The sequence below is a fragment of the Bacillus sp. B28 genome, assembly GCF_029536185.1.
Classification (GTDB): Bacteria; Bacillota; Bacilli; order Bacillales; family Bacillaceae; genus Bacillus; species Bacillus halotolerans.
In genome coordinates this window covers 1,431,775-1,487,793 of sequence record NZ_CP120511.1, presented here as the reverse complement: position 1 = coordinate 1,487,793, position 56,019 = coordinate 1,431,775, and the positions used below count along the sequence as shown (strand labels likewise).

Genomic DNA, 56,019 nt, shown 5'->3' with positions numbered 1-56,019 from the left:
TTCGGACATTTGATGATTTTTTTATTTAAAACAGATAAAAAAGGACGATGTCGAGAACAAAGTCCTTTTTTATCTCTGCCTGTTACGGCAATATCGTTAATTCCTTCGGATATTGAGTAAGCGCAACCGCCCCGTCTTTTGTTACGTGAACGTCATCTTCAATGCGTACGCCGCCAACATCCGGCACATAAATGCCCGGTTCGATTGTATAAACCATTCCTTCCTGCAGCAGCGTGTCATTGGCTTTGCTCATCGACGGGTACTCATGCACTGAAATGCCGAGACCATGGCCCAGCCGGTGAGGGAAATATTCTCCGTATCCGGCTTTTTCAATGATTCCGCGGGCAGTTAAGTCCAGATCTCCGATTCTCACGCCTGGTTTGCTTGCTTCTATCGCGGCTTTTTCCGCTTGGAGCACCGTCTCGTAAATTTCTTCCTGCTTCGGATTGATTGTTTTGTAAGCAAAGGTTCGCGTGATATCAGAGCAATAGCCGTCCATAATAACACCCAGGTCAAACAAGACAAAATCGCCTTTCTTTAATGTGGCTGTTCCTGGATTTCCGTGAGGCTGACCTGATTTTTTCCCGAATAGCACCATTGTCGAGAAAGACATGCCCTGAATTCCTTTTTTCTTCAACTCATACTCAATCTGAGCGAGAACTTCCACCTCACTGATGCCTTCACGCAAAGCAGCTGTCCCGACTTCAACACCAAAATCGGCAAGCTTCGCCGCCTCTTTCAGCAATTTAATTTCATGCTCCTCTTTAATCAGACGAAACTGGTTAAGTGTTTCTTCTGCTGATACAAATTGAGCCCCTCCAGCTGAATGCTTCAGTTGTTCGGCACGCGAAAGCGAGATTGAATCCTTTTCTACGGCAAGCGTATGTATGCTGATATTTCGTTTTTTGAGTGCTTTTTCAATGAGCTCCCATGGATTTTCGTGATCGGCATAGCCAATAATTTCGTAATTCCATCCGGCATTTCGGGCCTGATCTGCCTCCATTCCCGGACAAACGAAAAATGGCTCCTCCTCTTGAAAGATAAACAAACCCATTACACGTTCATGCGGCTCTGTATAAAAACCGGTTAAGTAAAATACATTTTCTTTCGTATGAATAAATGCGGCAGTATGCCCCGCTTCCTTCAGCCATGAAGAGACGCGTTGTATTCTATTCATTTCTTGTTCCTCCCTGCCTTTTGCCATGCATTGTTCTTTATATATTGTAACAGGTTTTACGGGTGTTTGCCTTTCACGGCGACTTTCCGTTTTCCATCATTTTATTTCCTGCAGGTCATCTTGTATACTGAGAGGAGAGTTAAATCGCAGGGAGTTGTTCCGTTTGCTGATGAATTTTTTCAGACGTAAGGCCGTTGTTCTATTAACAGTTGCGGGAATTTCCGCTCCTTTTGTCGGTATGAAGCTGGTGGATTTTTATTATTACAGCTCTATCATAGGCTGTGCAGCCGGCTTCCTTTGCTGCATCCTGGCTCTCATCATTGTGATGAAAAGGCCGGATCAAGAGAAAAAGCAAAGGAAGGTAAAACTTGATCCATAAAAAAACAGCAGCCCATTTGGACCGCTGTTTTTTATTTTAAAAGCCTTAAACCGTTTAGAATCACCAAGATCGTACTTCCTTCATGGCCTATAACGCCAAACGGCAATTCCATCACCTGTAAAAAATTTGCGCAAATTAGCAGGCAAATGACCGCGAGAGAAAATACGATATTCTGCTTTACAATCCTGTTCATTTTCCGTGATAAACGGCACATTTTTACGAGTTTTTTCAAATCGTTTTGCATGAGCACCATATCAGCAGTTTCAAGGGCCACGTCTGTTCCGCCGCCCATTGCAATGCCGACATCCGCCGCTTTTAGTGCCGGCGCATCGTTGATTCCGTCTCCGACCATTGCAATCGTCCCGAATTCTTCTTTTAATCGTTTCACTTCATTTACTTTTTGGTCAGGCAGACATTCTGCTGCAACTGTTGTCATTCCCGCTTCCTTCGCTATCGCTTGAGCCGTGTCCTCGTGATCTCCCGTCAGCATGGCCGTTTTAATCCCCAGACGGCTCAGTTCATCCATGACTTCTTTTGCTTCAGGTCTGATTTGATCTTTCAAAGCGATACAGCCGGCAATTTGATCGTCCTTTTTCACAAACACTATGGTTTGGCCGTTTTGAATGATATCTGATGCAGATTGTTTCAAAAATTGTGCTGACAATTCTTCCCCAATAAATCCTGCCTTTCCGACTTTCCATTTGGCACCCGCCACTTCAGCCATTACACCAAAGCCTGACGTTTCTTCGATTGATATGTAGCCGGACTGGTTGATGCCGCGGCTTTCAGCATAGCCGGCAATGGCTTGCGCGAGCGGATGGCTGGACTGCTTCTCAATCGCATAGACAGCTTCAAGCACTTCCGTTTCTTCGTACCCTTCCGCCAGTCTGACCGTCTCAACCGCGGGCTGGCCTTTTGTTACAGTCCCCGTTTTGTCAAAAGCAATCATTTGCACAGATCCCAGCTGTTCAAGAAACACACTTCCTTTCACTAGCATGCCGTTGCGGGCGCCATTTGAAATCAAGGACAGCGCTGCCGGCATGATGGACGCGACAAGTGCGCAAGGTGACGCCACCACCATAAATACCATCGCGCGATAAAAGGTTTCACTCCAGCTCCAGCCAAGTGCAAAGTGCGGAACAAACAACAGCAGCCCCACCACGATCAGAACGCCTTTTACATATGCATTTTCAAATCGTTCGATAAAAGCTTGCGCAGGTGACACACTGTTTTGCGCAGATTCCACCAATTTGATAATCTTTCGGAACAAAGAATCTTCACTTGCTTTTGTAACACGGACGGTCAAGGAGCCGTTTCGATTAACAGTTCCCGTATACACAGCGTCGCCGGCGTTTTTTTCTACGGGCATCGATTCGCCCGTTAACGCTGACTCGTCAAGGCTTGTAGAACCAGATTCAATGATTCCGTCAGCTGCCACCCGTTCTCCAGGTTTGATAACAATCGTATCCCCAGCCTTAATATCTGCAACCGATACTCTTTTGGTTTGGCCGTTTACAATCAGCGTTGCTTCTTCAGGCTCAAGCTTCATTAAAGAAGTTAAATCTCTGCTGCTTTTATTCATCGTGTATGTTTCTAAAGCTCCGCTTAAGGAAAAAATAAAGATTAAAACGGCACCCTCTGCCCAGTACCCAATCAATGCGGAACCTACGGCAGCGAAAATCATTAAAAGCTCAACATTCAGTGTTTTGGATTCGAGCGTTTCTTCGATTCCTTCTTTCGCTTTAGCAAATCCGCCGATGACAAAGGCCAGCAAATATAGCGTTACCGATAACAACTGATGTGAGGAAAGGAGCCAGCCTGCTAAAATAAGAGCACCTGACACAAGGGCTGCGATAAGTTCCGCATGCTGGGTCCAGCTTTTTTCTAGCTGTTCTGTCTTTAATGGCTGATGCTGGTCTTGTTGAAGCATCACTTGTTCATTCATATCGAATTCTCCTCCCTAATTGAGAACGCAAATCATCTTCATTTCTCTTATAAAAAACAAAATCGCCGCCCAGAAGGCAGCTTCATCGTTGATTATTCCATGATGTCTTTCTTAATTATAGCATGCAGAAAAAGAATTTCAATTATAATTATTTTAATTTCTTTTTGATAATAATTATCATTAACATCTATTCACCTTTCATTATATGACAAAAAAGCTGAAAGGCTACGCTCTCAGCTTATTCTTTCGTCCATTCTTTCAATTGTTCAGCCGTCATCGGCCCCACTTTTGTTTCTTCAATTTCACCCTTTTCATTCAGCAAAAACGAGGTGGGAATCGTTATAATATGATATTCCTTCATTAAATCCCCTTTTGTGTCGAGAACAATCGGAAAGGTCAGATGGTTTGCTTTGATAAAGTCTTCAACGACTTGCTGATTTTGTTCTGAATTCACTAAATTGACCGTTACCAGCTTCACACTGTCAGATCGATGAGCCTCGTAAAATGATTGGAACTGAGGAAGTTCCTTTTTGCAGGGCGGACACCATGAAGTCCAAAAATGCAGGATCGTTTTCTGTCCTTTATTTGGGATGGAGATATCCTCCCCCTCTATCGTTTTCATGAGAAAAACCGCAGGAACAGCAGGCTGTTTAGTGGCAGCCTGTGCCGATAGAGGCAGCCATGAAATTATAGCAAATAAGATCAGGCAAATAGTGAGGGGCAAGCGTTTTGTCAACATGGAATCTTCCTTTCATGCTTTTCAAATAGCTTGCCCCGCTAGAGATTTATCATCCTTCAATCCGCGGCGTTCGGTTTCCTCCCGTCAGAAAAACAGATACACGCAGCGCTTTGCAAATCGTTGTATAGTGTAGGCTCGTCAGCAAAATCATACCTGTATTCATCCCAAGGATAATCCCGAGCATTTGCAGATTTTCCATTGAACCCAGCACATACATCATACTCAGCGCAACGAGATGGCTCCACACGTTGTGATAAAAAGCTTCTTTGACAAAGCCCATCCCGATTAAACATGCCTGAAGGGGCATCACAAATAAATGAAAGAGAAAGTACGGCCACAAAAGCTGCAAATAATATTGTGCTTCAGGAGAGTGAAAAAACAGATGGGTCAGGGGCTCCGCAAACTGGAACATGATCCAGACAGCCGGTATACCATATCCCAACGTAATAAAGATCGACTGCTTCAGCCTTTTTAATACGATGTCATATTGTGAGAGAGAATAAGCTTCAGAAATACTGGGAATCATGACGACCATTAACGAATGGGCGATAAAAGCAGGAAACGACCCTATCGTCACAGCCACTCCGGCAAGCATGCCGTATTGATCGATGGCAGTTGTCCCGGCAACGCCCGCTGCCAAAAGCGCTCCTTTTACTAAAAAGGGTTCAATGGCGTTGACTACGGCGTGGAAAATGCGCAGTCCGGTTGTCGGAATCGATACGGCAAGCAGTCTTTTTCTAACATCTTTTCCGCGCAAATGGATATGCTGCTGAACCGATACCGCACGTCTTGCCAGGATAAACTGTGAATACAAGTAAACAAGCACGATCACATCACTCACGACAAGGACAAACAGCGAAATCAGCACAGCCATGTCAAGCTCAAACGAGTACCATTGAAAGAAGATGAACAAGCACAACAGCTGAATGATTTTTTTCAGTACATTAGCGATTGCGATCTTCCCCATTTTTTGCACACCCATAAAGTAGCCTCGGGCAATTGACGTAAAGGCGACAATAGGAATCAAGCCGATGACAATTCCTTTGATAAACGGGTGATATGTATCAAACACCGGAATAAAAGGAAGCGCAATACTGGCGGCGGCGGTGGAAAAGGCTGTGAAAACAGCTGTCATTCGAAAGGCGTGCCTCAGCATGCTTTCATGGAGCTTTGGATTTGATTCAGCGATAAATTTAGAAATTGATATTGGCAGCTCCAAGCTTGCGATGACAATAATTAAAAAGATGGTAGGCAAAATACTCATGTAAAGCCCCATCCCGTGCTCGCCAAGCTCGCGCGCCAAAATCATATTCACGACAAATTCAAGGCATTCGGCGAAAAAGGCGGCAATGGATAAAAGAATAATCCCTTTTACAAATCGATTCATGATGTCTCTCCTTGTCTCTTGTACTACCAACATCATATGAGACAAGTTCAAAAATTATTTTATTTTTACTCTTTCTATAAAAAAAAGCACAGCTGAGACGAATGGTCTCTTCTATGCTTATATGGCAAAGACATGCCTGCCGATTTTTTCAATGATTTTCCTTGAGCGAATCCAGTCATCTGACGCCGTTTTCGGGTTATAAAAGAAAAGGGCTTCTGTTTCTCTGTCCTTAGATGACATCGCTTCTTCAACAGCCTCAATTGATTCTTTGTCAGGCTCTTGATTAATGCTTCCGTTTGCGACAGGTTCAAAGGCATTTTTCTGATAAATAACTCCTCTGATTGTATCGGGAAAGCCGTTCTTATCCGTCCTGTTCAGCACAACGCTTGCAACAGCGACCTTGCCTTCATATGATTCGCCCTTCGCCTCTGCGTGAACGAGTCGGGAAAGCAATTCTTTTTCAGACTCAGAATAAGTTTCTTTCTTCTCATTCGTTTTCTCTGATTGTTCGTTTTCTTTTTTTTCAGTGTTCGCTGATAGCCTGATCGGCTTTATTTTTTTCTTGTCCTCATCAGCAGACAGTGAAGAGAAAGATGTGTCTGTGTCATGATTTATATGGGTAAGCAGCTTAGCTTCTTCATGTTTTGTCTTCTTTGTGTTCAGTAGTGAAGCTTGTGTATGTTCAATTTTCGAAGCAGGCATGAAACAAAGAAGAAAAACAGCTAGCGCAGTAAATTTTGTCGTCATACAGTTTCCTCCTTAAAGTGCTCAAAAAACACTTCATAACCTTAACAAGAGATCAAATCAATTTCACGGAAAAAGATTTTCCAACTCTCCCAAACAGGTATCAGGATGGAATATACCGGGTGACGCACTGATTAATGGCAAAAAAACAGCCTGATTTTCTATAAATCTTGTCATTTCAAAGCATATTTATCCATTTTTGTAATTTTACATTTTGTTTACGTCTGTTACATCATTTGTAATAAAAGTCCGGCGTTCTGTCATATATGATAAAAAGGCTTCTCACTTATGAGAAACCTTTTAGCTTCTTGGCTGTTCTAAATATTGAAACACCACATCTCCGCCTTGCTGGGCAATGCCTCGGAAATGCTTAAAATCGTCCTGTTTCGATAAAACGGCCCTGAAATCAAGAAAGTGTTCTTTTTGGACTCTCAATTCTTTTATTTCACCAGTACGAAGCTGTTCAATCTGTTCTGTTATGTCTTCGGGACGCAATCAAAACTCCCCCTTTTCAATCTTTGAACGAAAATCAATATATCATTTTTCCTGGGCCAGGACAATTCCTTAGGACGATAAAACTCCTTATCGCTTTACTTCTCAATAAAAATACTGTTTAATACTTTCAAAAGGAATTATTATGTTTAAAGGAGAGGAAGCTTGTGAAAATCGCTAAGGTCGGAAACGTCATTGAATTTAAAAACGGATTAACCGGTGTTGTTGAAAAAGTTAATGAGAATTCTGTTATCGTAGATGTTACCATTATGGATAACTATCGGGATCTTGAGCTAGATTCACTGACTGTTGTTAATCATAAAAATTACAAGATCATCAGAGACTCCTATTAAATCCTCCTTCATCCACACGCATTCGCAAAAACTGCAAGACGAACAATTAAACACCTTACATATCAAATTAGCTTTCTCAAAAGCTGCCGGCCGGCAGCTTTTATACATAAAAAAACACCGATTATGAATCGGCGTTCGTGTCCGTTTCCGTTATTTCGATATAAAATTCACTCACGGCTCCCGCTTCGTACAGGTTGGTCAATGACGTTGAATAATTTGTGATTTCACCGCGAAAGGCAAGATTCCGTTCCGGAACTTCGACGTTAAATGTCTTTTCATATAACAGCACAGCGATATCATGATAAGTCTCACTGGTAACGTGTAAGGTAAAGGCAATTTTCCGCTTCGGCTCGCTCTCTTCTTGATATGTTGACATTTCTAACGTGACATCGTTTAAACGCAATGTTTTCACTTTGTATCACTCCTTATCAGTTCATGCATCTTAACATAATCCCGTTAAGGTTTACAATGAATCTGTTTTGAGCATTATTTTAACCATTTCTTTAAAAAAGACGCCTTTACAAACATACGTTCGATATTTTATAATAAAACAGACGAGCTGCCATCCAGCATCCCGTCTTTTCATTAGAAGGTGACGAGTGGCATTCCCCCCGGATTCACTCGTCTTTTTTATGTATAAAATCCCCTGCATTCCGCAGGAGAAACTATATTAACGATTATTAACCGCCTCCGCTTATATATTTTTAAACACTCTATTCCAGACTGACGAATCTTCTTGTCCAAGACTCCAGCTGCCAAGACCTTTTAGGTTATATTTTTGAACGAGTTTTATTTTTGCTCTGAGTGACTGTTCATTTTCGAACCATAATGTATATGTTCCTGAAGGTAATAGATCCTTCTTATCGTGTTTGATCGTAAAAACAGCTTTTGGAGATTGACTCTTTATGTCAAAAATAATTGTACCGTTATGCCTTTTTACTAATGAGTTAACAAGGTAAAGTGAAATGGCTTGTGAGTTAGATTGGTCTTGCATCCAGCAACGGCCATAGAAAGGCAATCCTAAAACCAGTTTTTTGGGAGAGATTTTTTGGGCTAGAGCATATTGAATGGACTTTTCCACCCATCCTACACTTGCAGTAGGCCCAGCAAGGCGGCTTTCATCATAGGCCATAACCATTAGATAGTCCGCATGTTTAGCTAAATTCTCATAATCATATAATCCGTGCCAGCCCTTCGTCCAGCCAAAAGGATTTGCTGCCACTGCAACTGATACCTCTTTGTGCCTAGGAATACCTTTTCTTACTAATCTAACGAAATCCGTAAATGCCTGCCGATCTTTCTCTGTAAGGTTTTCTATATCGATATTGACGCCGTCTAGATTCAGCTCTTCTATTGCATTAGAAATTTGTTTAGCCAAAACCACTCGTTTCTTTAACGCAACTCGACCCAAATCCTGATTCCAATGATTGCTTAAAAAAGGAACTACTTTTAATTTTCTTCTATGAAGAGCTTTAATCACATCAGGATTAGCTGAACGGAGAAGTAGTGATCCATTTTTTCTGATATAGAAAAAGTCAGGAGACACGACTTTTAATACTCCGTTCGTTTGATCAACGTGCTGAATAATATCATAACCTAATCCAGAGTAGAAATAGCTCATTTGAAACATCTCATAACCCCTTCATTCTCAAAGATATCAAGTTTTACCAAATAATTGACCATTCCAATTTGTTTCGTTTCCGAAACCTCATAAATTACCTTTCTCTTATCTTTATCATTTGTCCGGGATAAATTCTATCTGAAGAAAGCTTATTAAGATTCATAAGTTGTACCGGAATATTAAAGGATTTTGAAATCGTCCATAATGTATCGCCGGATTCCACACAATATACTTCATATGTCACGGGAATTTCCATATAACGAGGCGTTCTTTTCACTTCTGTTTTGGTTTTTTTCCCTTCATTTATATTACTCTCCTTTAGAAAAATTTATTTTTAACATCTATAGACCGTTTCTTTCTAATCTTAATGATTTGTCCCGCATATATCTGATCTGATTTGAAATGATTTAGCTCCATGATTTGTTTAAGGGTAATATTATAATTTATGGCGATTTTCGTTAATGTTTCACCGGGAGCAACATGATGGATCACGTAATTTTCTTTGAGAACATCAACATAATGAATGGTTTCCTCTAGGTTTCTTAAGATTCCTCTGCTTTTTAGCACCTCAAGCATTCTCTCTGCTCTATGCCGATAGGAATCATTCTTTACAGCCTTTTTACCGTTTATCCGAATCTTCTTTCTCTCGCTATCATGATTCAAATAGTATTTAACCTTTTCAAATGTTTCTTTTGGGGAAGATGAAACGATGAGATCGCGGCCAGGTTTGAATTTACCTCGAACTGCTGGTGTATCCGATGTCAATAAAACCCCTCCGGAACCAAGAATCTCATAGGTGCGCTGCGTAAGCTGGCTTTCACAGTTTTGCAAACCAAGAATAATTTTTGCTGAACTGTAAACTTTATATGCTTCAGTATAATCAAGGTATCCATGAATCCAATTTCGGGGAATTTCTCTTCCTATATGTTTGCTCATTTTCTCCCAATTTTTCCCCCAAAAATCAATGCGAATACCATTTCGTATGAGAGGACGAATAAGCGTTTTTAAAGAGGACGAGCGGAACACTTCCGGATGTTCCTCAAGAAAATTAGGGTAAGCATTAGCCACCACCGCTATATCACAGCTATATTTGTCCAATGGTTTAATCTGATGATGTATACTTTCGTGATATGCAAAGTCTAAATGAGCCGCTTTTACCCCCATTCTTTCATAAGTTTTACACAGAGAAGGTGTAACGGTGAAAACAAAATCCGGTTTCATCTTTTTAATTAACGGGATAGTAAAGTTTTGAGTGTGCAACGGGTCTTCAGTTGCCCAATAAACGAGGGGGATCTTCACCTTTTTAGTAGCATTGCGGATCCAGGCTTGCTTTTCCCTAGAATGCTCTGGTGTCCAACCCATAGATACGATTAGATCTGGTTTGAATTCTTCTATCATTTCAGTAACATTTTCCCGACTTACAGGGCCCGAAATCATTACGGTATGGCCTGCTTCACTAAACCCATTCGGTAAACCATAGAGCCACATAGGATGACTCTCTAGAAAAAGAATTTTCACACATGTTCGTCCTCTCTTTCACTTTTTAATGTCTACTTATTGGTATGTATTTGTAATATAACTTGTGACGGTACTAGTCTATACAAAACGTTCAGATATGAGATGACGTAATAGCTTCCTGAAAAATTACATTCTAAGAACGAAAAATAATCGTTTCTCTCGCCGACACGAAAAAATATAACAGAAGCTGAAAAATACTTTCGGTATTACCGGATACGCCATCCATATATAATGAGAAATAAAAATTGTAATCATCATTTAATAGCTTGTGCGGATGCCCCACAGAAAAGAAAGCGATCTACAAAATACTTTCCTTTGATTTCGCTAGACTTTCTGCCAAAAAACTTACGTTAATATATTGATTTTTGCATAAAAGAAAAAGACGTACACATTTGTACGTCTTAAATTACCTCTCCAATATCAACTTTTCACTGCATAAAAGTCACACTAGGTCACACTTTTATTGGACTTAGTGCGGGTTCTCATTAACGATTATCAATCGTCTCCGGATACAAGTCATGATTCATCATGCGGTACTCGGCCATTTTCTCATATTTCGTGCCAGGTTTTCCGTAGTTTGTGTACGGATCAATGGAAATTCCGCCTCTTGGCGTGAATTTGCCCCATACTTCAATGTAGCGCGGGTCCATTAATTCAATCAAATCATTCATGATGATGTTCATGCAGTCTTCGTGGAAGTCTCCATGATTTCTGAAGCTGAACAAGTACAGTTTGAGTGATTTGCTCTCCACCATTTTTTCATCAGGAATATAGCTGATGTAAATTGTTGCAAAGTCAGGCTGTCCTGTTTTCGGACATAAAGATGTAAATTCAGGGCAGTTGAATTTTACAAAGTAATCACGGTTTACATGTTTATTCGGGAAGGATTCGAGCACGTCCGGTGCATATTCGAATAAATAGTTTGTTCCTTGGTTGCCAAGCAGTGTTACACCTTCTAATTCTGATTCTTTTCTTGTCGTCATGTTTATCTTCCTTTCTATTAAACTCCTCGTTTGTTGCCCCATAACAGGGTATGCAGCTGCGGAAGCACTCTGACGAGATTCAGGTCCGCATCGGCAGCTACCTGATCAACTAGCGCTTCATATTTTCCAAGCAAATGTGCAATGAGTGATTTGTCGTCTGCCGTATGCACATCATCATTACCGACTTGCAGATAAAACGGTATCCCCGGGTAGCGTTTGTGTACAGTTTTGGCAAACTCGAGATCTTCATCATTAAAAATGACAACCTTCAAGCTGACAGCATGCTGTCTGTTATTCTCTTTCAGTGATGTCAAAATGTGATCCAGCTTATTAAAGTTCGTCACCATTTTCGAGCTTGGCGGTTTTGGTGAAATCGTCAGATCATCGATCAGTGTAAACCAATCCTGATAGACTGTCCCCTGTGTCTCGAGAGCTGCACGGATATTGTTTTCCTTCAGCAGTTCTATCAAATCATCCAGCTGTTTTAACAGCGCCGGGTTTCCGCCGGAGATTGTAACGTGGGAAAACGCGTCTCCCCCAATCTCCTTAAGCTCTGAAAAAATCTCATCGGCTGTCATCCAGCGAATATCTTTTTTAGCAGATCCGTCCCAAGTGAAGGCGGAGTCACACCAGCTGCAGGAGTAATCACAGCCGGCCGTGCGGACAAACATTGTCTTCTGTCCGATCACCATGCCTTCTCCTTGAATCGTCGGGCCGAAAATTTCTAATACAGGAATTCCTTTAGCCATTCAAACCACCCTTTTTCGGACGGTATACACAATAACTGGTCGGTGTTTCACGGACAAACACCTGCACACAGCTTGGTTTATTCTCCAGTTTGTTTAAATAAGCCTGCACTTTGTCATAGATCGTTTTCGCCACGACTTCAGTTGTCGGCAGCGAATACGGGTCATCCTTAGAAAATTCTTCATGATCATTTAAAAGCGTATGGTCATAGGAGCCGTGAACCAGCTTTTTGAGCACACTGAAATTCACGAGAAAGCCGGAATTGTCAAGCTCATCACCGGCAACGGTAATATTTACGGTATACGTATGCCCGTGAACCCTGCTGCACGCTCCCGCACTTTCACGCGGAATAAAATGAGCAGCAGAAATTTGCATGTCCTTATTCAATTCAAATGAATAAGGATGCTGGACCTGTGGATATATTTGAGATAACAATTTATGCCCGCTCTCCTTTCATCGCCATATATTCTTCATAGCCTCTGGAGCGAAGATGACATGCCGGACATTCGCCGCAGCCGTCTGCGATGATGCCGTTATAGCATGTAAGCGTATGGTTTTTCACAAAATCAAGCGCGCCAAGCTCATCTGCAAGCTTCCACGTTTCCGCCTTATTCAGCCACATGAGCGGAGTATGAATCACAAATGGCTTCTCCATGGCCAGGTTAACCGTCACATTGCAAGATTTAACGAATTCATCACGGCAGTCAGGATAGCCGCTGAAATCCGTTTCGCAAACGCCCGTGATAATATGGCGGGCGCCAATTTGGTACGCCAGGATAGACGCAAAAGATAAGAACACTAAGTTACGGCCTGGAACAAATGTTGATGGCAGCTCGCCGTCTTTTGCTTCAATTTCTATATCATTTCTCGTCAGGGCATTAGGCGCAAGCTGGTTCAAAAGTGACATATCAAGCAAATGATTTTTCACGCCAAGCTTATCCGCAATCCCCTTCGCCACTTCAACTTCCTGCGAATGACGCTGATTATAATGAAATGTTACTGTTTCCACCTCTTCAAATTCCTTTAACGCCCACAGTAAACATGTGGTACTGTCTTGACCGCCGCTGAATACGACAATTGCTTTTTCCTTTTTCATGATTCCTCTCCTTCTCCGCTATAAAAATCTCGGCGAGAGACATCGCTACAACTGTTAAATATAAAAAAACACCTTTTCGGAAAGGTGCTCTAGAAAAACATAAAAAAGGCCGTATCCAAGGATACAGCACGTCCTTAGTTTTTTATAGAGGGTGTAGCTAGAACCTCTCCCGCATATCGAACGGATTTTCTTCAATTTTTCACTTCTGCTATCTTACCATAATGTTGTTTTTCTTGACAATAAAAAAGATAGCCGAAAAGCCTGTCTCATTTTTTCCGCCTTAATCCTTTTACACAGCGAAAATACCTAATTAAGATCCGTTTCGGGCCGGCGCAGGGTTTAACATAAACGTTTGCTTCATTATTATATATGTATCAATATTGTGATTACAAACTGCGCCGAGGGAGCTTTTTACAGACCAAAGCGCCTATGAAAGCCAAGCTCACATAGCCAAACAGTGGGTAAATGGTTGAAATGAGCTTGCCGTAGCCGATTTGACTCGTGATATAAGCCGTAATCATGATTGCCGCAAAAATATATTTGCTTTTTATAGGAAGAAAGCTCTTCACTTGTTTTTCCAGCCCATAAAGGTTTCCGATCACCGATGTGAACACTTCGCCGAATATAATCAACAAATAAATCAAATGTACAGATCGCGCGAAGAGGTAAACCACTTGAGCCATCGGAATATCGTACAAAAATACATCCGGGAGCATCGACAAAGACAAAAAACTTGCAGAAAGCACAATTGTCAGCATTGTACCGCCGATGAAAGCGCCTTTTTTTATCACCTGTTCTGAAGACATTTCATTCGCCAGCGGCACCAAAACAGCCTGGGCAAGCGATAAATTCAAGGCTCCGTACGACACTGCTGATAATAGCCAGTCCCATCGATGCGGCCACACCCACTGAGCTGTATTCCGCGTCTCACTGAAAATAAATGAATCGGCCACCACAATCATAGAAAAGATAATCAAAAGCGGTACAACAAACACATTTACACCAAAAATGCCTTTTACTCCTCTTGTCATGACAATCAAACTTAATCCAATTGTGATCAGCATTCCAACCTGAGCGGACATCCCAAGCTGTTCCTCAAAAAGCGCCCCTGCCCCCGACAGCATGACAGATGTGACACCGAGGAGAACGAACAGCATAAAGACATTGATAATCCGTCCGGCAGCCGCCCCGAACAAGTATATATTCATTTCTTGATAGGACTTGGCATTGATTCGCTTTGAAATGATCATCAGCTTTGCGCCTAAAAACGTGAACATCCCGCCGCTTATAATAATACCAAGCAATCCGAACCAGCCGAACTTCAGAAAAAACTCAACAATTTCCCTGCCAGTTGCAAATCCCGCTCCGACGACTGTGCCTATATACACAAAAGCGAGCTGATGTGCAGACCCTTTTGATTGTTCCATTTCTCCCCTCCGAACCAACCGCAGTATTGTCCTTTTAGCCTTTTTATAGCCTATGAGACAAGTTCCTTGAAAAGACGAACAAAACATGTTTTACTGTGTTAACAATTCAAAAATATTTTTGAGCAAAAGCCTTGAAAGTCAAAAAAGGTCAGAGTATACTATTAATCAAAGAAGGTCAAACCAGCCGTCTTTTTATATTATTTCATTGGTCAAAGTTGGTCAAAAACAAGACCGCTTTGAGCAAATGGTTTTGAAAGCCAGTGAATCTGGCGTATACTAATAGTCAAAGAAGGTCAAATAAATCGGCCTTTTTTTCTGAACCGATTGGTCAAAGATGATCAAATTTTATAAGGAGGTTTTGGCAAATGCGTTGTCAACACTGTCATCAAAACGAGGCGACGATTCGCCTTAACATGCAAATAAATTCCGTTCATAAACAAATGGTTTTATGTGAAACTTGCTATCACGAACTGACCCGTAAACCTTCAATGAGCATGGGTCCTCAATCTTTCGGTTTTCCGTTTGAACAAGCATTCCAGCCGAAAGAACAAAGCGCAGCTAAGCAAAGCGAGAAAAAAGGATTGCTTGATGAACTGGCGCAAAATATTACAAACGGCGCAAAAGCCGGTCTGATTGATCCCGTCATCGGCCGTGATGAAGAAGTTGCGCGTGTGATCGAGATTCTTAACCGCCGCAACAAAAACAATCCGGTTCTGATTGGAGAGCCTGGTGTAGGGAAAACAGCCATTGCAGAAGGGCTCGCTTTAAAAATCGCTGAAGGCGATGTTCCAAATAAATTGAAAAACAAAGAGCTTTACTTGCTTGATGTCGCATCCCTTGTTGCAAACACTGGCATCAGAGGTCAATTTGAAGAAAGAATGAAACAGCTGATCACTGAGCTGAAAGAGCGCAAAAATGTCATTCTTTTCATTGATGAAATTCACCTTCTCGTTGGCGCAGGCTCTGCAGAAGGCTCAATGGATGCAGGTAACATTCTCAAACCCGCTCTTGCCAGAGGCGAGCTGCAGGTTATCGGAGCGACAACACTGAAAGAATACCGCCAAATTGAAAAAGATGCTGCGCTGGAAAGACGTTTTCAGCCTGTCATGGTGCAGGAGCCTACAATTGATCAAGCGATCAGCATTCTGCAAGGAATTAAAGACAAATACGAAGCATACCATGGCGTGACATTCAGCGATGAAGCCCTGAAAGCCTGTGTCACTTTATCATCACGCTACATTCAGGACAGACATCTGCCGGACAAAGCGATTGATTTATTAGACGAAGCTGGATCTAAAGCCAACCTGTTAATTGATGATTTGAATGATGAAGATGCAGCTGAACGGCTGACTGCAATTGAAGCAGAAAAAACAAAAGCGCTGGAAGAAGAGAATTACGAATTGGCAGCAAAACTCCGTGATGAAGAAATCGCACTGGAGAAAAAACTGAACAGCTCTTCTTCACATTCCGCCGTCACAGTGGAAGCTGAGCACATTCAGGATATCGTCGAACAAAAAACAGGCATTCCTGTGGGAAAACTGCAGGCAGATGAGCAAACAAAAATGAAAGAGCTTGAAGTAAAGCTTCACGAACGCGTCATCGGACAAGAAGCGGCTGTTCAAAAAGTGGCAAAAGCGGTCAGACGCAGCCGCGCCGGCTTAAAATCAAAAAACAGACCAGTCGGCTCCTTCCTCTTTGTCGGACCAACCGGCGTAGGGAAAACAGAGCTTTCTAAAACACTGGCGGATGAATTATTCGGCACGAAAGATGCCATTATCCGCCTCGATATGAGTGAATACATGGAGAAACATGCCGTATCTAAAATCATTGGTTCACCGCCTGGATACGTCGGCCATGAGGAAGCTGGACAATTAACGGAAAAAGTGCGCCGCAATCCATACAGCATCGTGCTGCTTGATGAGATTGAAAAAGCACACCCAGATGTCCAGCATATGTTCCTGCAAATTATGGAGGACGGCCGCTTAACGGACAGCCAAGGCAGAACCGTAAGCTTTAAAGACACCGTCATCATAATGACAAGCAATGCAGGCACTGGTGAAAAACAAACGAAAGTCGGTTTCCAATCAGAAGACAGTGTGATTGAAGAACAAACATTAATTGATTCACTCAGCATGTTCTTTAAACCTGAGTTTCTCAACCGATTTGACAGCATCATCGAATTCCGTTCCCTTAAAAAAGAGCATCTGGTCAAAATCGTCAGCCTTCTTCTTGGAGAATTGGAAGAAACATTGGCAGAACGCGGCATCAGCTTGAGTGTTTCAGATGAAGCGAAAGAAAAAATCGCTGAGCTGGGTTACCATCCTTCATTCGGTGCGCGCCCGCTCAGAAGAACAATCCAGGAATGGGTTGAGGACGAAATGACTGATCTGCTGCTTGACAGTAACGAGATTGCAAGTTTTCACGTCACAGTAGAAAATGATAACATCAAAGTTCAGGCAAAATAAAAATCAGCGGCTTCCTTTTCAGGGAAGCCGCTTTTTATGTGAAATCCTTCTCTCGTCCGAGAACATGTCATTCCATCCCCTGAAGCGCTCATCTCCTTCTTTCTTTACACTTTTCTTAAAGAAGGATGGAGCATGATGAATATTTATTTCTAGTGTTATACGAAAGCACTTTAGAGAATCAGATACGCACGTCAAAACCCGCGGCCTTTCCCCTGCTGAAAAGCCTGCGTTTGTTTATTTCTCCCTTCTATGTATCTTCCTTGAATATTTCATGAACAATTTCACAATGTCCCTAAAGTTCCAGACACTGATACCGATATTAACCATAGACAAGCTAGTAAAAAAGGATTTGGTGAAAATTATGGATAAAACTTCGATTATCGGTATTATTCTTGCTTTTGTTGCATTGAGTGTGGGAATGGTTCTGAAAGGCGTCAGTTTCGCCGCTCTTGCAAATCCCGCTGCCATTTTAATTATCATCGCCGGAACGATATCAGCGGTAGTCATTGCGTTCCCAACGAAAGAAATCAAAAAAGTGCCTGTGCTGTTCCGTGTGCTATTTAAAGAAAACAAACAGCTGACAATAGAAGAACTCATTCCTATGTTCTCTGAATGGGCTCAGCTTGCACGCCGTGAAGGTCTTCTGGCTTTGGAAGCAAGCATTGAAAATGTAGATGACGCGTTTCTGAAAAACGGTCTCAGCATGGCTGTTGACGGGCAAAGCGCAGAATTTATCAGAGATATCATGACTGAAGAAGTTGAAGCGATGGAGGAAAGACACCAGGCCGGAGCCGCTATTTTTACACAGGCGGGAACTTACGCGCCGACACTTGGGGTGCTCGGTGCTGTTATCGGACTGATCGCCGCACTTTCTCATATGGACAATACAGATGAGCTTGGTCACGCCATCAGTGCAGCCTTTGTAGCCACCCTTCTCGGTATCTTTACGGGATATGTATTATGGCATCCTTTTGCAAACAAATTAAAACGCAAGTCAAAACAGGAAGTCAAGCTCCGTGAAATTATGATTGAAGGCGTCCTGTCCGTTTTAGAAGGACAGGCACCGAAAGTGATCGAGCAGAAACTTTTAATGTACCTTCCTGCGAAGGACCGTTTGAAATTTGCAGAACGAGAAGGAGAGGCGCAAAATGGCGAGAAAAAAGAAGAAGAAGCATGAGGACGAGCACGTTGATGAATCATGGCTGGTTCCTTACGCCGATATCCTTACCCTTCTCCTAGCATTGTTTATTGTGCTGTACGCGAGCAGCTCAATTGACGCAGCTAAATTTCAAATGCTTTCAAAATCATTTAATGAAGTCTTTACAGGCGGGACCGGCGTATTGGATTATTCCAGCGTCACCCCTCCTAAAGATGAGTCAGACGGAATCGACGAAGTGGAAAAGGAAAAAGAAAAGAAAAAGGAAAACAAGAAAGAAAAGGAAAAAGCAGCTGATCAAGAAGAACTTAAAAACGTGCAGAGCCAGGTTGAAAAGTTCATTAAAAATAAAAAGCTGGAGCATCAGCTGGAAACAAAGATGACTAAGGAAGGCCTGCTGATCACGATTAAAGACAGCATCTTCTTTGATTCAGGAAAAGCGACCATCCGCCAGGAAGACATTCCCCTTGCAAAAGAGATTTCAAACCTTCTCGTGATTAATCCGCCGAGAAACATCATTATCAGCGGACATACAGACAATATGCCGATTAGAAATTCAGAATTTCAGTCAAACTGGCATTTAAGTGTGATGAGAGCCGTAAACTTCATGGGGCTTCTGATTGAGAACCCTAAGCTTGATGCCAAAGTGTTCAGTGCCAAAGGCTATGGTGAGTATAAACCGGTGGCCTCCAACAAAACTGCGGAAGGCCGAAGCAAAAACAGGCGGGTTGAAGTTCTCATCTTGCCAAGAGGCGCAGCGGAAACAAATGAAAAATAGTAAAAAAGGAAGCCTGATCTATCACAAGGCTTCCTTTTTTTACTTATTATGAAACTGTTTTGCGTTTAATCCTACTCTTTTTAACATTTCAGTGCACATTTCAACTTCTTCTTCGCTTAATACGCTGATCATTTCATCAATTTCAGCTGCATGATCAGGGAAAATATCATCCAAAAGACTGATGCCTTTTTCGGTAATTTGTGCAAATGTTACTCGTCTGTCTGTAGGCGACGCTTTCCGAATAAGGAGCTCTTTTTGCTCAAGCTTATCTACGACGTAGGTGATGCTCCCGCTGGCCAAGAGTATTTTATCCCCTATCTGCTGCAGCGGCTGATCACCTTTATGATATAACAGCTCCAGCACAGCAAATTCAGTAGGATTCAGTCCATGCTTATGAATATGCTTATTCATATGGTCATTAATAGACCGATACGCGCGTGACAGCACGATAAATAACTTCAGTGATTTTTCTGTCATGTCTCAATCATCCTTTTAGAAACCGTTACAGAGAAACATTAATAAACAAATACCGAAATGTCAATAAAAATCTTTCCAATATTTCTCTTCTTTTTTATTATTCATGTGAACAACATATTTTTCTTAATTATTTTGGTTATTTTTTCTTATTAAACAAGAAGAAACAATGATATAATACCTCTAATCAGGTGTATGTTGGAGCGATGCAAATTGAAAATACTAAAAGGCGCCTGCGGGAGAATTAAGCTTTATATTGCACTAGTAGTGATTCCGGCACTCGTCATAAGCTTTTTCGTCTATGAAAAGGAAAAAGAAACAATAGCTGCAGAACATAAGCAAGAAGCCAGTGTTATGCTGAACCTTCACCGCAACAAAATAAATTATTTAATCGGAGAAACAAAAGCGAGAATGACGTCCTTGTCTATCGCTATCGACAGACCGATAGATATGAATAAAATGAAAACTGTTTTGGAAAAAACATTTGATTCCGAACCAAGGTTTTCCGGGCTTTATTTTCTCAATGCCAAAGGAGATGTCACTGCCAGCGCAACAGAATTAAAAACTAAAGTCAATCTGGCCGACAGATCCTTTTTTACAAAAGCGAAAAAAACAAAAAAGACTGTCATTACAGACAGCTATTCAAGCAGGATCACAGGCCAGCCGATTTTTACAATTTGTGTTCCCGTGCTGGATGAAAAGAAAAATGTCACAGATTATCTTGTGGCAGCTATACAAATTGACTATCTGCAAAACCTGATTAACTTGCTGAGCCCTGATGTCTATATTGAGGTTGTGAACGAAAATAACAAAATGATTTTCTCAAGCGGACAGGCTTCTCACGCAAGAGATCAAAAACCTGTCAGCGGTTATCTTGATGATATCAGCTGGAATATGAAAGTATATCCGAATCCTGTCACAGTAGAGGAGCTGAGTAAAAGCCTTGTGCTTCCTCTTTCCTGTATTATAGTCTTGCTGAATATTCTTTTTATTCTTGTACTTTATTATTTGCTGAAGCGGCGGACCCAGCTGGAGCGCACGGAAAATGAGCAGCAAAAATTAGAGCTGATCGGAACGCTTGCTGCCAGCACGGCTCACGAAATCCGCAATCCGCTTACCGGCATCAGCGGTTTTATTCAGCTGCTGCAAAAGAAATATAAAGGTGAAGAAGACCAGCTGTATTTTTCAATTATCGAACAGGAGATTAAACGTATCAACCAAATTGTGAGTGAGTTTTTAGTTCTCGGAAAACCGACAGCTGAGAAATGGGAGCTTAACTCGCTTCAGGATATTATCGGAGAAATTATGCCGATCATCTATTCTGAAGGAAATTTATATAATGTGGAGGTAGAGTTAAAATTTTTAACTGATAAACCTCTAAAAGTAAAATGTACAAAAGATCATATTAAACAAGTCATTTTGAATGTTGCGAAAAATGGCCTTGAGTCTATGCCGGAAGGCGGCAAACTCACAATTTCCTTAGGAGCAGTTGATAAAAAGGCCATTATAAAAGTGATGGATAACGGTGAAGGGATATCACAGGAAATGCTGGATCATATCTTTCTTCCATTTGTCACTTCTAAAGAAAAAGGAACCGGCCTCGGGCTTGTCGTATGTAAACGGATCGTGCTGATGTACGGAGGTTCCATTCATATAGAAAGTGAAGTACGAAGAGGAACCGAGGTTACCATTACCCTCCCCGTCTCCTCTTCCTAGCCCCCTGACAGTCTCAGGAGGGCTTATTTATTTACGTGAACGGGTATTTTCATTCTCCTTGCTTACTGCTCCTCCTGAAAAGAAGAATCGGATCAAACGCAAAAGCATTTTCAAAAGCAAAAAGATGAAAAAGAACACCAAAAAGCCTTTTAACCCTTCCGTTGCATCTAAAAATTCCATATTTCCCCGTCCGGTCACTTTTTGCTGAATCTCAATTGCAAATACGATAACAATGATGATCGTTACGGTATAGATAAAGGACAAAGCCGTCAAGCTCCATTTAGAAAGCCATGTAAATACAGCGTGAGTGACAGCGAAAAAGAAGATGCCAAATATTCCAATTACCCAAAAATGCATTTCTTTGTCGGTTAATTGAATGCCAAGCATCCCGCATATCGAAATAAAAGCATCATGAAATTGGTTTATCATTTCAGTAATGACTACCGCCAGTTCTTTCATCAGTTCCCTCTTTCGTATGAAATTTTCCCAGAAAAAAAGAGCGCTTCTGAAAAGCTCTCTCTTTATATATGCATCAGATAGCGCCGCTATTTATGTGCATCATATGCAGGCATGACGTCTCTTCGGGGCCACAAGCCTAATTTCTTCACAAGGCCTTGAATTCCTTTGGAATGTTCGTTTTCTTGCATGAGCTGGTGGTATTCGTTCATTAAAGAATCCAGCTCCTGACTGTGCCTGATTGTGTCATGCCCTGTAAATCCCTGCTTACTAGCGGCGTCTATCATTAACTTTCTTTTTTCATCAATAGACACCAGCAATCTTTCTTGTTCAGAAGAACAGCCCATTCAATTCACCCCTCGCCGCTAAGAAATAGGAAACAAGTTTGATTGGGTTATTGTGCATTATTACAGATTATACTTTATTTGTAAACATATTTTTATTAAATAACTTAATTTTTCATTTATAATAGATATATTGATAGGATTAGAAGAACAATACCCAGACGAAGACCATCTTAAACACACCGGCAGGCAGGAGGAATGCTAAATGAAGAAAAAAAAAGCGATAATGCTCGGTGCGGCAGGCGGAAAAGCTATTCTGAAAAGGAAAACCCGCAAAAAATTAATCAATCATATCACGATCTTTTGTCACATGCTTCGCGATTGGCGAAATGGTGACTATCCCCGTTCACAGATTAAAACACTGTTGCTTCTGACAGCTGCTGTCTTTTATATCATCATGCCGATTGATATGATTCCGGACTTCGTGCTCGGTTTAGGAATTCTTGACGATGCTGCCGTTCTCGGTTTGATTTGGACGCTGGTCAAAAAAGAAATGTCCCAATACGAAGAATGGCGTTTACGATAGGCAAAAAAAGCCCCGCCTTTATGGACGGGGCTTTTTCTTCTTATTGGTTCACGCTGTCTTTTTCATAAATCGGAACCCAGCCCTCAGATGTAACAAAGATCCGCACCGCCACAACTTTTCGATCCTCTTGAAGTGTGAAATAATGGCGGATATTTTCAGGTACCGAGATTAAATCTCCAGGGTTTAAACGGACATCAAAAAATGTGCCGTCCTTGCCTTGAATGACGAAAATTCCGTGTCCGCTTACAATAAAACGGACTTCATCGTCTGTATGGTGATGTTCTCTTTTAAAGTTTTCTAGCAGTTCATCCAGTTTCGGATTAGCGTCAGACAGAGAAATAACATCTTGGGCTTTGTAGCCGCGGCGGGCTGAGATATCTTTAATTTCAGCGTCGAAGGTGTCAAGAATTTGCTGTTTTTCTTCTTCAGACAGGTCATATTTGTCTGAAAGCTGTTCAGGGAGCTTGGCGATATCCCATTGCTCATAGATCACCTCTTGGCTGTCCAGAAAGCTTGCCACTTCCTCTTGATTATCAATCGTTGTATTTGCCTCATCATGAATTCGAATTGTTGCCATTTGCGTTTCCCCCTTTTATTTAACCAGCTGATGCCGGAGTGTTTTCAGCTTCAAATGATAGCTGAATAAAAATTCATATGCTTCAAGCACTCTTTTCGCTTCAAGTGCTGTTCTTCCCCAAGCAGTAATGCCATGGTTCCTGATCAGGACAGCTCCTGAATCTCCAGTAACTTGATCCGCGAAAAGCGTTGCGAGAGTCGGAATATGAGCCGGATTTTCTATAATTGGAATGGACACTTCTGCATTCTCTTCCCACAGGCCGAGCGCTTTTATAATTTCTTGGCCTTTAAAAGTAATTTGGTTTTGATCGCCATACAGCTCTGAGATGACGTTATTGTTGACCGTATGAACATGAAGACAGCATCCGGCATTTGTTTTATTGTACAGATGCGTATGCAAAAGCGTTTCCGCTGACGGTTTCAGATGATGCCCCTTTTCGGCAGGCTCTCCGTTCTGATCCACCAACAGGAAGTCTTCATCCGTTTCTTTTCGTTTATCTTTTCCGCTCGCCGTTACGAGAAATTGCAATGGCTCATCAGAAACCTTGATGGACAGGTTGCCGCTGGTCGCCGGAAACCAATCTCTTTCTGCCAATTCCCGTTTTACTTCGGCAAGCTCGAGACAGCGCTCTTGTTTTGCAGCCATTTCTTTACCTCCGTTACATCTTCAATCGCTTTCTTTATTTCGTGAAAATCATGGTATGGGATATGATTCAGATGATGCTCCTTGCATTCATTTAATAAATAATCCCTTGCAAAGCAAAGATCAGACAGCTTTGCCGCCTCTACATCGGTAACGGAGTCACCGATCATGATGATATATTGATCAGGCTCAGAAAGCTCGTTCATAACAGTCGGCTTGCAGCACCCGCATTGATTTGTGCATGTGCCTTTGCAAGAATGAGGCCAATCAATATGAATGAATTCGTTCTCAAATGACGCACGGTTGCAATAAATATGATCTTTCTCAACAATTCCTTCAAGCAGCGGATAGACAAAAAAGTCCATCCCCCCGCTTACGACATAAAACGGGAGTTCATGCTTGTTAACAAATGCGACAAATTCCCGAAAGCCGTCCCGGATTTTTGCGTCTTCTAATACGAATCTCGTAATCTCCTCTTTTAAGCAGCTCGGCAGAAGGCCGAACATTCGTCCGACGCCTTCTTGGATTGACATCGTTTTGGAGAGCACGCCGTCTTTTAACGCCGTCCACTCCGGCGGAGCGAATGTTTTCATAATGTTTATAATGTTGTCGTTCATCGTGATGGTTCCATCAAAATCACATATAATTAACGGTTTTTGAGTCGTCATACGGCTTCAGCCTTTCCCCATTTATCAAGCGCAAGCTTCAAATCTTCGCATTGACCGGCTTTTTCTTCAATCGGCTGCGCCTCCAAAACCGCATCAATAATAGCTCTGAACGCTTTGCCCCCGCCTTGGGCGCCGTTTGGATGTCCGTGTATGCCTCCTCCGGCGTTAATAATATGATCAATGCCAAAATCACGCATGAGAAGCGGAACCATACCAGGGTGAATACCGGCAGACGGAACGGCAAATGTCTGGTTAAAGGCATCTTCTCTCACGCATTCTTCATGAATCGCCAGCGCGTCTTCTTTCGGAAGCGCAACTGAGCCATATGGAGAAGGAAACAGACTGAAGTCAGCGCCGCAATATCGGTTTAATTTTCCGAGCAAAAGGGCATGGGAAAACCCGTACAACGGTGAGGATGTAAATGCCCCGCTGACTGCCGGATGCGCCATAATGGGGATTGATACGTCCGGATCTTCCGCAAGGCTTTGCATGACGTCCAAACCGTAAGCGAAGACATTCAATAAAAGCGCATCCGCTCCCAATTCAGCGGCGCGTCTTGCTTTATCTATAAGCTCAGCTGTTCTTCCAGTCAAATTCACTGCATACAGCGTTTTATGGCCGGTCTGCTCGTATGTTTCTTTCAAAATTTGTTTTCCCTCTGTAATTCTTGTTTCAAAAGGTGCTAAACCCGTCTCAAAGAAAATTTCATCGTCTTTGATTACGTCAACCCCGCCGAGCGCCTGCTGCCTGAGCTGTTCTTTAATATCACTCAGGTCCCTTCCGATGACCCCTTTAAAAATGCTCATTAACAGCGGTCTTTCAAACTCTCCAAGCATCTTCCGGATGCCGTATACGCCAAAATTCGGACCCGGAAGTGTTCGCTTAAACGCTTCAGAAAATTCGAGATCTATTAACTTGATTTTTCCGTCCAGCGACAGCTTGCCAAACACAGTTGTCAGCAATGCCGGAATATCCTGTGAGAAATTTACCTCGGGATAGGCAATTGTGATAACCGCTTGTTTCCCTGATACAAGATGTCCCTCTCTCTCCTCGACCTTTACAACCCGTCCCTTATGCTTTTGCATCTGCTCCTGCTTCACCAGAGGCAGATCAGTCCAAGAGCCCACCGTCAATCCTGTTGCGATTTGTTCTGCTTTTTTCTCCGTGTCGGCTCCCGGCTCGGTCAGGAGATATGTTGCTAATAATTCACTCATGCCAGAGCTCCTTTCATTTTTTAACCATATAAAAAACCTCTTCAAACAGCTATGCGTCTAAAGAGGTTTCGTTTCTCGTCCGAATCTTATCTCTCAGCCGCCAGCTGCAAGAATTAGCACCGTGCTTTACAAGTCGGTTGCCGGGCTTCATCGGGCTCGTCCCTCTGCCTGCTCTTGATAAGAAAATATAGATTTGATAAATTATTTTGAATTATCCCACCGTTAAAGAATCTTGTCAATGCTTTTTTGGGTAAACAGGTTTAGTTTGCCAATTCGATGAGCTGCTTCTTTAAGCCTGGCTTCACTCGTTAAGAGCCCCACTCTGACATACCCCTCGCCATATTCACCAAAGCCGTTTCCTGCTGCAACCGCCACATTCGCTTTTTCAAGCAAGAGATCTGAGAATTGCTCAGAGCTATAGCCTTCAGGCACCGGCAGCCACGCAAAAAATGAACCCGCAGGCGCTGTTACATCCCAGCCGATTTCCCGGCATGCCGCTATCCAAGCGTTGCGCCTGCTTTCATATCGGGCATTTTGCTCCGCTACGCATGTCTGCTCAGATAAAAGTGCCGCCTCGGCAGCCTGCTGGGTTGCTTTGAAAAGACTGACAAACATATGGTCTTGATAAAGATTGATCGCTTCTATGACCGAGGCGTTACCAACTGCAAAACCGACCCGCCAGCCCGCCATATTATATGTTTTGGACAGCGTGTAAATTTCTATTCCGATATCCTTAGCGCCTTCAGTCTGCAAAAAGCTTAAAGGCTTGTGTCCGTCAAAGCCGACTGCACCGTAAGCAAAATCATGGACCACACAGATTTCGTTTTCTTTCGCAAAACTCACCGTTTCTCCAAAAAATTCTGCGGTAGAGACGGCTCCAGTCGGATTATTCGGATAATTCAAGTACATCAATTTCGCTTGTTCTCTTACGTCAGGCGAAATGCTTGCGTATTCAGGAAGAAACGCATTTTCCTTAGTGAGCGGCATCATTTCCATTTTCGCTTTCGCAAGCGTGACACCGGACCAATAATCTGGATAGCCGGGGTCAGGAACCAAAATCGTATCCCCCGGATTTAGCAGGCATTGCGGAAGTTCGACAAGACCGGCTTTCCCGCCGAATAATACGGCTACTTCAGTTTCCGGATCAAGCTGAACGCCGTATTCTCTGTTATAAAATGCCGCCGCTGCTGATTTCAGACTGTGCGAACCTCGAAATGAGGAGTATTTATGATTTTCAGGCTGAGCAACGGCTCGCTTCATTTCCTTCACAATATGCTCGGGCGTCGGCTGATCCGGATTTCCCTGCCCCAAATTGATGACATCATGTCCTTCCTTCAGCTTTCGGTTCACTTTCTGCACAAGAGAAGCAAAGAATTGTTTAGGCAGTTCCTGCAGCACTTGAGAATGTTCAAATTTCATCTGTTTTCACCTTCTAAAAAAATCTTGAAATGATAGTCCAGTATCATATATGGTTAAATGAAAAAAGTAAAGAAAAATATGGGGTGTTAAAAAATGAAATGGACCATATCTTGTCTTCAATTTGATATTTCATACGGAAAACCTTCTGAAAATATAAAAAAGGCTGAATCTTTAATCGAAAAAGAGAGTAAAAATGCTGACGTTCTTGTTCTCCCTGAATTATGGACGACTGGTTACGACCTTGCCAATCTTGATCAGCTTGCTGATGAAGACGGGCTCACTGCTCAAAGCTGGCTGCAAAAAACCGCGAAAAAACACGGGGTTCATATTGTCGCAGGATCTGTTGCTGTCAGAAAGGGTTCTGATGTTTATAATACAATGTTCATCGCAGATAAGGAAGGACGAATCATTAAAGAGTACAGCAAAGCCCATCTTTTTCAGCTGATGGATGAGCATGTGTATTTATCAGCCGGTTCCGAGGACGGATACTTCGAGCTTGAAGGCGTCAAAAGCTCAGGACTGATCTGTTATGATATCCGTTTTCCGGAATGGATCAGAAAACATACGACACAAGGCGCTAACGTGCTGTTCATTTCTGCGGAATGGCCTCTGCCCCGTCTTGATCATTGGAAAAGCCTGCTTATTGCGAGGGCCATTGAGAACCAATGCTTTGTCGCCGCCTGCAATTGCACAGGATCTAATCCCGATAATGAATTCGCCGGACACAGCATGATTATTGACCCTTGGGGACGCATATTGGCCGAGGGCGGCCGTGAAGAAGGCAGTGTCAGAGCGGAAATTGACCTTCAAGAAAGCGTTGAGGTGCGGGGAAAAATTCCTGTTTTCGATGATATCAGAAAAGATTTATATTAAAAAATATATTGACAATTCAATCACACACCTGTTACTATGTTCATCAACTGATAAATTAGAATTGTTTAACAAGTGAATATATTCTCTTATCGAGAGTTGGGCGAGGGATTGGCCTTTTGACCCCAACAGCAACCGACCGTAATTCCATTGTGAAATGGGGCGCATCTTCTTGGCGCCGAGACTGAAGTCTCGTAAGGCACGGTGCTAATTCCATCAGATTTGATCTGAGAGATAAGAGAGGCGGGACATGATTGTTAAGCCTCCTTCTCTCTGAGAAGGAGGCTTTTTTACGGCCATTCGCGGCACACATAACAAGATAGTACATAACTGGAGGTAATGACGATGGCAGTCACAAAAACACCTTTATATGAAACGTTAAATGAAAGCTCCGCTGTCGCACTGGCGGTGAAACTCGGCTTATTTCAAAGCAAAAGCACACTGACATGCCAGGAGATCGGCGACGGAAATTTAAACTACGTCTTTCATATTTATGACCAAGAAAACGACAGGGCTTTGATCATTAAACAGGCGGTTCCTTATGCAAAAGTTGTCGGGGAAAGCTGGCCGCTGACAATCGATCGGGCAAGAATCGAAAGCAGCGCACTGATCCGCCAGGGTGAACACGTCCCTCACCTCGTACCGAGAGTTTACTATTCAGATACTGAATTGGCGGTTACGGTCATGGAGGATCTTTCACATCTGAAGATCGCTAGAAAAGGACTTCTTGAAGGTGAAAATTATCCAAATCTGTCACGAGACATTGGCGAATTTTTAGGAAAAACGCTTTTTTACTCTTCTGATTACGCACTTGAACCTAAGGTGAAAAAACAGCTTGTTAAACAATTTACAAATCCTGAGCTCTGCGATATTACCGAAAGACTCGTATTTACAGATCCTTTCTTTGATCATGATACAAATGAATTTGAGGAAGAGCTTCGTCCATATGTTGAAAAGCTTTGGAAAAATGACAAGATCAAAGTTGAAGCGGCTAAGCTCAAAAAGTCATTTTTAACATCTGCCGAAACGCTGATTCATGGCGATCTGCATACAGGAAGCATTTTTGCCAGCGAGCTTGAGACAAAGGTGATCGATCCTGAATTCGCTTTTTACGGGCCAATCGGTTTTGATGTTGGCCAATTTATCGCCAACTTATTGTTAAATGCACTCAGCCGTGACGGTGCTGATCGAGAGCCATTATATGAACATGTAAAACAAGTTTGGGGCACGTTTCAAACAACATTCAGTGAAGCCTGGGAGAAAAACAGTCTCGATGTGTATGCCAAAATCGACGGTTATCTCGCTGATACGCTCAGCCATATTTTTGAGGAGACAATTGGGTTTGCCGGCTGCGAACTGATACGCCGCACCATCGGCCTTGCCCATGTGGCAGATCTGGATACAATTTTACCGTTTGATAAACGAATCGAAAGAAAACGGCTGGCGCTGGAAACCGGTGCTGCCTTCATCGAAAAACGTTCACAATTAAAAACCATAACGGATGTTATTGAATGTTTTAAGTTACTTGTAAAGGAATGATTCACCCATGACCAATTCATTTGCTGTTCCGCGTTCTGTTGAATGGAAAGAAACAGCCATTAAGATTTTAAATCAGCAAAAGCTTCCTGATGTTACGGAATATTTGGAGCTGACAACGAAAGAAGAAGTATTTGACGCGATTGTCTCACTTAAAGTTAGAGGAGCCCCGGCGATCGGGATTTCGGCAGCATTTGGGCTCGCGCTGGCGGCAAAAAACATCGAAACTGGTGATGTGGCGGAATTCCGCTGCGAATTGGAGAACATCAAAAATTATTTGAACAGTTCAAGGCCGACAGCAATCAATTTATCATGGGCGCTCGAAAGACTGAGCCATTCAATTCAAAACGCCATTTCTGTAAATGAAGCAAAAACCAATCTTGTCCATGAAGCGATTCAGATTCAAGTGGAGGATGAAGAAACGTGCCGTATGATCGGCCAAAACGCGCTTCAGCTTTTCAAAAAAGGCGACAAGATTATGACAATCTGCAATGCCGGTTCTATCGCGACAAGCCGCTATGGAACCGCGCTTGCCCCGTTTTATTTGGCGAAACAAAAGGATTTGGGGCTTCATATTTATGCTTGTGAAACCAGACCGGTTCTTCAAGGTTCACGGCTTACGGCTTGGGAACTGATGCAGGGCGGTATTGACGTCACTCTGATTACGGACAGCATGGCAGCCCATACAATGAAAGAAAAACAAATTTCTGCCGTCATCGTCGGCGCGGACCGAATTGCAAAGAACGGAGATACCGCGAATAAAATTGGCACTTACGGACTTGCTATTTTAGCAAACGCCTTCGATATTCCGTTTTTTGTAGCAGCACCTTTATCTACTTTTGACACAAAAGTAAAAAGCGGGGCTGATATCCCAATAGAGGAACGGGACCCCGAAGAAGTCAGGAACATTTCCGGCGTCCGAACCGCTCCGGCTGAAGTGCCTGTCTTTAATCCTGCTTTTGATATTACACCACACCATCTGATTTCTGGGATCATCACTGAAAAAGGGATTATGACCGGTTCCTATGAAGAAGAAATTGAACAGCTGTTTACAGGCGAAAAGGTTCATTAAAAAACCGCTGAAGACTTTGCTCATATTGGGCCGAGTCAGCGGTTTTTTTGTTTGCTCATATTCATATCGATTATTTCATCTTTTTGAGCGCTGGATAAGATATGCAGTTTTACAAGCAGCTCGGCAAAAACGGCAATTTTCTCAGAGCGGCTCGGCTTCAATTGCTTTGTCCTCCTCTTTCATCAGACCAACTTTTTTAACTTAGTAAAATCATATGTCGGCGGCGAAAAAAGGGAACGTGCCATATGTTTTATTTTTCTTTATAGGAGATTTGCTCGATGCTAAGCAAATAAGCTTTGATGTCAGTTTTGCTTCCGGCATACCCTGTTAACGTGCTGTTTTTGCCGATCACTCTGTGGCACGGGACAAATATCGGCAGGTCATTTCGTTTATTTGCCTGTCCGACAGCGCGCACCGCTTTCGGACTTCCGACCGCTACGGCAATGTCAGCATAGCTTCGTGATTCGCCATACGGAATCATGGCAAGCGCCTCCCATACTTTTTGCTGAAAAGGCGTGCCCTTTTGGCTCAATGGCAGTGAGAATATCTTTCTTTCTCCCGCAAAATATTCGTGAAGCTGCTTTTTCGCTTCTGCCAAAAAAGCCGTCTCCAACTGCTCCGTATTCCCAACGGATTCTTTCCACTGCATCAAATCTTCCTTACTGAGGAAGAGACGGGTGATGCTGCCTTCTTCCTCGGCAATCGCGAACTCCCCGAGCGGCGTTTCCGCTGTCGTATAGTAATTCATTCCTCTAACCTTCTTTCTTCAAAATTCTGCCTGACGGGAAGTGTAAGATGAAAAACAGTCCCCTTTCCTTCTTCACTTTCCACCATTATTTTGCCTTGATGTTCTTCAATAATTTTATAGCTTACCATAAGCCCGAGTCCAGTTCCCCGTTCCTTTGTTGTATAAAACGGTTCTCCGAGACGCTTTAATTTGTCCTCTGTGATTCCGACTCCTTCGTCTTTCAAAGATATAAGAATATGATCTTGATCAGCTTTTTTGATCGTCACATAAATATTGCCGCCATCAGGCATGACTTCGATGGCGTTCTTTAATATATTGATAAAAACCTGTTTCAGCTGATTCGGTTCACAATATATCGGCGGAATGTCGCCGACTAAATCCAGATGCATTTGTACGTTGCTGAGATTGGCTTGCGCGTTAAGAAGGTCTAATGTGTCTTTCATAATTTGTGTCACATGTTTTTCCTCATACATGATAGCCTGGGGCTTGGCTAAAATTAAAAACTCTGTGATGATGGATTCGATGCGCTTTAATTCTGAGGTGATGACGTTGAAGTAAAGAGAATAGTCTCCCTCCACACTCCCTTTCAGGAGCTGAATGAAGCCTTTAAGAGCTGTCATTGGATTTCTGATTTCGTGAGCGATGCCGGCAGCGAGTTCTCCAACGACATGGAGAGTATCAGATTTGCGAAGACGCTCTTCCAGCTCTTTTCGCTCTGTGACATCTTTAAAGATAGCCAGGTTCATATTTTGAATAATATTTCGTTTAAATGAAAATTCTAGTTTTCGATTATCATTGCTGCTCAGCAAAAATGGAATCTCATTGTCCATTTCATCGAAATTAATCTGCCTTGCCGGCGATGCCAGATTTTCTATTTCATAGGAAGAAATAATATCAAGCAGGCTGTGTTTTTTCAGTTCTTCATGCGGCAGGCCCAAAATATTGCTCGCTAACGGGTTGGCGTCGATGATTCGGTACTGATTGTCGAATAATACGTTGCCGTCCATTGAGCCGTTGAACACTTTTCTGAATTTGAGCTCGCTTTCCCGAAGCTCCTTTTCCATCCGCTTTCGGTCACTGACATTTCTTAAAATTGTTAAGTGCTGGTTTTCAAGTATAGTCCGCTTTGAAGTAAATTCAAGCTCTTTGAACTGCCCGTTACCCATTTTAAACAGCATCTCTTCTCTAATCTCACCGTATTTTGCATATTTTCTCTTCGTCAAGCTGTATTTCTGCTGAGAGTCTACGAGAAAATCACACAGCTTTCTTTTTAACAGCAAATTCATCGGCAGCTCAAAAATTTTACAGGCTGACTGATTGGCCTTAACGATTCTTCCGTCATTCGACCAGATGATAATGGCGTCCATGGCGTTTTCAAAAATTTCTCTGAAGCGCTCCTCACTTTTAAATAGCTGGAGCTCCATGGACCTCTTCTCTGTGATATCCCGCATAATCGACATATAAAAACCGCTGATGATGTTAGACGTAATCGTAAATTCAAACAGCTTCTGATCTCCTGAACGAAGCCTGACAGGCAGCTCGCCTTTTGCTTTTCCCTTTCGATAGAGCGTGTGCCAAATGTTATCGAAATCTTTTCGCGATCCGCTGTCTATGAATTGATACAGCGACAAATGTGACAGCTCATTCTGGTCGATTTCAAAGCTTTTGCAAAAGGACAGATTGGCATCAATAAAGCCGCCGTCTTTATCAAATAAAACGATTCCGTCTACAGCTCTGTCAAACAAGTCCTTAAAAAGCTGTTCATTCATGGAAAATTCACGTTCCAAAATTTTCTTTGAAGAAATGTCTCTCATAACGACAAAAAAGAAATCCTCGCCAATCCCTCTTTTGGCAAGAAACTCAATATATTTTGTCGCTCCGCTGTCCAGCCTGATCGGAACCTCCTTCCACAGAAAACCTTTCTTAAAAAACTTCTTTACGGAAAGGTCCAGCTCATCCTTTGGAATAGAAAACAAAAAATCAAAAACGGAACGCTTTTTCAAACCTTCCGCATCTACTTGAAGCATCCTCGCTGTTGCTTCATTTGCCTGCACGATTTTCATTTCATTATCGCATATAAAAATAGCATCGAGCGTATTGTTCACAATCACTTGATGCTGATGTAATTCCTTTTTCAGCCGATCATTTTCTTGTTTGAGGCGCTTCAGTTCCTCTTTCAGATCTGAATTTGTCTCGACATTGAGAGTTTCCATGCGTAAACACTCCTTCTTCAAAACCTATCCCTCAATATTTCTACATATTGCATGAACTTCCTTCATTCGCCCTATACATTTCAGAAAATTTCATCGTGATTACATAAAGAAGACATTTTCAACGATCCTTACCGTCACTTTACATCGCCCTAACAATCAGACGTTTTTTCAAATCCTTTTTGATCTTTTATTTTAAAATAAATACCAACAGGGAATAATCTTTTAGTGACTGATTTAAAGAGAAGGTGATGCTATGAGTAAATCGCGAGACAGTTATTTTGACAATGCAAAATTCTTATTGATATTCCTTGTTGTTTTCGGTCATATTCTTCGATCTTTTATTCATGATAACAATTTTATGCTCTACCTCTACAAGTTCATTTACACGTTCCACATGCCTGCCTTTATTCTTGTATCCGGTTATTTCGCCAAAGGTTTTAAACGCGCCGGATATGTGAAAAAGCTGGCGGTTAAGCTGATTATTCCATATTTGATTTTCCAAAGCATCTATTCCGTCTTTTATTACATTATTCAAGACGAAAGCATGACAAATGTGAATCCGATTGATCCGCAATGGTCGTTATGGTTTCTGGTAAGCTTATTTTTCTGGAATATCCTGCTCTATCCTTTTTCAAAGCTTTCTAAGCATTGGGCGCTGTTTGTCAGCTGCGGCATCGCCGTGCTGATCGGCTATCTCGACTTTGTCAGCAGCACACTGAGCCTGTCCCGGACATTTGTATTCTTACCGATGTTCCTGGTCGGATTTTACTCGAATAAACATCACTTTGATTTACTGAGATCAAAACGAGGCAAACAGATTGCGCTCGGTGTGCTCGCCGCCGTATTTGTCATCTGCTGGGGCATCGATTTTGACTATTCATGGCTGTTCGGCTCTAAGCCGTACTCATCATTTGGCGATGTCACCTTGGCAAGCGGCCTCTCCCGAATCGGCTGGTATGTACTTTCCTTTGCGGCAACCTTTAGCTTTTTAGCGCTTGTTCCGCAAAAACGCTATTTCTTTACGAAGTGGGGAACAAGGACATTTTACGTATACCTGCTTCACGGATTTATCATTAAAACACTCAGGCAGGTCGGGCTTGAGGATGGACTCACTGACTATCAAAACTTAGTCATCCTGCTGCTCTTGACTGCAGCCCTTACCTCCATTCTCTCAAGCAATTTCGTCAAAACGGTTGCTCAGCCGTTCATTGAACTGAGAATGACAGGCTTGCTGCAGCTAGTCAGAGGAAGCAGCAAAAATGCCTATTTAAAATAGCTTAACACCTCTTAAGCGGCATGCCGCCTAAGAGGTGTTTTTTATTTTTGTTTTTTCTCTTTTTTCTTTTTCGGCTTTGTTACTTCAAGGGTTTCAATGATTTTCCCGGCGTTGTAATCCCCAAGCTCACTTGAGAATTCTTCCTCAAGCACCTTCTTATTCATCGGCTTTTTATGATTCTGCATGTCTTTGCTGTGCTGGTTCTTTTTCATGATCACGCGCCTCCTTGCTGACCTTGTTTGGAATTGCGATTGGCCCCTCGGAAATTCGGGTCGTCGTGATATTGAGTCTTATATGCATTTCTGTCCATACTCTCAGTCGGTGTATTGTTATTTTTTATGGCTTCATTGACCTCAGCCTTACGTTTCATAGAAATCCTCCTCGCCAGTATTTCTAATTTTTATTTGCAGGCCAGCTGATTAACTGCAGCTGATTATGTTAGGTTCTCCAACTGGTGCCGGGTCACACATCTTTTTTTTGGCAATAAAAAAAACACCGCAGATGCGGTGTTTCATTATCCGATAATCACTCTTTCCTTCGGATAATGGTAATTTGCTTCAATTTCTTTTCTACCGATCAGATAAAGGAAGGTCAATATTCCGATCCGCCCGATAAACATGACGATCATAATGACACATTTTCCTACGTTGCTCAAATCAGCGGTAATGCCAAGGGACAGACCAGTCGTTCCAAAGGCCGAACATACTTCAAACAAAAGCTGCAGCAGAGAATGCTTTTCTGTCACTGTAAGGATCAGTGTCGCTCCAAAAACGAGCAAAATCGCCATCATTGTGACCACAAGAGACTTCATCAGATCTGCTGGGTGCAGCTCCCGTTTGAATACTTTTACTGCTTTATTGCCGCGGGCAAAATGAAACAGCGCAAGCAGATTCAAGGCAAAAGTTGTTGTCCTTATGCCTCCTCCGACTGAGCTTGGTGACGCACCGATAAACATCAGCGCGCACATAAAAAACAACGTGGGATCCGACAGCTGGCTGATATCAATTGTTGCAAGCCCGCCGCTTCGGGTAGCTGTTGATTGAAACAAGGATAGAAACAAAATATCATGCCATGCCTTTCCCGCAAACGAGTGGCTTGCTTCCAGCGCATAGATGCCGATGGCACCAAACACTACGAGTGAGCCAAACATAATGGTCGTGATTTTTGTAAAAAGCGTAAACGGATATCTCCGATGCTTTGAAAACAAGAAGTCCTTTACTTCGACAAGCACCGGAAAGCCGATCGCTCCGAAAATGATCAAAAGCATCGTAATAAACTGCACAAAATAATCATGGCGGAATGGAACCATGGAATTTCCTGTTATATCAAACCCGCCATTTGTGGTTGCGCTGACACTTGCAAAAAACCCGTGTAAATAAGCTTCCTGAAAGGAATCATAGTAGGTTAAAAAATAAGTGCCAAGTATGATTCCTCCAAAAAATTCAATCCACAATATAAGAAAAAGAACCTGCTTCATTAAATTGACAATACCCGAAAACTGAGATTGGTTTTGGTCTACCATAATCAATTTCCGTTCTTTAAGGCCGATTCTTTTTCCCATGATCAGCCAAATAAACGTTCCGAGCGTCATAATCCCGATTCCGCCAAATTGCAGAACAAATGCCAAAATAAAAATGCCTGTAGTGCTGAATGTATCAGCTGTATCCACAACCGTCAGCCCCGTGACGCTGACTGAACTGACAGCCGTAAAAAGCGCGTCAATAAAAGTCCAATCCGCTCCCTGCTTATGGGCAGCCGGCAGGCTCAGCAATATCAGGGCCACAGTTACTGCGAGAAAGTAATATAATGCAATCAGCTGGGCCGGAGATAATGCCTGTATCAATTTTCCAAGCTTTAATCTCATGTGAAATCCTTCTGCCTCTCTTTTAAAGTACGGTAATTATTCTAAAGATATTAGATCCATTTTTAAAGGCTTTTGCGAAACATTTTCTTAACTTGCATATTTTTTTATTATTTTAGTCAAAGTGAAACAGAAAAAAAACCTCTGAGGGTTCTCAGAGGAAGGATGTTTTTATTTTATTTAGCTTCTAATCGTCTGATTCTTTCATCTAAATCAGGGTGAGTAGAGAAAAGCGATGACCGCTTCTTGCCATTAATCTTTAGTGTTTGGACAGCTGTCTGATCTTCTTCCATGATGCGGGAAGAATAGCCCTTAAGCGTTCGAAGAGCATGAATCATCTTATCCTTGCCGGCAAGATCCGCTCCTCCCCGGTCAGCATGGAATTCACGGTGGCGTGAATACGCAAAAACAACGAGGCTTCCGAGAATTGAAAAGACAATCTGAAACACAATCATTGCGATAAAATGAACAATCGGAGCAAGATCTTCCTTAACAAAGCGGCTCGCGATCCATGCAGCGATCCGTGATAAAAAGACGACAAAGGTATTCACAATACCTTGTAAAAGCGTCATTGTCACCATATCACCATTTGCAATATGAGCGACCTCATGGGCAAGCACGCCTTCAACCGCAGCGTCATCCATTTGGTCAAGCAGGCCTGACGACACAGCGACAAGAGAGCGGCGTTTTGAAGGGCCGGTCGCAAACGCGTTCACTTCGGATGAGCGGTAAATTCCGACCTCCGGCATCTTCGTTAAGCCGGCAGAGCGGCTTAATCTATAAACACGGTCAACCAATTGCTGCTCTTCATAGCTAAGTGTATGTTTCTCCGGATTCAGCACTCTGACGCCCATCATTGTTTTTGCCATCCATCTGGACATCGCAAGAGACATAAAGGAACCGACAAAACCGACGACTAAACTGAATACAAGAAGCGCAATAGGATCTATACCGCCATCGGCTGTAAAGTACGTCCCAACTCCAGTGACAGAGCTTATGACAGATAAAACAATGCCGATCGTTGTAAGCACCAAAATATTCGTTAAAATAAACAGAAAAATTCTTTTCGCCATAATAACCTCCGTTATTTTTAAGATCAAACGAACCTGTATATTTAAATTATAAAACATCTGTTTGAAAATGCAAGGATTTAGACGTATGATGTTAATGTATTACTGACGCTTTAATAGTGCATTTATACATAGAGATTATATCCGCGTCAAATTGTCTTAAAGAGGTGAACAATGAATATTTTTAAACTCACTCGAATGGAGATGGTACGGCTGCTCTATTCCCTTAAAGGCCTGGGAGACATGAGCCCGCTCGACATCCTCGTTAAATCGGCGAATATGTCAGCGGAAGAAGCTGCAAGCCATCTTCAAATTCCAGAATTTCTTACAAGATATGAACGAAAAAAACAGAAAAAAGAATACGGCCTTTCAACCAACGAAATCGTTGAGCTTGGCAATTTATGCGAGCTGACTTCGTTAAAGTCAACCGCGATTCAAAATTGGGTGAAACGCGATATCAAAGATCTCATTGGCCATCCTGAGCTGGGTAAAAAGTATTCAGTTGAACAGGCAGTGATTCTTTTAATTGTACGTGACCTAAAATCCATTTATGACTTTGAACACATACGAGCTATCTTAAAAGTTGCTTTTAACACCATCTCAGACAGATCTGATGATGTCATCAGCCCGTTAGCGTACTATGAAAGCTGCGCGCATGTGCTGCATGCCATTTATCACCAAGATACTCCTTCCATGAAGGAATCAAATCTCCAGCAGATTGTCGAACAGGAAACAGACCTTCTTCGTCACCATTTTGAAGAGCTGAGTGGCACCCAATGGGTCAAAATCAGGCAGATTATTGCCATTACAGTTCTCTCCATTTTGACGTTCCATATTCAGGCGACCGCGAACAAAATGATCGCTGACATACTGTAATCAGGATGTACCCCCCCCGGCAAATCGCCGGGGGGTTTCTTATTCCCCCACAACAATTGCCAGCATAAATAAACCCCGTACATTTCAAACTAAATACGCGTTAAGAATTTCTTAATAGAAAAAGGAGATGAAAAAAGATGGCGAGCAGAAATAAACTCGTTGTTCCAGGGGTGGAGCAGGCACTAGACCAATTTAAACTTGAAGTGGCTCAAGAATTCGGTGTGAACCTTGGTTCTGATACAGTTTCACGCGCTAACGGCTCTGTAGGCGGGGAAATGACAAAACGTCTGGTTCAGCAGGCACAATCACAGCTAAATGGCACAAATAAATAAACTCAGGACTCTATTCGCCGGGGGCACTCGGCGAATCTTCTGTTTGAGCTGATTCATTATTACTGCTGTAGCCATTTGGATTACGGTGGTAAGAAGCATTATCCCGATTAGATGAGGAATGATCCTTTCCTTTTTCACCGTTATTCCAATTTTTGCGATTTTTGCTATTCTGGTCACCATTGTCTTTTTCATTTCCGTTATCTTGAGGAACTTGTGTAGGGGTTTGCTCAGTATCCCCATCTTTTTCAACTTTCGTGTTTTCATCCGATTCCTTTACATCTTTATTCTGTTCACTATCATCATTCTGCGTGTCAGTTGTATCTTCTTTCTGTGAATCCGTATCATCCAGCTGTTCATTTTCTCCTTGTTTGCTGTCCTGATCGTCTGTCTGATCCGTGTTTTCTTCCTCGCTGCCGGTATTTTTTTGATCCTCTTCCCCGGATTTTTGAGAATCTTCGTTTGAATCTTTCATGTTATTCTTTTCATTTGATTTTATGTAGCTGCCTGTTGATACGCCTTCCTTTTTTGCTTTTTCTCTCGTTTTCATATCTGTTTCGAGAGATTCCATGCGGTATGTCGTTTTATATTTTTCCGTTACATCATTAAGCTGTTTTTTTACTCCTGATTTATATGTATCGTCATCCGTATTTTCATAAACAGTGGAAATCAATATTTCTTTCGATTCCTTTACATATCCATGCTCGCTGCAATCCGTAATAATATCGTCTATCACCTTTTTAAAATCAGTCTCCTCCCAATCATCGATGTCACTGATAACCTTCTTGCCGTCATCATTTAAGGGCGTCAGTTCGATCACTTCGTAATCGCTGTTTAACGCCATTTCGAAGCTTGGATTGATATCTATTGTCATATACGCATAGGCCTTGTCATTAGAGAAAACGGGGAGGATAATAAAAATAAAAAGCATAATAGCAGTCATCGAAAAAATCCCCATTTTGAAAGGGCGCAGTCTTAAAACATCAAAAAAGCTGGCCCTTCTGCCCATGCGTGTCTCACTCGGAAGCATGATTTCTTCTCCGATTTCATATGTTTGGCGATCATTTTTTGCTTTTAAAAATTGTCCGTCAGGGGTCAGCAACGTGACGAATTTTTTATTTTTCTCTACTATGATCCCTCTTCTCATGAGTGCAGCACCCCTTTAAGATAATCTTTTAAATAAATATAATCACCGGTAATGATAATGCACATTGCAATGATATATTTTCTGTTTCGCTCAATCGTTTTTCTGCTTACTGAAACGAGCTGTTCGAGCTGTTTAACAGGAAGCTGTTTCTTCGTATAAAGAATCGCAGCTAATTCTTCATGCTCGACAAGGGTGAGCGCCACCTTTATGGCGTTTTGCCTTGCGTCCGCATGCTTTGGAGAATGTTCAAGCAGCTCTTGAAATGAAAGACCATAGTCTTTGAGCTGCTTTTGAAAATACAGAATTTCCTCCCGCCTCTGTTCCTGTTCTATCTGGCGGCGGTATTCATCAATAGAAAGCTCGGCTTCAATCAGGCTTTGTGAGGATTCCTGATCGTCACCCTCCTGTAAATCCATATTAATATTTTGAGCGGTTCTTGCTTCTTTTCTAATGTAATCAATGACTTTTCTTTTTATAATAAGCTCTGCGAATGCGAGCAGCGAATTTCCTTTTTCAGGTGAGTACTTTTCAATAGCTTCGTTAAATGCAATCAGTCCGATGCTGAACTCATCGTCTTTTTCATCTATATATCGTTTACAAACGGATGAAACCGTCTTTGCGATAAATGGCTTATATTGCTGTATCAACTCGTTTTGCAGATCTTTATTGCCTTTTTGTATGCTTTCAACAGATTTTTCAAGCGTTTGCTTCTTTTTTCCCAATTTAAACAAAAGGCTAAGCACTGGTTTCACCTCAGTTCCTCCCTATAACTACTCATTAATGATAGCTAATTTGATAGGGAATCGCAAAGGAGAAAAAGAAATATTGATTTCCAATGTCTCAATTATGACAATCCATTCTCACGTACTATACAGGATTTCGTGCCTTTAAAGAGAATTTTGGGGGTTTTAAAAGAGGTTTTTGTAACAAAGCTGTTATAAAAATGTTATTTTATTTCGTCTGTGAAAACGCTTCAAACATGAAAAGACTCTGCTTTTCAGCAGAGTCTTTATGATTAAGCCCTTTCTTGGCTTCTGTCATTTTGTTCGTTTTGTGTGTCTTCCGCCTGTTTTTTTGAGCCTGACATAAACCAGCCGCAAACTGCAATCGCCGCTAAGACACCCCAGAAAATCAGCTTCCATGTCCCTGAGTGGATAAAGTGCGAGGACACTATAGCGATGTCATCATGTGCGAGTGTATATAAAGCAAGCTTTACCCCGACCCATCCGACAATAACAAATGCTGCTGTTTCTAGGCTTGGACGTTCCTTTAAAAGCTTAACAAACATCGATGCCGCAAACCGCATAATCACCAGTCCGATAATGCCTCCGGCCAAAATAACGAAGAATTGTCCTCCATCAAGTCCGCCGATCTTTGGAAGTGAAGTTCCCGGCAGCGTAACCGCCAGAGCGACGGCCGCTAAGATGGAATCAACAGCAAAAGCGATATCTGCCAGCTCAACCTTTAATACAGTCGGCCAAAACCCGCTTTGCTTCGTCACCTTATGATTGTCTTCTTTCTTAAATACATATCTTTTGAGCAAGTGGCTTGCTGCAATATACAGCAAGTAGATCGCGCCAATGGCTTGAACCTGCCATACGTTCACCAAAAAGGAAATAGCGAATAAAGAGCCAAATCGCAGAACAAAGGCGCCTGCCAGCCCGTAAAACAATGCCTTCTTTCTTTGCTCCTCCGGCAGATGTTTTACCATAACCGCCATCACTAAAGCGTTATCGGCGGCTAAAATACCTTCCAGCCCGATCAAGACGAGAAGAACCCAACCATACTCCAATAATAATGCTGCATCCATAAATGATACCCTCCCAAAAAAGTTGTTTTCTTTCTCTTCATCCGATCTTATGCCGGCCGGACATGCAAAAAAGACCTTTGCCGACATAAGGCAAAGGTCTTGCTAGACATGAATTCAGGCATGCCAACAAAGCCGATGGATATTACTATCCATGAAATGACGACTTTGTTTCCGGAACATTCCGGACGCTACTCCCCTTTGGGATTTCAAGAAATATCATATTATATGTCAATGATATGCGGAGAGAGCTTATTTGTCAACGCTTATTTTTTAAAAAAACTGAAAAATGTTCAGACTGAATTCGTTTTTTCCTCTTCTTTATCAGTAAATAAAGAACAAACAAGATCAAAATGGCGATCCCGATCGGAAGCATATATTGGTCTAGAATAGAGCCAACGTCTTTCCAATTTTCTCCGAGCTTCACACCGAGATATACATAAACAAATGTGATCGGAAGCATGGCGATAAACGTGTAAAGAGAAAACACCCAGACATTCATTTTTGCGATGCCGCATGGTATGGAAATCAGTGTGCGGATCCCCGGCAGGAAGCGGCCGCTGAAAGCGACAAAACCGCCATGTTTTTTAAAAAATTCATCCGATTTGTCAAGAGCCTCAGGCTTTATAAAGAGGTACTTTCCGAAACGTTCAAGAAACGGCCTGCCTCCATAACGCCCGATCCAATACAGGGTGAGCGGACCGGCGACTCCTCCTAATGATCCTGCCAGAACAGCGCCGGCAAGCGTCATGTCACCTTTCGATACCCAATACCCAGCAAGCGGAAGGACAATTTCGGCCGGAATAAATTCAATACAGAGCGCCAGAAAAATTCCGAAATAAGATAAGCTTTTAAATGCTTCTATCCAGGACATAACCAATTCTTCGATCATCTTCACTTCCCTTTTCCCTGATCTATGTATACACATTTTTGTTTTTCACTCAAAACATCAAAATGATTTTAACATATTTTTGACGGTCAGCAGAACTAAAAACAGAGAATCTTCATTTCAAACGTTTTTCTGACAATTTCTCCAGGCATATAGACTGAAATTCTTTAGCTGACAGCCGATATTAAGGAGAGTCAACAAGACTGGAACACACGGGGGAACCTCCATATGGAATTACACGCAACGTATAATACAACACTTATATGTTTATCTATTCTTATTGCTTGTGCAGCATCGTTCACTTCCCTTGAACTTTCAAGAAAAGTCACCATTCATACAGGATTAAAAAGCAAGGTGTGGCTGATTGCAGGCTCTATCATTATGGGCTTTGGGATTTGGTCCATGCATTTTATCGGCATGATGGCTGTTCATACGGAGATGCCGATGCATTATGAACTGGCGCCTTTAGTTGCCTCGATTGCAGCTGCTGTTTCTGGATCATTTGTTTCTTTATATATCGTCAGCCGTTATATCCTAACCTTTTACAGACTGCTTACAGGATCGGTGGTGCTGGGTGCATCGATTTCATCTATGCATTATATCGGAATGTCTTCCATTTCCCGGGTAATGATGATGTATGAACCGCTGCTTTTTACATTATCCATTGTCATTGCCATTGGAGCATCTTTCGTCTCACTAAAGATTTTCTTTGACTTGTCCATGAAAAAACCTGCAGACCATTTGCTGATTTATAAAATAATCAGTGCCTTAATAATGGGAATTGGCATATCGGGAATGCATTATACAGGAATGATGGCCGCTACATTTTATGAAGATGTTGCACCTCCCGACCATCATATGGAAGTCCATACATTCGATTGGTCTATTCTGATTGCCTTAATCGTCTTCTGTATACAAACGTTATTACTATTCAGTTCTCATGCTGATCGAAAATTCATGAAACAAAATGAACGCATGAAGGATAACGAACAGCGGTTTCAATCTTTAATCATTCATAATATTGATGCGATCTTTATCCTGTCATTAAAAGGAGATATTATTTCTTCTAATCATGCCGGCGAGGATATGATGAATAATTTCGGCCTACACCATCAAAATTGGAATCATTATATGTCGCCAAAAATCAATGCGCTTTTTAAGCAGGTCAAAGGCGAAAAACAAGCCATTAACAGTGATACCAATCTCATGACGGACAAAGGCCAGTTTCATTTAAATATTACGTTTATCCCTGTTGAGGTGAACCAAGAACTGGACAGCATATATGTCATCTGTAAAGATGTGACAAAACAGTACAGAGCCGAAAAAAAAATCCATAGAATGGCTCATTACGACTCACTTACAGATTTACCCAACAGAAGACATGCGATCTCCCATTTAACAAAGGTCTTGAATCGCGAGCATGCCTTGGATTATAACACCGTGGTATTTTTCTTAGATTTGAACCGGTTTAAAGTGATAAATGACGCATTAGGCCATAATGTCGGCGATCAGCTGCTCCAGCTCGCGGCTAAACGGCTTTCATCCGTTATACCTGATAATGGATTTATCGCACGGCTTGGGGGTGACGAATTCATTATTATTTTGACTGACGCCAATACCGGAACGGGGGAAGCCGATACTTTGGCTAAAAAAATCATTCAGCAATTCAAAAAGCCATTTAAAATTCAGGAACACACCCTTATTACATCCGTCAGCATCGGAATTGCGATTTCTCCTAAAGACGGAACAGACGGCCCTGAATTGATGAAAAAAGCAGATATGGCAATGTATGCGGCCAAAGAGCGAAACAAAAGCAAATACAGATACTACTCTTTCTCAATCGGCAATAAAGAAACCGTCAAGCTTAATCAAGAAATGGAGCTGAGGGAAGCGATTGATAACAAAAGATTTGTCTTGCACTATCAGCCGCAATTCAGTACAAGAGATCAAAAAATGACAGGTGCTGAAGCGCTCATACGCCTTGTCACTCCTGATGGCAATCTGCGTCCGCCTGGAGAATTCATCGGTGTTGCCGAAGAAACCGGCCTTATTATTGATATTGGAAAGTGGATTATTGATGAGGCGTGCAGGCAGGCAAAAGTGTGGCACGACAAAGGATTTGATCTTTCTGTCGCCATTAATATTTCCGCCAGACAGTTTCAATCGGAGGAACTGATTCCGCTCATCAAGAATACACTTTCTAAATACATGCTTCCCCCTCGCCTTCTTGAAGTTGAAGTAACAGAAAGCATGACTATGGATAATCTTGACCACTCCAAAAAGGTTCTATCTTCTTTAACCAAATTAGGCATCAGGATCAGCATTGACGATTTTGGCACGGGGCATAGTTCTCTAAGCTATTTAAAGGACTTTCCGATCCACAGGCTGAAAATCGATAAATCATTCATCGATGATATTCAGACACACCCGAAATCAGAACAAATTACCGGCGCCATTATTGCCATGGGCCATCAGCTGTCTTTACAAGTCATTGCAGAAGGCGTGGAAAACTCTGGCCAAAAACAGCTGCTTGACGAAAAAGGCTGTGACCATTTACAGGGCTTCTTTTTCAGCAGGCCAATACCGCCCGAACAGCTTGAACACTTGATATTGAACCAGCCGCCGCGTTAACAGCGCCGGCTGTTTTTCATACCCATAAGTTACTACACATGAATCACCCCTCTCATCTCCACAATAATGAAAAAAAGGGGTTCATCGATATGCATACAATGTGGAAGGGATCCATCAGCTTCGGTTTGGTGAATATCCCCATCAAGCTTTATGCCGCCACAGAAGACAAAGACATCAAACTGCGAAGCCTTCATAAAGAAGATCATGCGCCAATTAAATATGAAAAAATGTGTACCAACTGCGAAAAAACGCTCAGTCCTGACGAAATTGTGAAGGGATATGAATACGTAAAAGGAAAATATGTCGTGCTGACTGATGAAGATTTAAAAAGCTTAAAGCAGGAACATGAAGAGAAAGCGGTTGAAATTGTCGATTTTGTTCAGCTGCAGGAAATTGACCCGATATATTTTAACCGCTCCTACTTTGTCGGACCCGGAGATAACGGCACGAAAGCCTATACTCTTCTTCGCGAGGCGCTTCGGTCCACCGGAAAGATCGGGATCGCCAATATGACGATCAGGTCGAAACAGCAGCTTGCCATTCTCCGCGTATATGAAAATTGCATCGTAATGGAATCCATTCATTATCCCGATGAGGTCCGTAGTGCTGCCCACGTACCCGGAGTGCCTGATCAATCAAGTGTAAATGATAAAGAATTGCAGACCGCCATTACACTGATAGATGAGCTAACAACTGAATTTCAGCCGGAACAATATGAGGACACATATCGAAAAGCCTTGCTGCAAAGAGTCAATGATAAGCTGGAAAATAAAGAAACAGCCGTCACTCCTGACAAAGCGCCTCCTCGTGAGGATGTGATCGACCTGGTCAGCGCACTTCAAGCCAGCATCGATCGAACCAAAAGGCCGAATCGGGAAAAACCAGCGGCAGCACCAGCCGAAGGCGGAGAACCGAAAGGAGCCGGAGAAAAAAAGCAGAAAACCACTAGAAAAAAAGTCTCCGGCACATCATAACCAATGGCGTTTACCATGCAGCCCGTGCTTACTGCGTCACCTCCAAAAGGAGCGGAATGGCGTTACGAAGTAAAATATGACGGGTTTCGCTGTATTCTCCGCATTCATCCGTCAGGCGTGACATTAACGAGCAGAAATGGCTTAAAGCTTAACAGCACCTTCCCTGAAATTGCTAACTTTGCCGAAACTGCTTTTCAGCATATTGAAAAGGAACTTCCGTTAACACTTGACGGAGAAATCGTGTTTTTGGCGAATCCATTCCGTTCAGATTTTGAACATATGCAAGTGCGGGGACGTTTGAAAAGGCCGGAGAAGATACAGGAATCCGCAAACTCTCGGCCTTGCTGTTTTCTCGCATTTGACCTTTTGGAACGAAGCGGACAAGATGTATCGACTTATTCCTATATTGACCGAAAAACATCGCTGCATGAGCTGATGTCTGCTGCAAAGCTCCCGGCTGAGCCAAATCCTTATGCAAAGGAAACCATTCAGTATATCCCCTCCTACCAGCACCTCGATCCGATTTGGGAGAAGGTAATAAAGTATGACGGAGAAGGAATTGTAGCGAAAAAAATCAACAGCAAATGGCTCGAAAAAAAACGGTCATCTGATTGGCTGAAATATAAAAACTTTAAACATGCCGATGTTTGTATCACTGGATTTAATCCTCACAATGGATTTCTGACGGTTTCTGTGTTAAAAAACGGTGTAATGACGCCTGTCGCCTCTGTATCACATGGGATGAGCGAGGAAGAAAAAAATGCAATACGATCGATTATGGAACAGCACGGACATAAAACAGCATCAGGTGAATATACGCTCGAACCTTCTATCTGCGCTACTGTCCAGTACTTAACGATTTTACAAGGCACGCTACGAGAGGTTTCGTTTGTCACATTTCAATTTCAAATGGACTGGACCGACTGCACCTTTGCACAGCTTGTGCGCCGCTCAAAGCCGGTACATCCAAAACTGCAGTTTACAAGCCTGGATAAAATCATATTTGAAAAGCATAAAAAAACAAAAGAAGATTTCATCCAGTATATGATTGAAATCAGCGACTACCTGTTCCCGTTTCTCAAAGACCGTGCTGTCACAGTTATTCGCTATCCGCACGGATCAAGGGGCGAATCCTTTTTCCAAAAAAATAAGCCGGATTATACACCGGACTTTGTCCAATCCTTTTTTGACGGTAGCCATGAACATGTTGTCTGTAAGGACCTGTCCACCTTATTGTGGCTTGCCAATCAGCTCGCTTTGGAGTTTCATGTTCCTTTTCAAACGATTACAAGCAGAAGGCCGGCAGAGATTGTCATTGATTTAGATCCCCCGTCCCGAGATGACTTTCTGATGGCTGTTCAGGCAGCAAATGAACTCAAACGGCTCTTTGAATCCTTCGGCATCACATCGTATCCGAAGCTTTCCGGCAACAAGGGGATTCAGCTTTACATTCCCTTGTCACCAGAAGCATTTACGTACGAGGACACACGCCAATTTACACAGCTGATTGCCGAATATTGTACCAATGCATTTCCAGACCTATTTACAACCGAACGCCTGATCAAAAACAGGCATGGAAAATTGTATCTCGATTATTTGCAGCATGCTGAAGGAAAAACGATTATCTGCCCCTATTCCACCAGGGGAAACGAGCTTGGCACCGTAGCAGCGCCGCTGTATTGGCACGAGGTGCAGCCATCTTTGACACCGGCGATGTATACAATCAATACCGTCGTTGACCGGGTCAAGAAACACGGATGCCCGTTTTATGATTTTTACCGCAATCCGCAGGATGAACCTCTTGCCGCTATTTTGAATCAGCTGAAGAAAAAGAGCTGACTTATCCGGTCAGCTCTTTGTGTTGTTTCAACTGTATTTTTTCTCCAAACGCTCACTTTCCTGGCGCTGCAGCGGGCTCAAGGGTTCATTATACAAATCGATATCCACGGCATATTTCGGCCGTCTTTTCACTTCAGAGAAAATCGTTCCGATATATTCGCCGATAATCCCGATTCCCATGAGCTGCAATCCGCCCAGAAACCAAATAGAGATGATGAGAGACGCCCAGCCCGCATTTGTGTGGCCGAGCATTTTTTGAATGACTGCGCCAATCCCCGCCATGGCGCTTACCAAAAATAATAGAAAACCCAAAAGCGTAAAAAAGCGAATCGGGGCCACACTGAAGGATGTGATTCCGTTAAATGCGAATGAAAGCATTTTTTTCAGCGGATATTTCGTTTTTCCGGCAAAACGTTCTTTGCGGTCATACAAGACTTCGGCTGACCTGAAGCCGATCATAGGAACGATGCCCCTTAAAAACAAATTGGCTTCCGGATAGCGCGCGAGTTCTTCAAGCGCCCGTTTATTCATTAAGCGAAAATCGGCATGATTGTAAATTAACTTAATCCCAAGCTTATTCATGAGCCGGTAAAACCCTATAGCGGTCGTGCGCTTAAAAAAGGTATCGGTTTTCCGGCTGCGGCGCACGCCGTACACGATTTCAAAACCATCGTGATATTTCAGCATAAAATCCTTGATAACAGAGATATCATCCTGCAGGTCGGCATCAATCGAAATCACGCAGTCTGATTTTTGCTTTGCTTTATGCAGACCTGCTAAAAGCGCTTTTTGATGTCCGACATTGCAGGCTAATTTTAATCCGGTTACCTTCTTGTTTTTCACACTTTCCATGGCAATCAAAGACCAGGTGCGGTCTTTGCTGCCGTCATCAACAAATAAAATTTTACTGTCTTCGGATATCATTTTTTCTTCCATTAAGCTGTTTACAACCTCCGTCAGCTGACGGCTTGTCTCTTTAAATACTTCCTCTTCATTGAAACACGGAACGACGATGGTTAACACTGGCTGTGGCTGTTTCAATCGATATCCTCCTTATTTTGTTTCGTATAAATAAATGCGCCAGGCGGAATCTTTATGGTCAAATGTTTTCACGAGCGCCAGGTGGTTTTGGTCAGCGTTCATGATGGGAACCGAAGAAAAAATATATTGTCCGCCCATTTGTTGAAACACATCTGTATTTAATTCAAGATGATTGATTGTTTTCTTCGAATTCTTTTTAAAGTCATATCGTTTGCCAAGCTCATCGACGAACAGATAGCAGCGGCTCCCCCATTCATCAAAGTATCGTTTCAATTGGGCGTTTTTTTCCAGCTCTTTTTCAATGATTTTTCTAAATTCATATTTATATGAGAGCGGGTACAGGTTGTTATATGTATCTAAGGTGTAAAAACCGTTGTATTGAGCAATAGACGGATGCAGACCGATACTCGCCACCCTGTACGAATCTTGCGGGCGCCCAATATACTCCTTAATCTCTTTAAATTGGTCAGACGCGTAAAATTCACGAAACGTCGGCGCGTTGTAGTGAACGCCATACGTATACTCCTCATTAAAAGGCGCCAGGACCATCAGCTGCGCAGTAACTGCCGCATATACAAGCCATCGCCACTTTTTCCCCATCCGCCAGATGAGGTACAAAGCGAGCGCAAAACTCATGTAGATCACCAGCGGGCGCAAAAAATGAAAACGGGCAAAATTAAATTCAGCTAAAAATGCAAATTTCTGCTTTGGAACAGCCCATATTTTGTTGAACCAAAACGCATACCACAGTGACAGCGCATAATTCAGCACGCAGAGAAAAAGATAAACGTTTTCTTCCCTTGTCCGATTTCGTTTGAACAGCACAGCAAAAAAGACGAGTAATAAGATTGGAAGAATCACAACGGTATGAACTGTCATGACATGGTTATGTCCGTAGACAAAGTTTTTGACGGACAAACGCAGAGAGTGCCAAACATCATGCCTTGATGAAATAAATTCAATCCGGTGCATCGGCGCGTGTGAAATCAACATCGAATAGACAAGCCGGTACTCGACAAACAGATAAATACTTGTCATAAAAGCGATGCTGCCTAAGAAAATAAAATTCCATTTTCTTTTTGTGATGACATCATACAGCCAGAAGCATGCCATCCCAGCCAAGAAAAAGAAGAAGCCTAATACAAAGCTTGAATACAACGGCAGCAAACCGAGCGTCAGCCATTCTCTCCATGAGATATCCCCTTTTCGGATATTCAAAAAAGCCCACAGCGCCAAAGGGTATCCAAGCGTGCTCAGCATTCCAGAAGGCCAAAAAGGCGTTAAGGCAAATGCGAGCGATACGCCAATTCGGATCAATGCCGCTTTCTGCTCCGGAATCACATGTTTCTTCAGCAGCACATACATTCCGAAGAAAGCGACAACTCTCGTAATGGTCTGGCTTACCGCATAGGCGGTCATAGAAGAAAACAACGCGTGCAGCCAAACAATTCCGCTCCACTCAGTGCCGAACGCATCCCGTGGCAGTCCGTTAATGATTTGCGGAATGGCCGCATCAACTTTGCCGATGATTTCTCCGCTGTCGGCCAGTACCTTGTACCAAGCGATATTGGAATCCAAATTATCGTGTACGCGAATATGGGCGTCTTCCTTCAAAATAAAAAGCGGGGAGACATACAGCAAAAGGAGAAATAAAGCCATCAAAAGATAATATGTTTCTTTTTTGTGTTGTCTTAATCGTAACATCCCTAACACATCCATCTGTTATTCTGACTTCTATCGGGCATGATCTGCCTCACCTGTCAAAATTTATTATCCCTTTTCCCTTCTAAAACATTCATCAAATGACAATCCTTTCTGCATTTTTCAAACTGGTCTTCAACCCATTAATTCCCGCTATCCATAAGGCTGGATCACTTACTATACTGGTAGAAGGGAGGGGATACATGTGTTCATCTTACTTTTATTGGTCATACTTGCTGTTATGCCATTTATATATAAAGCAAACCGCAACACAAAAGATGTGAAGGTCAACACGATTTCAATTGATCAGCAAGACGGCCTTCCAGCAAGAAAAAAACTGAATATCCTTCATTTATCGGATCTTCATTTAGAAAACATTTCTGTATCGCCTGATGAGCTGTATCGTTTAACAAATAATCAACCTGTAGACCTCATTGCGCTGACCGGAGATTTTCTTGACCGGAAACGAAATATTCCAAAGCTTGCCGGCTACTTGCAGGCACTACAACAACTGAAGCCTGCTTACGGCATGTACGCGGTGTTTGGCAATCATGATTATGTATTAAAAGAAAAGGACTTTCAAAGATTAAAGCGAGTGCTGGAGGAAAACGGCTGCATTACGCTGCAAAATGAACATGTTCACATCAATACTGATGCAGGGCCTGTTAATATTATCGGAATTGACGATTACAGTACGAATCGCAGTAAAATCACAAATTCTTATAAAGATCTTCAGAATGGCTATCACCTTGTACTGACACATGATCCAAACATTATTTTAGAGATGCAGGATATTCATTTTGACTACCTGTTATCAGGCCATTTTCACGGAGGGCAAATCCACTGGCCAAAGCCGTATCATTTGGTGAAAATGGGCAAGCTTGTACGCATGAATATGATTAAAGGCCTTCATTATCATCACGATAAACCGTTTTATATTAGTGAAGGTTTAGGACAAACTGGCGTTAATATCCGTGTAGGAAGCCGCCCCGAAGTGACTTTCCATCAAATTTAAAAAGACTGTGCTGACCATGGCATCAGTCTTTTTTTTGATAGGTGTGCTGAAGCTTTTCTTTCGAGATAAACAAATAGGATGAATTCGGCAGATTTCGCAAGCTCACTGGCTTTGACGTTAAATATAAAATCGGCATATGGGTGATCTTTTTAAAGGATCTGTAAAAAGGATTGACCGGGGTTACCACGTCAAAGCCGAGCCTTTCTACCCCTTTATCAAGCATTGTAATGCCAATGATCCCTTTGATTTTTTCGCTTTTTTTATGATTGTTGATATACTCCAGCAGCATCGGCATTGATTGATATACTTTTTGATAAATAATGATTCCTTTTCTGACCGCGCTTTCAATGCTTTGCAGCTCCCTGATCAGCTTGATGTTGTGCAGATGGATTTTAACGAGCACATCGTTTTTTCTTATATGCGTTCCGTCACTCAGCACGACATGATGCCCTTTGTATTTCGTCAGTCTGACTCGAAAGACGCATTTTCGCTCATCTTCAATCAAAGTCAGCCTCGAAAAAAAGAAATAAATCGGGTCAATCACTCTCCAAATGGAAAGGAAACAGGTTTTCATCTCTTCACCTTCCTTATCATCAAAAAAACACCCTTATATTTTGTGATGATTCTCCCCAAAATATAGTTGCCATATTTTTAAGGAGGACAGACATGACAAACATTCTCATTTTTCCTTTTTTAAGCATTTCCACCGGGCATCATCATGTCGCTGATACCCTGAAGGCTGATCTGGAATCTAAAGGGCTGCATTCAGAAAAAATCGATATCTTTTCACATACGTATAAACGCTTAGAACAACTGTCCTCCTCAGCTTATTTAAAATGGATTCAATATTTCCCGAAAACGTACAGCGGAATATACAAGCTTCTCGCTTGCGGAGAGTGTAAAAATGTCAAACGCTATGCCATGTATGAATGGCTGTTTATGCAAAGCATGAGACAGATTCTCAAAGAAAAACAGCCTGATATCGCCTTCTGCACACACGCCCTGCCTTCTTACCTGCTAAACCGGCTGAAACCGGAATATCCAAACATGACCATTGTAAATGTATATACGGATTTTTTTGTAAATCAGGTATGGGGGCGGAAAAACATTGACTACCACTTTGTCCCGATCATGGATATCAAGAAGCAGCTCATGACCGAAGGAATCAACCAGGAAAAAATATTTTTAACCGGCATTCCCGTTCACCGGGCTTATGAAGCAGGAACCGCAGACACCTGTCAGCATCGTCCGCCTTATACCGTCATGATCACAGGCGGCAGTATGGGAGTCGGAGGTATTTTCAAGCTGGTCCAGGGGCTGTCGCCAGGCGGAAACATCTTATACAAAATATTATGCGGCAGAAACGAAAAGCTCTACCGCTATGTCAAAAGTTTACAACATCCTTTTATCGAGGCGATCCCATACCTTCACAGCAAAGCAGAAATGAACCGTCTGTACGCACAAGCCTCAGGCGTCATGACAAAGCCAGGAGGCGTAACCATCAGTGAATGCTTAAAGAAAAGGCTTCCGGTATTTATCTATCATGCGCTGCCGGGCCAGGAGGAAATGAATTTGAACCTGTTAAAAGAACGGCAGCTTGTCACAGATATAAGAAACTGGGATATGAAGCGGGCAGAAGAGCGTATTTCCGCATTTTTTCAATCGAATGAACGGGCAGCAGCAGAGAAGCAGGTCAGGGAGTATCTTGGCCAAATGTGCGACCGGGAGATTGGGGAGGTTTTAAAAAGGATATTAGATGAATGTGAACATAAAAAAACACCCTCCTGAAAAGAGAGTGTGGAATAACTAACGAAACAGTAAATGCTGGCTGTGAATACCTGCTTTCTTCAGCAGGAGGATCAGCTGGTCCTGCTCATCAGACGAAAGGCCTGAAAACGCTCTCGCTATACGGAGCGCATGAATTGGATAAATTTTATCCAAATACTCATTCCCTTTATCCGTGAGATGCGCGTAAACGGAGCGTTTATCTTTCGGGTCCTGCTCCCTGACTAAAAACCCGTTTCTTTCTAACTTGTCAATGACATATGTGACGTTTCCGCTTACAAGCAGAAGCCGCGACCCAATTTGCTGTAATTTTTGCGGGCCTCTTGTATACAAAAGTTCCAGTACGGCAAATTCTGTGGGATTAAAGCCGTGCTCTTTGCTGTCACGGATGCTGTGTTCAGACACACTTTTGAAAGCCCTTGCAAAAACTCTGTACAAATTCATCGCACGCTCAACTTCTTCTTCGTTAAACGATAATCTCATCATATCTACCCCGTATATAGAATTTTTATAAAAAAATAATGAAAACCCTTACATATAATAAGAGTTTAATGCCCTTATTATTTTTATTCGCTATAATTCGAGAAATTCCTTTTCAGGAAACAAAAAAATCCTTATACCCATTATTTTGTATAAGGATTTTTTTTGTGATATGGGATGCTGCGAAAGAAATATGCGTATTCCTTCCGCAGTTCAGAAAGTGTCATTTTGTTCATTACTTCTTTATTATAAACTCCGATTTGAAAGAGTTTTTCTGAATAATGGCTTCGTTCTTTTTCTAATGCTGTTTTCAATAAATTACTCATAGCGTCCTCCTTCATTTTAAGGTATCCTCTAAATAAGATACTCTTTTTAAATGAATGTGGTGTGAATCTAATGTAAAAAATTTATGTTTACGAGGATTTTCGGTAAAGTCCGTTTTGAACTGATCTTAAAAGCTGAAAAGCATGTTCTCCGGCAAGCTGCATAAACGTTTCAAGCATTTCATCCCGTTTCATATCCAACTCGATTATTTCCTTTGCCAGTGAGACCGCTTTTTCTTCCTCCATGATTATCCTTCCTCCTCATTTAATCGTTACATAAAGGATAAAACGCGCTTATAGGTTACGCATCATTCTTGTTAATTTTTCTGCCGTATTTTTTCAAAAATCTGCTATTTCATGTTAGAAAATATAACAAGCGTCAGGTTTTTTCTCTATGTTTTTTATATACTATTATCAAAAGACATCCAGGGGTGGAAAAATGACCACAGAAGATCATTCTTATAAAGACAAAAAAGTGATTTCAATCGGGATTGTCAGTGAATTGACAGGATTGTCCGTAAGACAGATCAGGTATTATGAGGAGCGTAAGCTGATTTATCCGCAGCGTTCTTCAAGGGGAACGAGAAAATATTCTTTTGCCGACGTCGAGCGGCTGATGGATATCGCCAACAAACGCGAAGACGGCGTGCAGACAGCTGAAATTTTAAAAGATATGCGCAAAAAAGAACAAATGGTAAAAAACGATCCGCAAGTCAGAAAAAAAATGCTGGAGGGGCAGCTTAATGCTCACTTTAGGTACAAAAACCGTTAAACGATAAAAGTCCGCCTCGCAATCTGAGACGGACTTTTATCGTTTATAATGAGTGAATGAATGCAGTGGCAATACCAAAGTAAATTAATAATGACAAAATATCATTTAACGTCGTAATGAGCGGGCCTGACGCAATGGCCGGGTCTACATTCAGTCTATGCAGAATAATGGGGATGATTGTTCCGGACATCGTGCCGATAATTAAGGTCAGCAGCAGTGAAGAGCCGACAACAAATCCTAAAAGCACATTCCCCTGCCATATGATGGCGATCACCGTAATTAAGACAGAACAGACGGCACCGATATAAATACTCGTTCTGAGCTCCCGAAAAATCAGTTTCACAATCGTTGTTTTATTCATTTCTTCTTTAGATAAACCTCTGATGACCACCGCGAGAGACTGTGTTCCTGTATTCCCTGTCATCCCTGACACCATCGGCATAAAGAATGCCAGCGCCACGACCTGTTTCAGCGTATCTTCAAAATAGCTCATGATGCTGCCTGAAATCAGCCCGATGAACAAAAGCAGGATCAGCCATGGAAGGCGGCGGTATGCTGCAACATATGCTTTTGTATCGAAGGTAATGGCTTTACCTGATGCGGCGAATTTTTCGTAGTCCTCATCGGCTTCCCGAATAACGACGTCGATGATATCATCGACCGTCACGATCCCGACAAGCACATTGTTTTCTTCCACGATCGGAATCGCTAAGAAATCGTA

General features: G+C 42.3%; 61 protein-coding genes and 3 riboswitches (2 of these 64 cut by a window edge). Of the genes, 20 read left to right on the top strand and 41 right to left on the bottom strand.

What is annotated here, in order from left to right; translation table 11 throughout:
- Positions 1–29: the end of a hypothetical protein gene (locus tag P3L57_RS07515; RefSeq protein WP_010334030.1), read on the top strand. Its footprint begins 97 nt before the window's first position; only the last 29 of its 126 coding nucleotides appear in the window; the start codon falls outside the window, past its left edge; the stop codon is at positions 27–29.
- A 53-nt stretch (positions 30–82) separates the two neighbouring features.
- Here P3L57_RS07515 and papB read toward each other — a convergent pair whose 3' ends face one another.
- Positions 83–1,177: a di/tri-peptidase gene (papB, locus tag P3L57_RS07510; protein ID WP_069486473.1), complete on the bottom strand. Its 1,095-nt coding sequence runs from the start codon at positions 1,175–1,177 to the stop codon at positions 83–85.
- Positions 1,178–1,340: 163 nt separating this feature from the next.
- On the opposite strand from papB, the gene P3L57_RS07505 reads away from it, so the two are divergent.
- Positions 1,341–1,556, top strand: coding sequence for a hypothetical protein (locus tag P3L57_RS07505; RefSeq protein WP_044156111.1), 216 nt, complete (start codon positions 1,341–1,343; stop codon positions 1,554–1,556).
- A 31-nt stretch (positions 1,557–1,587) separates the two neighbouring features.
- On the opposite strand, the gene P3L57_RS07500 is transcribed toward P3L57_RS07505, so the two are convergent.
- The 5 genes from P3L57_RS07500 to P3L57_RS07480 form a co-directional block, all read right to left on the bottom strand.
- Positions 1,588–3,501 carry a heavy metal translocating P-type ATPase gene (locus tag P3L57_RS07500; RefSeq protein ID WP_059292882.1) on the bottom strand — a complete coding sequence of 638 codons (1,914 nt, stop codon included), beginning with the start codon at positions 3,499–3,501 and terminating at the stop codon, positions 1,588–1,590.
- Between the two features lie 238 nt (positions 3,502–3,739).
- On the bottom strand, positions 3,740–4,240 hold the full coding sequence (stoA, locus tag P3L57_RS07495) for an endospore biogenesis thiol-disulfide oxidoreductase StoA (protein ID WP_044156112.1): 501 nt from the start codon (positions 4,238–4,240) through the stop codon (positions 3,740–3,742).
- 49 nt (positions 4,241–4,289) lie between these two features.
- On the bottom strand, positions 4,290–5,627 hold the full coding sequence (ykvU, locus tag P3L57_RS07490; protein ID WP_024121188.1) for a sporulation protein YkvU: 1,338 nt from the start codon (positions 5,625–5,627) through the stop codon (positions 4,290–4,292).
- 117 nt (positions 5,628–5,744) lie between these two features.
- Positions 5,745–6,374 (bottom strand): cell wall hydrolase, encoded by a 630-nt coding sequence (locus tag P3L57_RS07485; RefSeq protein ID WP_059292883.1) that lies wholly within the window; start codon positions 6,372–6,374, stop codon positions 5,745–5,747.
- Positions 6,375–6,671: 297 nt separating this feature from the next.
- The gene (locus P3L57_RS07480; RefSeq protein WP_010334023.1) at positions 6,672–6,866 is read right to left on the bottom strand and encodes a hypothetical protein; all 195 of its coding nucleotides are present in this window, start codon (positions 6,864–6,866) and stop codon (positions 6,672–6,674) included.
- Positions 6,867–7,030: 164 nt separating this feature from the next.
- Here P3L57_RS07480 and P3L57_RS07475 point away from each other — a divergent pair, with 164 nt between their 5' ends.
- A complete protein-coding gene (locus tag P3L57_RS07475) occupies positions 7,031–7,216 on the top strand; it encodes a YkvS family protein (RefSeq protein ID WP_003232446.1) in 186 nt (61 codons plus the stop codon).
- 121 nt (positions 7,217–7,337) lie between these two features.
- On the opposite strand, the gene P3L57_RS07470 is transcribed toward P3L57_RS07475, so the two are convergent.
- The 9 genes from P3L57_RS07470 to P3L57_RS07430 form a co-directional block, all read right to left on the bottom strand.
- Positions 7,338–7,628 carry a DUF3219 family protein gene (locus P3L57_RS07470; protein ID WP_044156116.1) on the bottom strand — a complete coding sequence of 97 codons (291 nt, stop codon included), beginning with the start codon at positions 7,626–7,628 and terminating at the stop codon, positions 7,338–7,340.
- Positions 7,629–7,910: 282 nt separating this feature from the next.
- Positions 7,911–8,846 (bottom strand): glycosyl hydrolase family 18 protein, encoded by a 936-nt coding sequence (locus tag P3L57_RS07465; RefSeq protein ID WP_044156118.1) that lies wholly within the window; start codon positions 8,844–8,846, stop codon positions 7,911–7,913.
- An 85-nt stretch (positions 8,847–8,931) separates the two neighbouring features.
- Positions 8,932–9,144 carry a LysM peptidoglycan-binding domain-containing protein gene (locus tag P3L57_RS07460; RefSeq protein WP_069486472.1) on the bottom strand — a complete coding sequence of 71 codons (213 nt, stop codon included), beginning with the start codon at positions 9,142–9,144 and terminating at the stop codon, positions 8,932–8,934.
- An 11-nt stretch (positions 9,145–9,155) separates the two neighbouring features.
- Positions 9,156–10,355 carry a DUF3880 domain-containing protein gene (locus tag P3L57_RS07455; RefSeq protein ID WP_069486471.1) on the bottom strand — a complete coding sequence of 400 codons (1,200 nt, stop codon included), beginning with the start codon at positions 10,353–10,355 and terminating at the stop codon, positions 9,156–9,158.
- A 485-nt stretch (positions 10,356–10,840) separates the two neighbouring features.
- On the bottom strand, positions 10,841–11,338 hold the full coding sequence (queF, locus tag P3L57_RS07450; protein WP_003218613.1) for a preQ(1) synthase: 498 nt from the start codon (positions 11,336–11,338) through the stop codon (positions 10,841–10,843).
- Positions 11,339–11,355: 17 nt separating this feature from the next.
- Positions 11,356–12,087 carry a 7-carboxy-7-deazaguanine synthase QueE gene (gene queE / locus P3L57_RS07445; protein ID WP_069486470.1) on the bottom strand — a complete coding sequence of 244 codons (732 nt, stop codon included), beginning with the start codon at positions 12,085–12,087 and terminating at the stop codon, positions 11,356–11,358.
- Positions 12,080–12,520, bottom strand: coding sequence for a 6-carboxytetrahydropterin synthase QueD (gene queD / locus P3L57_RS07440; RefSeq protein WP_044156123.1), 441 nt, complete (start codon positions 12,518–12,520; stop codon positions 12,080–12,082). Before queD ends, queE begins: the two co-directional genes overlap by 8 nt.
- A gap of 1 nt (position 12,521) precedes the next feature.
- Positions 12,522–13,181, bottom strand: a complete 660-nt coding sequence (gene queC / locus P3L57_RS07435) for a 7-cyano-7-deazaguanine synthase QueC (RefSeq protein WP_069486469.1) — start codon at positions 13,179–13,181, stop codon at positions 12,522–12,524.
- A gap of 128 nt (positions 13,182–13,309) precedes the next feature.
- A riboswitch (PreQ1 riboswitch) is annotated at positions 13,310–13,354 on the bottom strand.
- A 213-nt stretch (positions 13,355–13,567) separates the two neighbouring features.
- Positions 13,568–14,608: a YkvI family membrane protein gene (locus tag P3L57_RS07430; RefSeq protein WP_044156125.1), complete on the bottom strand. Its 1,041-nt coding sequence runs from the start codon at positions 14,606–14,608 to the stop codon at positions 13,568–13,570.
- 365 nt (positions 14,609–14,973) lie between these two features.
- On the opposite strand from P3L57_RS07430, the gene clpE reads away from it, so the two are divergent.
- The 3 genes from clpE (at position 14,974) to motB (ending at position 19,007) form a co-directional block, all read left to right on the top strand.
- Positions 14,974–17,073, top strand: a complete 2,100-nt coding sequence (clpE, locus tag P3L57_RS07425; protein WP_059292886.1) for an ATP-dependent protease ATP-binding subunit ClpE — start codon at positions 14,974–14,976, stop codon at positions 17,071–17,073.
- Between the two features lie 361 nt (positions 17,074–17,434).
- Positions 17,435–18,250, top strand: coding sequence for a flagellar motor stator protein MotA (gene motA / locus P3L57_RS07420; RefSeq protein WP_024121174.1), 816 nt, complete (start codon positions 17,435–17,437; stop codon positions 18,248–18,250).
- Positions 18,222–19,007, top strand: a complete 786-nt coding sequence (motB, locus tag P3L57_RS07415; protein ID WP_044156128.1) for a flagellar motor protein MotB — start codon at positions 18,222–18,224, stop codon at positions 19,005–19,007. The genes motA and motB overlap by 29 nt, the downstream gene beginning before the upstream one ends.
- A 39-nt stretch (positions 19,008–19,046) precedes the next feature.
- Here motB and mhqR read toward each other — a convergent pair whose 3' ends face one another.
- Complete coding sequence (mhqR, locus tag P3L57_RS07410; RefSeq protein ID WP_024121172.1) at positions 19,047–19,484, bottom strand: MarR family transcriptional regulator MhqR; 438 nt, start codon at positions 19,482–19,484, stop codon at positions 19,047–19,049.
- Between the two features lie 192 nt (positions 19,485–19,676).
- Here mhqR and P3L57_RS07405 point away from each other — a divergent pair, with 192 nt between their 5' ends.
- Entirely contained in the window at positions 19,677–21,197 is a 1,521-nt protein-coding gene (locus P3L57_RS07405) for a sporulation kinase KinD (RefSeq protein ID WP_083244457.1), read from the top strand.
- 27 nt (positions 21,198–21,224) lie between these two features.
- Here the strand turns inward: P3L57_RS07405 and P3L57_RS07400 are convergent, their stop codons facing one another.
- On the bottom strand, positions 21,225–21,656 hold the full coding sequence (locus P3L57_RS07400) for a hypothetical protein (protein ID WP_024121170.1): 432 nt from the start codon (positions 21,654–21,656) through the stop codon (positions 21,225–21,227).
- An 86-nt stretch (positions 21,657–21,742) separates the two neighbouring features.
- Positions 21,743–22,000 (bottom strand): aspartyl-phosphate phosphatase Spo0E, encoded by a 258-nt coding sequence (spo0E, locus tag P3L57_RS07395; protein WP_024121169.1) that lies wholly within the window; start codon positions 21,998–22,000, stop codon positions 21,743–21,745.
- 202 nt (positions 22,001–22,202) lie between these two features.
- On the opposite strand from spo0E, the gene P3L57_RS07390 reads away from it, so the two are divergent.
- A complete protein-coding gene (locus P3L57_RS07390) occupies positions 22,203–22,523 on the top strand; it encodes a YkvA family protein (protein WP_044156130.1) in 321 nt (106 codons plus the stop codon).
- A 40-nt stretch (positions 22,524–22,563) separates the two neighbouring features.
- On the opposite strand, the gene P3L57_RS07385 is transcribed toward P3L57_RS07390, so the two are convergent.
- The 5 genes from P3L57_RS07385 to P3L57_RS07365 form a co-directional block, all read right to left on the bottom strand.
- Positions 22,564–23,100, bottom strand: a complete 537-nt coding sequence (locus P3L57_RS07385) for a 1,2-dihydroxy-3-keto-5-methylthiopentene dioxygenase (RefSeq protein WP_069486466.1) — start codon at positions 23,098–23,100, stop codon at positions 22,564–22,566.
- 15 nt (positions 23,101–23,115) lie between these two features.
- Complete coding sequence (locus tag P3L57_RS07380; protein WP_069486465.1) at positions 23,116–23,745, bottom strand: methylthioribulose 1-phosphate dehydratase; 630 nt, start codon at positions 23,743–23,745, stop codon at positions 23,116–23,118.
- On the bottom strand, positions 23,703–24,410 hold the full coding sequence (mtnX, locus tag P3L57_RS07375; RefSeq protein ID WP_069486464.1) for a 2-hydroxy-3-keto-5-methylthiopentenyl-1-phosphate phosphatase: 708 nt from the start codon (positions 24,408–24,410) through the stop codon (positions 23,703–23,705). The genes P3L57_RS07380 and mtnX overlap by 43 nt, the downstream gene beginning before the upstream one ends.
- Entirely contained in the window at positions 24,407–25,624 is a 1,218-nt protein-coding gene (gene mtnW, locus P3L57_RS07370; RefSeq protein ID WP_069486463.1) for a 2,3-diketo-5-methylthiopentyl-1-phosphate enolase, read from the bottom strand. Before mtnW ends, mtnX begins: the two co-directional genes overlap by 4 nt.
- Positions 25,625–25,707: 83 nt before the next feature.
- A riboswitch (SAM riboswitch) is annotated at positions 25,708–25,808 on the bottom strand.
- 38 nt (positions 25,809–25,846) lie between these two features.
- Complete coding sequence (locus P3L57_RS07365) at positions 25,847–27,043, bottom strand: pyridoxal phosphate-dependent aminotransferase (protein WP_069486462.1); 1,197 nt, start codon at positions 27,041–27,043, stop codon at positions 25,847–25,849.
- A gap of 93 nt (positions 27,044–27,136) precedes the next feature.
- Here P3L57_RS07365 and P3L57_RS07360 point away from each other — a divergent pair, with 93 nt between their 5' ends.
- The 3 genes from P3L57_RS07360 (at position 27,137) to mtnA (ending at position 30,521) form a co-directional block, all read left to right on the top strand.
- Positions 27,137–27,916 (top strand): carbon-nitrogen family hydrolase, encoded by a 780-nt coding sequence (locus tag P3L57_RS07360; protein WP_069486461.1) that lies wholly within the window; start codon positions 27,137–27,139, stop codon positions 27,914–27,916.
- A gap of 83 nt (positions 27,917–27,999) precedes the next feature.
- Positions 28,000–28,154, top strand: a riboswitch (SAM riboswitch).
- Between the two features lie 104 nt (positions 28,155–28,258).
- Positions 28,259–29,452: an S-methyl-5-thioribose kinase gene (gene mtnK, locus P3L57_RS07355; protein ID WP_059292894.1), complete on the top strand. Its 1,194-nt coding sequence runs from the start codon at positions 28,259–28,261 to the stop codon at positions 29,450–29,452.
- Positions 29,453–29,459: 7 nt separating this feature from the next.
- A complete protein-coding gene (mtnA, locus tag P3L57_RS07350; protein ID WP_059292895.1) occupies positions 29,460–30,521 on the top strand; it encodes an S-methyl-5-thioribose-1-phosphate isomerase in 1,062 nt (353 codons plus the stop codon).
- A 35-nt stretch (positions 30,522–30,556) separates the two neighbouring features.
- On the opposite strand, the gene P3L57_RS07345 is transcribed toward mtnA, so the two are convergent.
- The 3 genes from P3L57_RS07345 to P3L57_RS07335 all read right to left on the bottom strand — a co-directional run bounded on the left by P3L57_RS07345 (position 30,557) and on the right by P3L57_RS07335 (position 33,482).
- The gene (locus P3L57_RS07345; RefSeq protein ID WP_024121158.1) at positions 30,557–30,682 is read right to left on the bottom strand and encodes a hypothetical protein; all 126 of its coding nucleotides are present in this window, start codon (positions 30,680–30,682) and stop codon (positions 30,557–30,559) included.
- An 89-nt stretch (positions 30,683–30,771) separates the two neighbouring features.
- Positions 30,772–31,269 (bottom strand): methylated-DNA--[protein]-cysteine S-methyltransferase, encoded by a 498-nt coding sequence (locus P3L57_RS07340; protein ID WP_059292896.1) that lies wholly within the window; start codon positions 31,267–31,269, stop codon positions 30,772–30,774.
- On the bottom strand, positions 31,266–33,482 hold the full coding sequence (locus P3L57_RS07335) for a PAS domain-containing sensor histidine kinase (RefSeq protein WP_069486460.1): 2,217 nt from the start codon (positions 33,480–33,482) through the stop codon (positions 31,266–31,268). Before P3L57_RS07335 ends, P3L57_RS07340 begins: the two co-directional genes overlap by 4 nt.
- 253 nt (positions 33,483–33,735) lie before the next feature.
- On the opposite strand from P3L57_RS07335, the gene P3L57_RS07330 reads away from it, so the two are divergent.
- Positions 33,736–34,758: an acyltransferase family protein gene (locus P3L57_RS07330; RefSeq protein ID WP_044156141.1), complete on the top strand. Its 1,023-nt coding sequence runs from the start codon at positions 33,736–33,738 to the stop codon at positions 34,756–34,758.
- A gap of 41 nt (positions 34,759–34,799) precedes the next feature.
- Here P3L57_RS07330 and P3L57_RS07325 read toward each other — a convergent pair whose 3' ends face one another.
- The 4 genes from P3L57_RS07325 to htpX form a co-directional block, all read right to left on the bottom strand.
- Positions 34,800–34,970 carry a hypothetical protein gene (locus P3L57_RS07325; RefSeq protein ID WP_024121154.1) on the bottom strand — a complete coding sequence of 57 codons (171 nt, stop codon included), beginning with the start codon at positions 34,968–34,970 and terminating at the stop codon, positions 34,800–34,802.
- A gap of 2 nt (positions 34,971–34,972) precedes the next feature.
- Positions 34,973–35,128 carry a hypothetical protein gene (locus P3L57_RS07320; RefSeq protein ID WP_010333992.1) on the bottom strand — a complete coding sequence of 52 codons (156 nt, stop codon included), beginning with the start codon at positions 35,126–35,128 and terminating at the stop codon, positions 34,973–34,975.
- A gap of 144 nt (positions 35,129–35,272) precedes the next feature.
- Complete coding sequence (gene ktrD / locus P3L57_RS07315; RefSeq protein ID WP_044156144.1) at positions 35,273–36,622, bottom strand: Ktr system potassium transporter KtrD; 1,350 nt, start codon at positions 36,620–36,622, stop codon at positions 35,273–35,275.
- A 173-nt stretch (positions 36,623–36,795) separates the two neighbouring features.
- Positions 36,796–37,692, bottom strand: a complete 897-nt coding sequence (gene htpX, locus P3L57_RS07310) for a protease HtpX (protein ID WP_059352819.1) — start codon at positions 37,690–37,692, stop codon at positions 36,796–36,798.
- Between the two features lie 171 nt (positions 37,693–37,863).
- Here htpX and P3L57_RS07305 point away from each other — a divergent pair, with 171 nt between their 5' ends.
- On the top strand, positions 37,864–38,565 hold the full coding sequence (locus P3L57_RS07305) for a DUF1836 domain-containing protein (protein ID WP_069486459.1): 702 nt from the start codon (positions 37,864–37,866) through the stop codon (positions 38,563–38,565).
- A gap of 137 nt (positions 38,566–38,702) precedes the next feature.
- Positions 38,703–38,897, top strand: coding sequence for an acid-soluble spore protein SspD (gene sspD, locus P3L57_RS07300; RefSeq protein WP_010333988.1), 195 nt, complete (start codon positions 38,703–38,705; stop codon positions 38,895–38,897).
- 10 nt (positions 38,898–38,907) lie between these two features.
- Here the strand turns inward: sspD and P3L57_RS07295 are convergent, their stop codons facing one another.
- From P3L57_RS07295 to P3L57_RS07280, 4 genes are all read right to left on the bottom strand, one after another.
- Entirely contained in the window at positions 38,908–40,041 is a 1,134-nt protein-coding gene (locus tag P3L57_RS07295) for an anti-sigma factor domain-containing protein (RefSeq protein ID WP_069486458.1), read from the bottom strand.
- A complete protein-coding gene (gene sigI, locus P3L57_RS07290; RefSeq protein ID WP_044156149.1) occupies positions 40,038–40,793 on the bottom strand; it encodes an RNA polymerase sigma factor SigI in 756 nt (251 codons plus the stop codon). Before sigI ends, P3L57_RS07295 begins: the two co-directional genes overlap by 4 nt.
- 263 nt (positions 40,794–41,056) lie before the next feature.
- Positions 41,057–41,851, bottom strand: coding sequence for a TerC family protein (locus tag P3L57_RS07285; RefSeq protein ID WP_069486457.1), 795 nt, complete (start codon positions 41,849–41,851; stop codon positions 41,057–41,059).
- A 256-nt stretch (positions 41,852–42,107) separates the two neighbouring features.
- Complete coding sequence (locus P3L57_RS07280; protein ID WP_059335905.1) at positions 42,108–42,776, bottom strand: DedA family protein; 669 nt, start codon at positions 42,774–42,776, stop codon at positions 42,108–42,110.
- 189 nt (positions 42,777–42,965) lie between these two features.
- On the opposite strand from P3L57_RS07280, the gene P3L57_RS07275 reads away from it, so the two are divergent.
- From P3L57_RS07275 to P3L57_RS07265, 3 genes are all read left to right on the top strand, one after another.
- Positions 42,966–45,368: a bifunctional diguanylate cyclase/phosphodiesterase gene (locus tag P3L57_RS07275; RefSeq protein WP_069486456.1), complete on the top strand. Its 2,403-nt coding sequence runs from the start codon at positions 42,966–42,968 to the stop codon at positions 45,366–45,368.
- Positions 45,369–45,457: 89 nt separating this feature from the next.
- On the top strand, positions 45,458–46,342 hold the full coding sequence (gene ku / locus P3L57_RS07270; RefSeq protein ID WP_059292904.1) for a non-homologous end joining protein Ku: 885 nt from the start codon (positions 45,458–45,460) through the stop codon (positions 46,340–46,342).
- 3 nt (positions 46,343–46,345) lie between these two features.
- Positions 46,346–48,181: a DNA ligase D gene (locus tag P3L57_RS07265; protein ID WP_069486455.1), complete on the top strand. Its 1,836-nt coding sequence runs from the start codon at positions 46,346–46,348 to the stop codon at positions 48,179–48,181.
- Between the two features lie 27 nt (positions 48,182–48,208).
- Here P3L57_RS07265 and P3L57_RS07260 read toward each other — a convergent pair whose 3' ends face one another.
- Both P3L57_RS07260 and P3L57_RS07255 read right to left on the bottom strand, forming a co-directional pair.
- Positions 48,209–49,222: a glycosyltransferase family 2 protein gene (locus P3L57_RS07260; RefSeq protein WP_069486454.1), complete on the bottom strand. Its 1,014-nt coding sequence runs from the start codon at positions 49,220–49,222 to the stop codon at positions 48,209–48,211.
- A gap of 12 nt (positions 49,223–49,234) precedes the next feature.
- On the bottom strand, positions 49,235–50,926 hold the full coding sequence (locus P3L57_RS07255) for a DUF6044 family protein (RefSeq protein WP_024121141.1): 1,692 nt from the start codon (positions 50,924–50,926) through the stop codon (positions 49,235–49,237).
- A 238-nt stretch (positions 50,927–51,164) separates the two neighbouring features.
- On the opposite strand from P3L57_RS07255, the gene P3L57_RS07250 reads away from it, so the two are divergent.
- Positions 51,165–51,938: a metallophosphoesterase gene (locus P3L57_RS07250; RefSeq protein ID WP_237728934.1), complete on the top strand. Its 774-nt coding sequence runs from the start codon at positions 51,165–51,167 to the stop codon at positions 51,936–51,938.
- A 22-nt stretch (positions 51,939–51,960) separates the two neighbouring features.
- Here the strand turns inward: P3L57_RS07250 and P3L57_RS07245 are convergent, their stop codons facing one another.
- Positions 51,961–52,512, bottom strand: coding sequence for a YkoP family protein (locus P3L57_RS07245; protein ID WP_024121139.1), 552 nt, complete (start codon positions 52,510–52,512; stop codon positions 51,961–51,963).
- A gap of 92 nt (positions 52,513–52,604) precedes the next feature.
- Here P3L57_RS07245 and P3L57_RS07240 point away from each other — a divergent pair, with 92 nt between their 5' ends.
- Positions 52,605–53,726 (top strand): MGDG synthase family glycosyltransferase, encoded by a 1,122-nt coding sequence (locus P3L57_RS07240; RefSeq protein ID WP_069486452.1) that lies wholly within the window; start codon positions 52,605–52,607, stop codon positions 53,724–53,726.
- Positions 53,727–53,744: 18 nt separating this feature from the next.
- Here P3L57_RS07240 and P3L57_RS07235 read toward each other — a convergent pair whose 3' ends face one another.
- The 3 genes from P3L57_RS07235 to P3L57_RS07225 all read right to left on the bottom strand — a co-directional run bounded on the left by P3L57_RS07235 (position 53,745) and on the right by P3L57_RS07225 (position 54,772).
- Positions 53,745–54,209, bottom strand: coding sequence for a MarR family winged helix-turn-helix transcriptional regulator (locus tag P3L57_RS07235; RefSeq protein WP_081638289.1), 465 nt, complete (start codon positions 54,207–54,209; stop codon positions 53,745–53,747).
- A 137-nt stretch (positions 54,210–54,346) separates the two neighbouring features.
- The gene (locus P3L57_RS07230; protein WP_069486451.1) at positions 54,347–54,529 is read right to left on the bottom strand and encodes a stress protein; all 183 of its coding nucleotides are present in this window, start codon (positions 54,527–54,529) and stop codon (positions 54,347–54,349) included.
- Between the two features lie 87 nt (positions 54,530–54,616).
- A complete protein-coding gene (locus P3L57_RS07225; RefSeq protein ID WP_010333974.1) occupies positions 54,617–54,772 on the bottom strand; it encodes a hypothetical protein in 156 nt (51 codons plus the stop codon).
- 193 nt (positions 54,773–54,965) lie between these two features.
- Here P3L57_RS07225 and P3L57_RS07220 point away from each other — a divergent pair, with 193 nt between their 5' ends.
- Complete coding sequence (locus P3L57_RS07220; protein WP_003239028.1) at positions 54,966–55,298, top strand: MerR family transcriptional regulator; 333 nt, start codon at positions 54,966–54,968, stop codon at positions 55,296–55,298.
- Positions 55,299–55,341: 43 nt separating this feature from the next.
- Here P3L57_RS07220 and mgtE read toward each other — a convergent pair whose 3' ends face one another.
- A protein-coding gene (mgtE, locus tag P3L57_RS07215) for a magnesium transporter (protein WP_024121136.1) crosses the window boundary here: on the bottom strand, positions 55,342–56,019 show its end. 678 nt of this gene lie beyond the right edge of the window; 678 of the gene's 1,356 nt are visible here — the last part of the coding sequence; its start codon lies off the right edge, out of view — the gene reads right to left on this strand; it ends in the stop codon at positions 55,342–55,344.

Excerpts from the sequence above, each read along its gene's own strand:
- papB (WP_069486473.1), bottom strand. The coding sequence starts at position 1,177 with ATGAATAGAATACAACGCGTCTCTTCATGGCTGAAGGAAGCGGGGCAT.
- P3L57_RS07500 (WP_059292882.1), bottom strand. The coding sequence starts at position 3,501 with ATGAATGAACAAGTGATGCTTCAACAAGACCAGCATCAGCCATTAAAG.
- stoA (WP_044156112.1), bottom strand. The coding sequence starts at position 4,240 with ATGTTGACAAAACGCTTGCCCCTCACTATTTGCCTGATCTTATTTGCT.
- ykvU (WP_024121188.1), bottom strand. The coding sequence starts at position 5,627 with ATGAATCGATTTGTAAAAGGGATTATTCTTTTATCCATTGCCGCCTTT.
- P3L57_RS07485 (WP_059292883.1), bottom strand. The coding sequence starts at position 6,374 with ATGACGACAAAATTTACTGCGCTAGCTGTTTTTCTTCTTTGTTTCATG.
- P3L57_RS07465 (WP_044156118.1), bottom strand. The coding sequence starts at position 8,846 with ATGTTTCAAATGAGCTATTTCTACTCTGGATTAGGTTATGATATTATT.
- queF (WP_003218613.1), bottom strand. The coding sequence starts at position 11,338 with ATGACGACAAGAAAAGAATCAGAATTAGAAGGTGTAACACTGCTTGGC.
- queE (WP_069486470.1), bottom strand. The coding sequence starts at position 12,087 with ATGGCTAAAGGAATTCCTGTATTAGAAATTTTCGGCCCGACGATTCAA.
- queC (WP_069486469.1), bottom strand. The coding sequence starts at position 13,181 with ATGAAAAAGGAAAAAGCAATTGTCGTATTCAGCGGCGGTCAAGACAGT.
- P3L57_RS07430 (WP_044156125.1), bottom strand. The coding sequence starts at position 14,608 with ATGGAACAATCAAAAGGGTCTGCACATCAGCTCGCTTTTGTGTATATA.
- clpE (WP_059292886.1), top strand. The coding sequence starts at position 14,974 with ATGCGTTGTCAACACTGTCATCAAAACGAGGCGACGATTCGCCTTAAC.
- motA (WP_024121174.1), top strand. The coding sequence starts at position 17,435 with ATGGATAAAACTTCGATTATCGGTATTATTCTTGCTTTTGTTGCATTG.
- motB (WP_044156128.1), top strand. The coding sequence starts at position 18,222 with ATGGCGAGAAAAAAGAAGAAGAAGCATGAGGACGAGCACGTTGATGAA.
- mhqR (WP_024121172.1), bottom strand. The coding sequence starts at position 19,484 with ATGACAGAAAAATCACTGAAGTTATTTATCGTGCTGTCACGCGCGTAT.
- P3L57_RS07405 (WP_083244457.1), top strand. The coding sequence starts at position 19,677 with ATGTTGGAGCGATGCAAATTGAAAATACTAAAAGGCGCCTGCGGGAGA.
- P3L57_RS07400 (WP_024121170.1), bottom strand. The coding sequence starts at position 21,656 with ATGAAAGAACTGGCGGTAGTCATTACTGAAATGATAAACCAATTTCAT.
- spo0E (WP_024121169.1), bottom strand. The coding sequence starts at position 22,000 with ATGGGCTGTTCTTCTGAACAAGAAAGATTGCTGGTGTCTATTGATGAA.
- P3L57_RS07390 (WP_044156130.1), top strand. The coding sequence starts at position 22,203 with ATGAAGAAAAAAAAAGCGATAATGCTCGGTGCGGCAGGCGGAAAAGCT.
- P3L57_RS07385 (WP_069486466.1), bottom strand. The coding sequence starts at position 23,100 with ATGGCAACAATTCGAATTCATGATGAGGCAAATACAACGATTGATAAT.
- P3L57_RS07380 (WP_069486465.1), bottom strand. The coding sequence starts at position 23,745 with ATGGCTGCAAAACAAGAGCGCTGTCTCGAGCTTGCCGAAGTAAAACGG.
- mtnX (WP_069486464.1), bottom strand. The coding sequence starts at position 24,410 with ATGACGACTCAAAAACCGTTAATTATATGTGATTTTGATGGAACCATC.
- mtnW (WP_069486463.1), bottom strand. The coding sequence starts at position 25,624 with ATGAGTGAATTATTAGCAACATATCTCCTGACCGAGCCGGGAGCCGAC.
- P3L57_RS07365 (WP_069486462.1), bottom strand. The coding sequence starts at position 27,043 with ATGAAATTTGAACATTCTCAAGTGCTGCAGGAACTGCCTAAACAATTC.
- P3L57_RS07360 (WP_069486461.1), top strand. The coding sequence starts at position 27,137 with ATGAAATGGACCATATCTTGTCTTCAATTTGATATTTCATACGGAAAA.
- mtnK (WP_059292894.1), top strand. The coding sequence starts at position 28,259 with ATGGCAGTCACAAAAACACCTTTATATGAAACGTTAAATGAAAGCTCC.
- mtnA (WP_059292895.1), top strand. The coding sequence starts at position 29,460 with ATGACCAATTCATTTGCTGTTCCGCGTTCTGTTGAATGGAAAGAAACA.
- P3L57_RS07340 (WP_059292896.1), bottom strand. The coding sequence starts at position 31,269 with ATGAATTACTATACGACAGCGGAAACGCCGCTCGGGGAGTTCGCGATT.
- P3L57_RS07335 (WP_069486460.1), bottom strand. The coding sequence starts at position 33,482 with ATGGAAACTCTCAATGTCGAGACAAATTCAGATCTGAAAGAGGAACTG.
- P3L57_RS07330 (WP_044156141.1), top strand. The coding sequence starts at position 33,736 with ATGAGTAAATCGCGAGACAGTTATTTTGACAATGCAAAATTCTTATTG.
- P3L57_RS07325 (WP_024121154.1), bottom strand. The coding sequence starts at position 34,970 with ATGAAAAAGAACCAGCACAGCAAAGACATGCAGAATCATAAAAAGCCG.
- P3L57_RS07320 (WP_010333992.1), bottom strand. The coding sequence starts at position 35,128 with ATGAAACGTAAGGCTGAGGTCAATGAAGCCATAAAAAATAACAATACA.
- ktrD (WP_044156144.1), bottom strand. The coding sequence starts at position 36,622 with ATGAGATTAAAGCTTGGAAAATTGATACAGGCATTATCTCCGGCCCAG.
- htpX (WP_059352819.1), bottom strand. The coding sequence starts at position 37,692 with ATGGCGAAAAGAATTTTTCTGTTTATTTTAACGAATATTTTGGTGCTT.
- P3L57_RS07305 (WP_069486459.1), top strand. The coding sequence starts at position 37,864 with ATGAATATTTTTAAACTCACTCGAATGGAGATGGTACGGCTGCTCTAT.
- sspD (WP_010333988.1), top strand. The coding sequence starts at position 38,703 with ATGGCGAGCAGAAATAAACTCGTTGTTCCAGGGGTGGAGCAGGCACTA.
- P3L57_RS07295 (WP_069486458.1), bottom strand. The coding sequence starts at position 40,041 with ATGAGAAGAGGGATCATAGTAGAGAAAAATAAAAAATTCGTCACGTTG.
- P3L57_RS07285 (WP_069486457.1), bottom strand. The coding sequence starts at position 41,851 with ATGGATGCAGCATTATTATTGGAGTATGGTTGGGTTCTTCTCGTCTTG.
- P3L57_RS07280 (WP_059335905.1), bottom strand. The coding sequence starts at position 42,776 with ATGTGTATACATAGATCAGGGAAAAGGGAAGTGAAGATGATCGAAGAA.
- P3L57_RS07275 (WP_069486456.1), top strand. The coding sequence starts at position 42,966 with ATGGAATTACACGCAACGTATAATACAACACTTATATGTTTATCTATT.
- ku (WP_059292904.1), top strand. The coding sequence starts at position 45,458 with ATGCATACAATGTGGAAGGGATCCATCAGCTTCGGTTTGGTGAATATC.
- P3L57_RS07265 (WP_069486455.1), top strand. The coding sequence starts at position 46,346 with ATGGCGTTTACCATGCAGCCCGTGCTTACTGCGTCACCTCCAAAAGGA.
- P3L57_RS07255 (WP_024121141.1), bottom strand. The coding sequence starts at position 50,926 with ATGTTACGATTAAGACAACACAAAAAAGAAACATATTATCTTTTGATG.
- P3L57_RS07250 (WP_237728934.1), top strand. The coding sequence starts at position 51,165 with ATGCCATTTATATATAAAGCAAACCGCAACACAAAAGATGTGAAGGTC.
- P3L57_RS07245 (WP_024121139.1), bottom strand. The coding sequence starts at position 52,512 with ATGAAAACCTGTTTCCTTTCCATTTGGAGAGTGATTGACCCGATTTAT.
- P3L57_RS07240 (WP_069486452.1), top strand. The coding sequence starts at position 52,605 with ATGACAAACATTCTCATTTTTCCTTTTTTAAGCATTTCCACCGGGCAT.
- P3L57_RS07235 (WP_081638289.1), bottom strand. The coding sequence starts at position 54,209 with ATGATGAGATTATCGTTTAACGAAGAAGAAGTTGAGCGTGCGATGAAT.
- P3L57_RS07230 (WP_069486451.1), bottom strand. The coding sequence starts at position 54,529 with ATGAGTAATTTATTGAAAACAGCATTAGAAAAAGAACGAAGCCATTAT.
- P3L57_RS07225 (WP_010333974.1), bottom strand. The coding sequence starts at position 54,772 with ATGGAGGAAGAAAAAGCGGTCTCACTGGCAAAGGAAATAATCGAGTTG.
- P3L57_RS07220 (WP_003239028.1), top strand. The coding sequence starts at position 54,966 with ATGACCACAGAAGATCATTCTTATAAAGACAAAAAAGTGATTTCAATC.